Raw genomic sequence first — 56,189 nt, forward strand, 5'->3', positions numbered from 1 at the left:
GCGAACGACTTGCCGAATTCCCACGGACGGCCCTTGTCCCGTGCTTCGAGCTGCAGGTCGCGGCGCGTCGTGTCGAGCCCGACCGCGTAGCCGTAGACGTGGCCAAGCGCTTCGGAAACCGGGATGTCGCGGCCACCTTTGTCGATCGCGACGACGAGCTCGATCTCGTGGTGGTAGTCCTTCGTCTTGGGCGGGTAGGGCACGCTCGTCGGGCGGGCGGCGTCGACGACAGCATTGGTGGGCTTCATGAAGAAGAACGGCGGTTCACGGTCCGGGTCCTTGCCCATCTCGCGGGCGTGGGCGGCGTAGTTGCGGCCGACGCAGAACACCCGACGGACCGGGAACTTCTCGTCGCGTCCGGCGACGGTGAGGGTGCGCAGCGGCGGGGCTTCGACGGCGAGCTTCATGAGTGCTTCGTGAGGAGGGAGATCAGAGACGCTGCTCGCGCCACAGGCCGGTGGCCTGCTGCACGGGGCGGTCGGAAAAGCTGAACAGCAGGGCATCGCGATCGGCACGCAGCTGCAGCGCCTGCCATGACGGCACGACGAAGATGTCGTTCTCCTGGAAGCGCCAGGTCACGTCGCCGACCTTGACCTCGCCACCGCCTTCGAGACAGACGACCACCGTGCCGTCGGTCGAGCGCAGTGGCTTCGTCTCGAAGCCACAGGGCAACCACTGGGCGAGGGCACCGATCGTCGGCATCGGCGAGGCGCCGGTGGCGGGGTTCACGTAGCGCAGCTTGAAGCCGTGGTGCACATCGGGCGTTCCCTGCGCAATCGCCTGCAGCGACGCGCGGGTGCGCTCGAAGGGATAGACGAACACCCGCGACGGGTCGGCCGGCTTCGGCGCGTAGTCGACGGGAATCATGTTTGCGCCGTAGCGCGCCAGCGCATCGCCTTCGGGCCGCAGCGGCTGTTGCGTCGACTGGTCGCTCTTCTCGGAAAAGCCGGCGTCGAAAAAGCGCACGATCGGGATGTCCAGCCCATCGAGCCACACCACCGGCTGGTCGCCGAGGTTGCCGTGGTCGTGCCACGTCCACGCTGGCGTGACGATGAAGTCGCCGCGGCGCATCGTCGTGCGCTCGCCGTCGACCGCCGTGTAGGCACCTTCGCCGTCCAGCACCAGCCGCAGCGCGGACTGGGTGTGCCGGTGCGCCGGCGCCACTTCGCCGGGCAGGATCAGCTGCAGGCCGGCGTACAGCGTCTGCGTGATGCACGACTGGCCGCGCAGGCCCGGGTTCTCGAGGATCAACACCCGGCGCTCGGCCTCTTGCGCGCTGATCAGCCGGCCGGCTTCGAGAACGCGCTCACGCAGTTGCGCATAGCGCCACATCGTGGCCTGCGCTCGTGGGCTCGGCAGCGGTGGCACGAGCGCGTGCAGCACCTCCCACAGCGGTGTCATGTGGTGCTCGCCGATGCGGTCGTAGTACGCGGCGCGAGCGCGCTGTGCATCCGGGGAAGGCTTGGCGGCAGGCATCGAACGCTCCATCAGGTCGGTTGGGTGTAGAAGGCGTCGGCGTGGATGCGCGCGGCGTCGATACCCTTCCGGCGCGCGAGCACGGTGGCCGCCTCGACCATTGGCGGCGAGCCGCAGAGGTAGGCACGCCAGCCGTCGAGCCTGCCCATATCCTGCTCGATCGCTTCGGTCACCAGTCCAGCGCGGTGTTCACGCGGGTCACCGCCGGCGGTGACGACGACGTGCAGCTTGAAAGCTCGGTGGCGGCGCTCGATCTCCTCGAGCCAGTCGAGCCCGTAGACGTCGCGCGGCGAACGCGCGCCGACGTAGAGGTGGGTCGGGTTCGACAAGCCGTTGGCGATGGCACCTCGCAGGATCGACAGGATCGGCGCGAGCCCCGTGCCCCCGGCGACGCACAGGACAGGTCCCTCGTGCCGGCGACGCAGGTAGGCCGTGCCGAGCGGCCCGCTGACGCGGACGGCGTCGCCCGGGTTCAGCGCATTGGCGATGTAGCCCGACACCCGGCCGCCGGGCACGACGCGAACGTGGAACTCCAGGGTCTCGTCATTGGCCAGGCCGGCCATCGAATAGGGGCGAACGTGCTCGGGGGTGAACTGCAGCTGGGCGTATTGGCCGGGTGAGAACTCGATCGGCTTGGCCGGCTTCAGGACGACCCGCTTGATGTCGTGCGTCAGTGTCTCGACCGCCTGCACGGTCGCCTTGACGATGCGTGCCGGGTGGACGACGACCTCGTCGGGCTCGGGGATCTCGATCGTGCACGGCTCGGTCAGGAAGGTCTGGCAGGCGAGCACGTACGCGTCGCGGCCGTCGAGGGGGTTCTGTTGCGCACCGCCCGAGTCGAGCACGTCGCCGTCGACCACCCGGCAACGGCAGGTGCCGCAACGGCCTGCCATGCAGCTGTACGACATCGGCACCTGCGCCTGGCGCAAGGCGTCGAGCAGGTTGGCCCCGGGCTCGACCTGGATGATCTTCTGCAGCGGCTGGATGAGCACGTCCATCGGCGGCATGTTCTGCGCCGCCTCATGATCAGCCAATGGGATTCAGAATATAGGCTGTATCACTGCTGGTGATATGAAAACCAGCCAGGAGGGAACATGGAACTGCACGAGCTCGACCTCAATCTGCTCGTCGTCTTCAACCAGTTGCTCATCGATCGCCGGGTGTCGAAGGTGGCTGACAGCCTGGGCGTCTCGCAGCCGGCGGTGAGCAACTCGCTGGCCAAGCTGCGAAAGCTGCTGGGCGACGAGCTGTTCCTGCGCACGCCCAGGGGCATGGAGCCCACGCCGTATGCCGACCAGCTCGCGGAGTCGGTGAGCTATGCGCTGGCGATGATCCACAGCGGCGTCAACCAGCGCACCAGCTTCGAGCCGGCGGCGGCGAAGCGCTCGTTCACGATCGGCATGACCGACATCGGCGAGATCTACTTCCTGCCCACGCTGATGGATCGCCTGCGTCGCGATTCACCGGGCGTGACGCTCAGCACCGTCAGGAACACGGCCATCAACCTGCGCGACGAGCTGGAGGCCGGCAAGGTGGACATCGCGATGGGCCTGCTGCCCAACCTGAAGGCAGGGTTCTTCCAGCGCCGGCTTTTCATGCAGAGCTATGTCTGCCTGATGCGCCGCGGCCACCGGCTCGACAAGCGGAAGATGTCGCTGGTGGAGTTCTCTGCCGCCGAGCACCTGGTGGTCGTTTCGGCCGGCACCGGGCACGGCAAGGTCGACGAACTGCTGCAGCGCAGCGGGGTCGAGCGCATGGTTCGCCTGACCGTGCCCCACTACGTGAGCGTCGGCCACATCCTCCAAGGCTCGGACCTGATCGCGACCGTGCCTGAGCGTCTTGCCGATCGGTTGCTCGACCCCTTCGGTCTGGTCAAGGTGGCACATCCTGCGAAGCTGCCTGACATTGCGATCAACGTCTTCTGGCACGCGAAGTACCACCGCTCGCCCGCCAACCGCTGGCTGCGTGGTCTGCTGTTCGATCTGTTCAGCGACGGGAGGGCGGGGGCGGCGGAGTAACCACACCCGCGCCGACACTTCGGGCGACGCGCTCGCCTGCGGCGATCAGCCGCTGCTGGAGGGCCGCGGGCTCGAGCACCTCGAAGTCGACATCGAGCGCGAGCAGCCAGTAGACGAGCTGGTCGAGCGCATGGGCGCCGCATTGGAGCAAGCAGCGGTCGGCGTCGATCGTTTCGAGCAGGCCGTATGCGGCCGGAATGCGCCGTGCCATCGCGTCGCGCGGCGCGTGCAGGACGATGCGCGCGCGCTCGGGGTAGGGCGAGACGGCCAACGAACGCGACACGAAGGCCTTCAGATCGCCGCCATCGGGCCCCGGGCGCGGCGCGAAGTGGCCACCGATCTCGACGGGGGCCGCGATGCGGTCGATGCGGAATGTGCGCCAGTCGTCGCGGGCTCGGTCCCACGCGACCAGGTACCAGCGGCTGCCGGTGTGGACGACGCCTTGCGGTTCGACCGTGCGCTCGCTCGCCGAACCCCGGATGTCGGTATAGGCGAAGCGCGCCCGCAGCTGGTCGCGGCAGGCACCGGCCAGGGCGGCGAGCTGTGCAGCGTCGATGACCGGCCCGATGCTGTCGAGCGGCACGATCGCCGTGCGCAGCGCGTCGGCGCGTTTGCGCAATCGCGCCGGCATCACCTGCTCGAGCTTGACGACGGCACGCAGGGCCGTCTCTTCGATACCGCCGACCATGCCTGAGGCCGCGGTGCGCAGCGCGATCGCGACGGCGAGCGCTTCATCGTCGTCTAGCAGCAGTGGCGGCAGCGCCTGGCCCGGCTTGAACGCATAGCCGCCGGCGACGCCGCTGCTGGCCTCGATCGGGTAGCCCAGCTCACGCAGGCGATCGATGTCGCGCCGCAAGGTGCGTGGGTGGATCTCGAGCCGCTCGGCGAGTTCGGCACCGGCCCAGTGGCCGCGCGTCTGCAGCAGCGAGAGCAGGCGCAGAAGGCGCGAGGACGAGGTCAGCATCCGGCAATGCTAGCTCTCATCGAGGGCCGAATCTGTCCGCAATGGTGCCTACAGTGGATCCGTCGTCAACAGCAAACCCTCAACCCTTCCGAAGGAGAGATCCATGTCCGCACCGAAGTCCATCGTCCTGTACTGGCACCCGATGTCGAGCGCGACGCCGATCGCCGCCGCGCTGGCCGAACTCGATGTGCCGCATGAGCGCGTCAAGGTCGACATCAAGGCCGGTGAGCAGCGCCGCCCCGACTACCTGGCGCTCAACCCGAACGGCAAGGTGCCGACCTTGACGGTCGACGGCGCGCCGATGTTCGAGGCGCTCGCGATCCAGCTGTGGCTTGGCGAGCAGTACGGCGTTGCGAGGGGCCTCTGGCCCGCCGCCGGCACACCCGAGCGGCTACAGGCGATGTCCTGGTGTACCTGGGCCTATGTGACCTACGGCGCGGTGCTCGTGCGCCTGCAACTCGCGACGATGGGCGAAGAGCGGCTGCGCAGCGCGGCGCATGCCGATGCGGCTCGCGACGGGCTCGACCAGCTGCTCGGCCTGCTCGACGCGCGGCTCGCCACGCAGCCGTGGATGCTCGGCGCCGAGTATTCGATGGCCGACCTGCTCGTCGGCTCGGTCATGGGCTACAGCATCTACATTGGCGCGCCGGTGGCCAAGCACCCGCATGTGCAGGCGTGGCTGGCCAAGGTGCAGGCGAGGCCGGCCATGCAAGTCGAGGGGTGACGCCGCGCCGCGGGCGGCGCACGCCCAAGTCGGCGTGAGCGGAGGAGGGTGGTCGACAATCGGGCATGCCCGACATGCCTGCCGCCCCGCCAGCCCCACCTGCTGAATCCGCCAGCCAGCCCCGCAACCCGTTGCATGGCGTCCGGCTGGACGCCATGCTCGAGGCGCTGGTTGCCGCCTACGGCTGGCCGGGCCTCGCCGACCGAGTCCCGGTGCGCTGCTTCGCCATCGACCCCAGCATCGGCTCGAGCCTCAAGTTCCTGCGCCGAACGCCGTGGGCACGGGACAAGGTCGAAGGGCTGTACCTGTTCATGCTGCGCGAACAGAAGCGTGCTGGGCGATGACAGGATCCCCAAAGACGCCGCATTCGACCACGCTACTCACGGGCCTCCTGCCAGACGCCACGCTGGATGTCGAGGACGAAGGCACCGACGTTTTCTGACTGTTGCACCTCATCCTCCACCAGCGTTAGTACTTGTCCACCCACCCCACGTATCTCATGTCCGGAGACACGCATGGCGCGATGGTCACGAAGCCAGCCCGGGGCCTTTCCAGTCGTCGGGACGGGTTGGATGCTCCAGTCACGGATATCGAGCCGGTACACGGGTGTCGTTCCGTATGCTCTCTGAGCCGAATAGCCAAGAGATCCGATGATGTAGATGAAGTCGTCGACCAGCGTCGCCGTGTGGAAGTCGGTGGGCGGGAAGACGTCTTGCGGGTAGCCATAGATGTGGATCGTGCCGTCTGCGTCGTGAACGAACACGTCGTTGTAGATACAGAAATCGGGATCGTAGGAATCCTCGTGCTCGCCCGCGATCTGCACGATGCGTCCGTCTGGCAAGCGAGTGATCGACTGGCCGAAACGACAGGCGCACCAAACGGGCTGTGCGTCCAGTGATGAAGGGCCGCCGAACCGCTGGTTGGCTTGATAGCCCGTCAGACCCGAACGGATCATGCCGACCCAGAAAGGCTCGACCATCCGCTCCGGATTGCTCACACCGAACCGGCGCGTGCGTGCGCGCACGAAGTCATCCGGCAACACGTCGTCGAGAAGCGACTCATCCTCGTCCGGCGGCAGGCCAAGCAGGACTCGGCGCCCTCCGTTTGACAGGTAGCGGGGGTTTGCACCTGCATCAAGCAAGCGTGTCACCATGTGCGCCGACCTTGCATCGCTCAAAGCGGTGCCGCCGTTGTGCTCGCGATCGATTTCGGCGCCGGCCTGCAACAGAAATTCGACGCCTTCTTCGTGCCCGACTTCGACTGCTTCGATCAATGCTGTGCAACCGAAGTCGTCCGTTCGCTCGACATCGAACCCAAGCTCCAGCAACCACCGAAGTACAGCCGTGCGATGGCTTTGGATCGCGTAAAACAAAGGCGGTTGGCCACAGCGGCCCACCGCATTGACGTCTGCCCCGTGGTCTCGAAGCAGGGCCGCTTTGCTGAGATCGCCGACTTGCAGCGCGACATGCCAAGCGCTGCGCGACCACCAGTCCCGATCCTCAAGCAGCGCGCCTGCGGCCAACAACGATTGCACATCGGTGAGCGTACCGAGTGCCACCGCCTTGATGAGCGGCGTCCATTCCAAATGCGATTTGTCGGCACCGGCATCCAACAGCAGGCGCACGGCGTCAAAACGCCCCAGCCGTGACAAGACACGAAGTCCCGATTCGCCATAGCTGGTGACGTTGCTGAGTTCCGCGCCATGCTCGATCAGCACTTGAAGAAGCTCGAGCAAGCGCTCGTCGCCAAAGACGTTGCGCCCATGTACAGCGGTGATCAGCGCGTCGTATCCATGCTCGAGCCGGTATCGGAGATCAGCACCTCGAGAGAGGAGCCGCCTAACCTCGTCGGGGTTGCCTTCCGCCAACGCTGTTGAAAGAGCGGCCGTGTCCGGGCGATCCTTACTCGGCGCGGCGTGATCGGTCATGTCGCCTTCATAGCTCCCGCAGTGCCGCCGTCACCGGCAGGCTGGCGGCACGCACCGCCGGGAACAGCCCGCCGATGAAGCCGATGGCGAGCGCCCATTTGACGCCCTCCCACAGCAGGCCGGGTGAGACGCGCAGGTTGAAGCTGAGCTTGCCCACCGAGCCGGCCGCCATCGTCGAGGCCTCGAAGCCGTTGAACAGCAACCAGGCCACCAGGCCGCCGATGGTGCCGCCGATCAAGGCCAGCAACATTGTCTCCAGCATCACCGCCACCACCACGGGCAGGCCGCGGAAGCCGATGGCCCGCAGCGTGGCGATCTCGCGGGCGCGCGACGCGATGGCCGCGAACATGGTGTTGAGCGCGCCGAACACCGCGCCCACGGCCATGATGGCGCCGACCGTGATGCCGATGATGCGCAGCATCTGGGTCATCTTCTCGGACTGCTTGGCGAAGAAGTCCAGCGTGGTGTTGGCATCGACCTTGAGCTGCGGATTGGCGGCCAGGGCTTCCTTGAAGCCCTTGAAAGCCTCCGGGCTCGTCAGCTTGACGGTGGCCGAGTTGCGGCCGCTGCCGCGCTGATAGGCATCGTTGACCACGTTGGCGTCGGCCCAGAGCTCCGACTCCATCGCATCGCCCGAGGCGAAGACGCCAACCACCGTCCAGGGCTGGTTGCCGAGCTTGAGCGTGGCGCCCACGCCGAGGCCTTCGAACTGGCGCACGGCGCCCTTGCCGACGACCAGCTCGCGCAGGCCAGGCTGGAAGCGCCGGCCCTCGACGATCTTCAGGTGCGGCCGCACTGCAAAAGCCTCGTCGCCGACACCACGCACCTGGGCGCTGCCTTCCTCGTCGGTCGTGGTGCCCTTGACCGGCAGATTCGCGGCCACCACGGTTTCGGCGGAGACGAGCGGCTCACCCTTGTCGTTGCGTGCGATGCCGGCGGCCTGGGCGATCTGCACCACGTCTTCGCGGCTGAGGGCCGAGGCCACCTCGGCCGCCGAGGCGCCGCGCAGGACGATGGCCGTGTCCAAACCGCCCGAGCTGCGCAGCGTCTGCGCATAGCCCTCGGCCATGGCCAGCAGCGCGACGAGCACGCCCACCACGCCGGCAATGCCGACGACGATGACGGCCGACGAGCCGATACGCTGGTTCAGCGTGCTGATGCCTACCGCGGCCACCGAGCGGGCCTGCGCCCCGCCGCGGAAGACATAGAGCCACACCGCCAACAGCAGCAGCAGTGCCAGCGCGCCTTGCCAGGGCAGCATCACCCAGGCTGCGAGCACGATGGCGGTGAGCAGGACGAGTCCCAAGTTCTTCAAGAATTTCATGTCAAGCTCTCCCCGCCAAGGCGTCGGTGATGTTCAGCCGCATCGCGTTGAGTGCCGGCAATGCGCCGACGACGACGCCGAAGAACAGCATCAACCCCACGCCGATGGCCCAGCTGGCCACGCCCGCAGCCGGCAGGTTGAGCGCGCCGCCGCTGGCCGCGCCAACGGCAGGCCCGACCACGCTGGCCAGCCCCAAGCCGATGCAGCCGCCCAGCAGCAACAGCAGCATCGATTCGGCCAGCACCATGGCCAGCACGCTCTGGCCCGAGAAGCCGAGCGTCTTGAGCACGGCGATCTCGTTGGTACGCTCGCGCACCGCCTGCATCATCGTGTTGCCCGACAGCAGCAGCAGCGTGAAGAACACCGCGCCCATGATCGAGGTGACGATGAGGTTGATGTCGGCCAGCTGTTTCATCCAGGCGGCCGTGGCGGCTTGCTCGGTCAGCGTGCGCGTCTCGTGGTCGGAATTGGCCGAGATCGCGTCGATGGCCTTGGCCACGCGGTCGGCCTGGTTGACGTCCTTGACGCGGGTCACATACCAGCCGGCCTGGCCGCGGTTGTAGGGCGTGGTCTCGTCGAAGTAGTCCCAGCGCAGCAGCATCAGCTGGTCGTACCAGCCGGCCGACTTGGTGTCGGAGACGTGGATGAGGCCGACGATCTTGAACGTCCAGTTCAGGCTGCCGGACTTGTCGGGGAAGATGGTCGACTGCATCGGCAGCTGGTCGCCGACCTTCCAGCCGTAGCGCTTGGCCAGGCCCTCGCCGACGAGCGCGCCGATCTTGGTTTCGGCAAAGGCCTTGCGTGCATCGGCCGAGACCTCCATCTCGGGGTAGATGTCGAGGTAGTTGGGCGCCACCGCGAAGCTGAAGACCTGGTTGTGCGGGTCTTGGTAGGCGCCGCCGAACCAGTTGGCGTAGGTGGTGTCCTTGACGCCATCGACCTGCGCGATGCGCGAGTTCAGCGACATCGGCAGCAGCTGGATGAAGCTGAGCTTGGAGCCCGTCTGCAGCCGTGTGGCACCGTTGGCGCTCTGGCCCGCCTGGTCGAAGCCCACGCGCACGGCGTCCAGCAGGCCGAACAGCAAGAAGGCCGTGACGATCGAGACGAGTGTCAGGAAGGTGCGGAGCTTGCGCCGGAACAGCGCCGCCCAGATGAGGTGCAGATACTTCATGCCAAATGCTCCAGTCGAGTCTTGCCAAGCGGAGCCCGTGGACCTGGCTTTGCCAGGCCACTGGGCGCGCCCCCTTGAGGGGGGGGCGCCAAGCGCTTCGGGGGCGGGCTCATGTCAGGCGGCGATCGTTTCGGCCTGTTCGACCAGCATGCCCTTGTCCAGGTGCAGCGTGTGGCTCGCGCGGCTGGCGGCCTTGGGGTCGTGGGTGACCATCACGATGGTCTTGCCGTGGTCCCGGTTGAGCACCTGCAGCAAGGTCAGCACGTCTTCGGCCGACTGGCGGTCGAGGTCGCCGGTCGGCTCGTCGCAGACCAGCAGCGTGGGGTCGGAGACGATCGCCCGCGCGATCGAGACGCGCTGCTGCTGGCCACCCGAGAGCTCGGTCGGCTTGTGGGTGGCGCGGTCACCCAGGCCCACGAGCTGCAGCGCAATGGCCGCGCGCTTCTTGCGCTCGGCGGCCGACAGCTTGGTCAGCAGCAGCGGCAGCTCCACGTTCTTCTGCGCCGACAACATGGGCATCAGGTTGTAGAACTGGAACACGAAGCCGACCTTGGCGGCGCGCCATTTCGAAAGCTGGGCGCCGCTGAATTGGTCGATGCGTTCGCCGGCCACGCTGATCGAGCCGCCGGTGGGCGCGTCCAGCCCGCCGATCAGGTTGAGCAGGGTGGTCTTGCCCGAGCCCGAAGGGCCCATCAGCGCGAGGAAATCGCCTTGATTGACGTCGAGGTCGATGTGGTGCAGCACCTCGACCTTCTGTTTGCCGCGGGTGTAGACCTTGGAGAGGTCACGGATCTCGATCAAACGGGTCATCTCATACCTCCATGCTTCGCATTACTGTGTTGGCCTCGGGCGTCGCGCCGTCGGCCGACACTCATTCCTTGCTCACGACGTTGGAACCATTCTTCAGCTCGGCTGGCGGCGCGACGACGACCGTCTCGCCCGCCTTCAACCCCTCGGTGACGAGGCGGAACTTGCCGACATCGGCGCCGAGCTTGACCGCGCGCTGCTGCGCCCGGCCCTCATTCACCACGAATACCGCGTTGGCCCCGTCGCGCTGCGTCAGTGCTTCGGGTGGCAGCAGCACGCCGGGCACGGGTGCTGCCTGCACCTTCGGCTTGGTCGCCAGGAAGGTCACGCGCACGCCCATGTCGGGCACGACCCGCTCATCCTTCTTTTCGAGGGCCACGCGCACCTTGACCGTGGCCTTGCCGCGGTCGGCGCTCGGGATCACGGCCAGCACGTGGGCGGGAATCTTCCAGTCAGGGTAGGCGTCCAGCACGGCCTCGCAAGGCATGTCGGCCTTGACCTGGGCGATGTAGGCCTCGTTGACGTCGACCCCCACCTCCAGCGAATCCATGTCGACGATGGTGCCCACGCCGGTTCGGGTGAATCCGCCGCCGGCCGACAGCGGCGAGATGATTTCGCCCACCTGCGCGGCACGCGCGGTGACGACACCATCGAACGGCGCGCGCACGGTGGCGTAGTCGAAGTTCACGCGCGCCTGCACGACCTGGGCCTGTGCGGCCTCGGCCTGGCGCTGGGTCGCGTCGAGCTGGGCGGCATGGGCCCTGACGGCGGTCGCTGCCTGTTCCTGGCTCTGGCGTGTCGTCATGCCTTGGGCCGCCAGCTCGGACTGGCGGCGCGCGTCGGCCTCGGCCTGGGCCAGCTGCGCGCGCTGCTGGACCACCGCGGCCTGGGCGCTGCGCGCCTGGGCCTGGGCCGTGGCCAGGCCGGCCTTGAGGCCGCTGTCGTCCAGGCGAGCCAGCACCTGGCCCTTCTTGACGCGAAAGCCCTCGTCGATCAATACCTCGGTCAACGTGCCGGTGATCTGGGCCGAGACCGTGGCCGAACGCCGCGCCGTCACATAGCCCGTGGCCTGCAGCACGGCATCCGCGCTGGGGCCCTGGCCGTTGGCACGCACGGTGACGGCCTGCACGGCGACGGGCCTGTTGCCGGCCAGGACCCACCAGGCCGCCGCGCCCAGCAGGGCCAGTGCAAGCAGGCTGGCGATCAGGCCCCAGACCCATTTCGGCGGCCCACCGCCGTCATGGTCTTCACGGTGGGCTACGTCAATTCGTAGTTCTTTCAGCAGTCCGGTATCGATGTCAGGCTCCCTGCGAACGGGCCGTCAAGAAGCAGGCCGAGTCGACCTGCGCCATCAAGAGGGTGATGCCGGCAAGGCCGGTCCTGCCAGAGCGGGCGGATCGTAGCAGGCGTCGGCACCTGGCGGCATCGACCGGGCTTCAATGCTGACCGATCAAATCAACGGACTGCTGTCGGACGCCTCCGGCGGTTCGGCGTTGCACGCCTCGAAAGCGTTGGTCTGCGGCCCGAGGCGTGGCCGGCGAAGCTCATGCGGCTGGGCGATACAAAGCTTTGCGCGTCACCGAGCGCGGCTCTCGCACAGCGCTTTCAATGTCTCCAGTGCCTTCGGCCAGGCTTCCCCCATGCCTTCGAAGTCCGCCGCCATGTCCTGGTCGACCGTGAGCTTCGTTCCCTGAGGTGTGGCCGTGAAGGTGTAGTTCTCGTAGGCCGGAGCCAAAGCACGGATGGCTTCGCTGCTCGTGTCTTCAACGCCGTCGTCTGCGATGTAGCCAAGGTGCCGGATCGAAACGAACTCGTTTGGTCTGTTCTCGGCGATTTCCGAGGTCACGCCATGTCCCTCCGGAGTCAGGAATCGAATCCGTTGGCCCTGCTGTCATGTGCCCTCGAAGTACGGGCCGTCGCCGAAGGCCGATGTCCACTTCGCGTAGCTCTCGGGCCCGACCAGCATCTGGTAGACCATTGATGCCGAGGCCGCAATGTCTACCGACCATTGCAGTCGCTTGAGTGCTGGCATGAGTTACTCCAGGCTGGTTGTCGAGGCGAGAAGCTCGTCGAGTTGGTTGAACGTCTCCTCCATCCCGCAGGTGCTCCCGGAGCCGATGGCTTCGTCGAGCGCCTCCTTCGAGGTACCTGCCGTGGAACGCCATCGGCTCCGAGCCACCAGTGGCAGTGCGCGAGTGGGCGGTCAAGCTTGAGGCCAAGCCGAAGTACGTGGTGTCCACGACGCGAAAGAACTTCCCGTGGACCAACAGCCACCACATCGCCGGCGACCTGCGCACGGCCGTGCAGGCGCTGAAGGACGCGACCCCGGCCGGCGTGCTCCTCGGCAGCGGCAAGCTCGCGACCGAGCTTGATCGGCTGGATCTGATCGACGAGTACCAATTCCTCATTCACCCCAGGATTGCCGGCCACGGCCCGACCCTGTACCAGAGCGGGCTACCCAGCACGCGACGGCTCGAATTGGTTTCGGCGAAGCCGCTCCACAACGGCACGGTCGCCATGCACTACCGGCGCGAGCGCGGCTGACAACCGGTAGCAGCGGACGGCGCTGCGCGCCGCCGCCGAACCGCAGCGTTGAGCGACTCTTCCGCGCACCCAATGCGATCGACAAGGCGCAATGCAAGCGCCCGGCCGCATTGCTCACGGAGGCCGAAGCAGGCGCCGGGCGCCGGGGAGGCCGTGCTGAGCCGGGCGTGCCGCGCGATGGTGGCGAAGCTATCGCAGCGCTTTCCCTTGCCATCCCCGATGGGCGATTGGCGTAAGCTGAACTCCGGAGGCCTTTCATGCGCAGCACCGAAATGACTCACAGACTCGCACGTCCCGAAGAACTGGATGCCCTGCGGGCGCTGATGGGCGCCTCGATTTCCGAGCTGCAGAAGGACTTCCTCGACGAGCGTCAGATTGCGTCGAGTCGAGCCATCATGGGGCTCGACACGCAGCTGATCGAAGACGGCACCTATTTCGTCGTCGAAGCGGGCGGCCAGCTGGCGGGGTGCGGCGGCTGGAGCCGGCGTGCGACGCTTTACGGGAGCGATCAGACACCCGGTCGCAGTGCTGCGCTGCTGGATCCGAAGCGCGATGCGGCGCGGGTGCGGGCGATGTACACCCACCCTGATCATGCCCGCAGGGGGATCGGCCGCATGATCCTGGGCCTGTGCGAGGCGGCCGCCCGCAGCGAGGGCTTCGGCACTGTCGAGCTGATGGCCACGATGGCCGGTGAGCCACTCTATCGGGCCTGCGGCTACGTGCCGATCGAGCGCATCGAAGATGACCGGGGTGGGGCGCCCGTGCCGTTGCTGCGCATGCGCAAGTCGTTGTAGTGCAGCCAGTGGGCGGGCCCGGTCAAATGTCGTCACCCTCCGGGCAGCCGGCCCTACGCACCGCCGATCGGGCCGCTACCTAGCGCCCGATTCGAGCTGGGCGAGTCGCTCGAGAATCGTGAACCCCGCCTTGACGCGGGCGGGAATCGGATAGTTCTTGTTGGCCAGCATCACGACGCCGATCTTCTTGGCCGGAACGAACGCGACGTAGGCGCCAAAGCCGCGGGTCGACCCCGTCTTGTTGAACAGGCGAGGCGCCGCTGCGGGCTGCACGGTGACGCGCTCCGCGCGATTCGCATCGAAGATGATCTTGGGGGCGTTGCCGGCCAACAGCTGTTCTTGCGAAACCGGGTAGGCGTACTGCTCCCATCCCAGCCCTTGCACCATCGGGCCAACCTTGAAGTGGCCGACGTGAGTGAGAGCTACAGCGCGTCGCAGCGGCGCCGCCAACCCGCTCGGGTCGATGTTCGCCTGCACGTAGCGGATCATGTCGGACGAGGTGGACTTGACGCCGTAGGCCTCGCCGTCCAGCAGGCCCGGGCGTACGCGCACGGGCTTGTTGGTCTGGTCATAGCCCCAGGCGTAGTCGGGCATGGCACTGTCGGGCATCCGAATGTGGCTGCGGCCCAGACCCAGGCCGGGAAAGATCAGCTTTTCGACCGCCTCGGAGAAATCAGCCTTCATCGCGAGGCCGGTGATGTACCCCAAGAGCCCGATGCTCGGGTTGGAGTATTGACGTTGCACGCCGGGCTCGTCGTCAGGCTTCCATTGGCTGTAGTAGCCAATCATCCCGTCGTGGGTTTCGGGGACTTCGTCTGGAAACTGCAGCGGCAGCCCGCCGGCCGTGTAGGTGCCCAGATGCAGCAAGCTGGCCTTGTCGATCGCGCGCCCTTTCAATTGCGGCAGATACCGGCCCGGATGGTCGTCCAGCGAGAGCTTGCCTGTCGCCTGCGCATACGCCGTCAGCGTGGCGGTGAATGTCTTGCTGACCGAACCGAGCTCAAACAAGGTGGTCTCGCGGACGGGTGTCCCGCTCTCTCTGGAGGCCAGCCCGTAGTTGAAGAAGAAGGGCTGCCCGTTGATCGTCACGGCTACCGACATGCCGGGCACATCCTGCTCGGCCATCAGGGGGCGAATCGTCGAATCCACGATGCCGCGGATCTTGTCCGTGTCCTCGCCGGCCCACCCGGCGAGAGGTGTCAGGCAAGCGGCGATCAATGCCAACGCCTGGCGGCGGGCAGGTTTTGAAGTGGCGGTCAAGCGAGTCCTCGGTCTTCTGGTGGTGTTCATTTGCCTTGGCGGCAACTGAACGGCCTGCGACTGTAAATGAGCAGGAGCTGTCTCACCCACGATCCCCGAGGCGTGACCGTTCTGCTTGTCCTGAAACACCTCGCAAGAGAAGCTGACATCAGTCGCCAGTCGACACACCATTCGAGCCCTGATCCCAACAACAAGGAGACACCCGAATGGCCACGTCCTCTGATTCCTCGTTCGTGATCCGTCGCGTTGCCATGGCCGCCGCCATGGCCGCATGCACCGCCTTGGGGGCCGCCGCGCAGGCTGCGATCATCATCACGCCGCTGGGCACGCCGCGCATTCTGGTGCCTGATGCGCCCACCTTGAACCGGCTCAAGACCTCGATGTCGAGTGGTAGCCCGGCGGCCACCCGGTTCAAGAACTATGTCGATGCCCAGATGGACGGCGCCGACTACTACGATTTCGCCGCCTGGCACGCCGCGCTGATGTACCAGGTCACCGGCACGGCTGCGTACTGCAACTATGCGGTCGACATGACGGACGACTTCGTCAAGTCGGAAGAGGCGCTGATCAACCAGAACCAGCGCGCCACGGTGGCCGGCGACAGCTACCTCTACGTCGGCCCGACGATCGGCAATCTCTCGATGGTCTACGACTGGTGCCGCGCGCAGATGAGCGCCGCGCAGCGCAGCCGCTGGGTGACCTACGCGAACCAGGCGGTGTGGAACGTCTGGAACCACGAGCAGGCGCAATGGGGCAACACCTTGTACCCCTGGTCGGGCTGGTCGGTCGACAACCCGTCGAACAACTACTACTACTCGTTCCTTCGCGCGACGATGCTGCTGGGCCTGGCTTCGCACGACGAGAACAGCCTGGCGCCGCAGTGGATCGACAAGTTCCGCTACGAAAAAATCCAGAACCAGCTGGTGCCGACCTTCAACCGCGACCTGACCGGCGGCGGCTCGCGCGAGGGCACGGGCTACGGCACGGCGATGCGCGAGCTGTTCGACCTGTACTACCTGTGGGAGAAGTCGACCACCGACCGCATCGCCGACCTGACACCGCACACGCTGGCCTCGTTCGGCAAGTTCATGCACGACATCGTGCCGACGCTGAACCGCCTGGCGCCCACCGGTGACCATGCGCGCGATTCGACCGCGGCGTTCTTCGACTACCACCGCGAGTACCTGGAGGTGCTGTCGCACCTGTACCCGAACGATCCGATGACAGGCCTGTCGAAGACGCTGCTGGCGCAGTCTTCGGTTCCGAAGATGGAGAACGGCTTCCAGTTCTGGGTCGACTATGTGTTCGACCAGTCCAGCTTCGCCGGCCGGCCGCTGGAGCAGCTGTACCCGGCGCACTGGAGCAGCGGCACCGGCCAGTTCTCGATGCGCTCGGCCTGGGCCAAGACCGGCACCTACGCCAACCTGATCTGCGGCCCGTACACCGAAAGCCACGCCCACCACGACCAGGGCAGCTTCGTGATGTACAAGGGAAATTGGCTGGCCTTCGACGAGAACATCAACAGCCACTCCGGCATCGCGCAATATGAGTCGACGCACAACCTGGTGCGCATCGAGAAGGACGGCAACGTTGTGCCGCAGACCTGGGACACGTCGTGCAAGATGCTCGCGCTGGCCGACAAGCCGCTGTACGCCTACGGCCTGGCGCGGGTGACGCCGATGTATGCGGGCAAGCCTTCGGTCGTGAAGGTCGAACGCGAGTTCCTGTTCCTGAAACCCTCGACCTTCGTCGTCTTCGACCGGGTGCAGACCAGCGGCAGCGGCATGCGCCGCGTCTGGACGCTGAACCTGCCGCAAAAGCCCACCGTCAACGGCAACAGGCTGACGATGACCAACGGCGGCCACCAGCTCGACGTGGTGCGGCTCGCGCCGACGGGGCTGACCTCGAAGGTGCTGTACTGGCCGAACCTCGATGACGACATGAACGCCGGGCGCCGTGTCGACGTGGCCCACAGCAGCGGCGACCGCAGCGAGTTCCTGCACGTGCTGGGTGCCGACGACGCGTTCAGCACTGCCGTGCGCTCGGATGCGGACGGCAAGACCGGCGCCAAGATCACACTGGCCAATGGCGACACGGCGACCGTGCGCTTCAGCACCGACGGCACCGGCGGCACGCTGCTGATCCGCGATCCGGCCGGTGCGGTCAAGCTGAAGACCCCGCTGCCCAAGACCGTGCAGACCTTGCCGCGCCTGGCGGATTGAAGCCCAGGGCGAGGGGCACGCCGCACTGCGAAAATCGCGCGGTCGTGTTCCTCGCCCCGCCATGCTGAAGCAAGTCCCTGAGTCCATCGTCGGCGCGCAGTTGCGCCTGCGGCGATCCACCCCTGCCGATGCCCAGGCAGTGTTCGACGCCGCGGCCGACGCCGAGGTGATGCGCTACATGGACTGGCCGGCCCATCGGTCGGTGGCCGAGGCGCAGGCCTACCTGGACGGTTGCGCGGGCCGCTGGGCCAGCGGTGCCGAGTACCACTGGATCATCGAGGGCCGCGCCGGCGGCCCGCTGCTCGGTTGCGTCGCGTGCCGCGTCAAGGGACATGCCGCGGACTTCGGCTACTTCCTCGCGCGTTCGGCCTGGGGCCGCGGTGTGGCTACCGAAGCTGGGGCCTTGCTGATCGGCTGGCTCGAACGCCAGCCACAGATCCTGCGCATCTGGGCCACCACCGACATCGACAACCACCGCTCGGCCAAGGTGCTGGAGCGGCTGGGCTTGCAACGCGAAGGCGTGCTGCGCATGGCGACCTGGCGGCCCAACATCGGCGGCCTGCCGCGCGACACGGCAATCTACGCGCGCTGCAAGGCGTGAGTCGTCACGCCGCGAGCGTGCCCGGCCCGAGCCTTTGCACCAGGAAATCGATCAGCGCGCGCACCCGCAGCGGCATGTGGCGGTTGGCCGGGTACATCAGCGAGAACGGCCGTGATGCGCCGGCATGCTGCGTCAGCACCTCTTTCAGCGTGCCGTTGCGCAGGTCTTGCTCGATGATGAAGCGGTAGGTCTGCAGCAAGCCGGCTCCCGCGCGGGCCAAGGTGACCGGGCCGAGGATGTCGTCGGCGCAGCGCAGCTTGCCGTGCGTCAAGAGTTCGGTGTCGCGCCCGTCGCCGTCTCGCACCAGCCATGGCACCGGTTGGCCGCTGCTCGGCAGCACGAACTGGATGCACTCGTGCTGCGACAGCTCGCCCAGCTCGCGTGGCCGGCCGCGGCGCTTCAGGTAGGCCGGGGAAGCCACGATCACCAGCGCCGCATCTTCGAGCTTGCGGGCCACCAGGCCAGAGTCTGGCGGCGCGCGGCCGCGCACGGCCAGGTCAAAGCCTTCTTCGGTGAAGTCGACGTTGCGGTTGCTGATCTGCAGGTCGAGTTCGACCAACGGGTGGGCGCGGCTGAATTCGGGCAGCAGCGGCAGGATGCGGCAATGGCCGTATGACGTCGGCAGGCTCAGCCGCACGAGGCCGGCCGGGCTCTGCTGCGCGCCTGCCAGCTCGCGCTCGGCCTCGGTCAGCTGGCCCAGGGCCTGGCGGCACTGCTCGTAGTAGCGCCGGCCGGCGTCGGTCAGGCGCACCTGCCGTGTCGTGCGCTGGAACAGCCGCACGCCCAACCGGGCCTCCAGGCGCGCGACAGAGCGGCTCACCGCCGGCGCCGTCAGGCCGGCTGCCTTGGCCGCGGCGGTGAAGCCCTCCCACTGGGCCGTGAGGCAGAACAGCTCGATGCTGCCGAGCTTCAGGTCGTCGAACTGCCGCGCCATTCAGTCATCTCATGTAATCAGTGAATTAAAGATATGTCAGTTTATTGCAGTCGAGATCATCAATACGATGAATCCACTCTCAATTCGACCCGCGGGTCCCCACCATGAAGCTCTATTACGCCCCTGGCGCCTGTTCGCTGGCCCCTCACATCGTGCTGCGCGAAACGGGCCTGCCGTTCACGCTGGAAAAAGTCGACACGGCCAGGCACCTGACGGCCGCTGGCACCGACTACTACGCGATCAACCCGAAGGGCCAGGTGCCGCTGCTGGTGCTCGAAGACGGTGGCCTGCTCTCGGAAGGCCCGGTGATCTCCCAGTTCATCGCCGACACCGCCGGCGCGACTCAGCTGATGCCGGCTGCCGGCACGTTGGCCCGCTACCGCGAGATGGAGTGGCAGAACTTCGTCGGCACCGAGCTGCACAAGTCGTTCACGCCGCTGTTTCACGACGGGCTCGACGCCGCCGCAAAGACCGAGCTGACCGCGTTGCTGCGCAAGAAGCTGCAGTGGGTCGACACGCAGCTGCAATCGAGGAACTACCTGACCGGCGACGTGTTCACCGCCGCCGATGCCTACCTGTTCGTGGTGCTCGGCTGGGCGAAGTTCGTCAAGCTCGACATCAGTGCGCTGGCCAACGTGCAGGCGTTCATCACCCGGGTGGCGGCTCGTCCCGCGGTGCGCGAGGCGATGAGTGCCGAAGGCTTGCTGGCCTGACCCTCGATGCGCGGCCCGCGCGTTGCGCCCGGGCCGGCACCTGCCAAAACACTTCCTCTCGGAAAGCTCTCATGCCAATCGTCACCATCCAGATCACCCGTGAAGGGGCGACTGCCGAACAGAAGGCGGCGCTGATCCAGGGCTGCACCGAATTGCTGGTGCATGTGCTCGACAAGAACCCGGCGACCACGTTTGTGCTGATCGAAGAGGTCGACACTGCCCACTGGGGCATTGCCGGCGAGACGGTCACCCAGCTTCGGCGGCGTGAAGCGGCATCGGCCGGGGTACGCCATGGGTGACGCAGCGCAGACGGCCATTCAAGTCATGCTGCAGACCTACTTCGACGGCCTGTACCACAGCGATGTGGCCCGCCTGCGCGGCGTCTTCCACCCGCAGGCCGTCTACGCCTGCGCCACGGCCGAGCCGGCGGTCATCCTGCGCATGGACGAGTACTTTCCGATCGTCGAGAAGCGTGTCTCGCCAGCCAGCCGCGGCGACCCCCGCAGCGACCGGATCCTGTCCATCGAAATGGCCGGCCCGGTGACTGCGCATGCGCGCGTCGAGTGCGCGCTGCTGCCCAAGCAATTCACCGACCTGCTCACGCTGATCCATGTCGACGGGCGCTGGCAGGTCATCGCCAAGGTCTTTCACTACGAGCTGCAGGCCTGATGGGTCGCGGTCGAAGCTAACTGACCAGCTGACTGGTTGTTACACCACATGCATTCCGCGACTTGTATGACTATATGACCGCGGATACAACAGCGGCCATTGCATACAGCCTCTGGAATCTGCATGACGCTGCCCTCGAAATTGCCAGCCTTTATGTTGATCGCCATGCTGGCGATGGCTTCGGCGCAGGCGGCGAGTCCTGCTGTCCCTGCCGCCGAGGCAGCGCCCCTCGCGCCGACCTATTCCTGGAAGAACGTGCCCATCCGCGGTGGTGGATTCATCTCCGGCATCGTGTTCAGCCGAGCCCAGAAGGACCTGATCTACGCGCGCACCGACATCGGCGGCATGTACCGGTGGAGCGAGTCGACGAAGAGCTGGAAGCCGCTGCTGGACTGGGTGGGGTGGAAGAACTGGGGCTTCAACGGCGTGGTCAGCGTGGCCGCCGATCCGAGCGATGCCCAACGCGTCTACGCCGCCGTGGGCATGTACACCAACAGCTGGGATCCGAACAACGGCGCCATCCTGCGCTCGGCCGATCAGGGCCGCTCCTGGCAGGTCACCAAGCTGCCCTTCAAGCTGGGCGGCAACATGCCGGGCCGCGGCATGGGGGAGCGCCTCGCCGTGGACCCGAACCACGCCAAGGTGCTGTACTTCGGCGCCCCGAGCGGCAAGGGCTTGTGGCGCAGCGTCGACCGCGGCGTCACGTGGGCGGTGGTCGAGTCGTTCCCCAACCCCGGCAACTATGTCGCCGACCCCAACGACAGCTCGGGCTACGGCTCCGACAACCAGGGCGTGCTGTGGGTGGCCTTCGATCCGCGCAGCGGCAGCCCCGGCAAGTCTTCTCGCGTGATCTATGTCGGCGTGGCGGACAAGCAGAACGGTATCTACCGCTCCAACGATGCCGGCGCCACCTGGGAACGGGTGGCCAACCAACCCGTCGGCTATCTGCCGCAAAAGGGCGTGCTGGAGCCGGTGCACGGCTTTCTCTACATCGCGACCAGCGATACCGGCGGGCCCTATGACGGGTCCAAGGGCGACGTCTGGAAGCTGGCCACGGCCGATGGCACGTGGACTCAGATCAGCCCGATCCCATCTTCCAGCCCTGATGCCTACTTCGGCTACAGCGGCCTCACCGTCGACCGCCAGAACCCGAAGACGCTGATGGTGGCGAGCCAGATCTCGTGGTGGCCGGATGCGCAGTTTTTCCGCAGCACCGACGGCGGCGGTAGTTGGTCGCGCGCGTGGGAGTTCACCAGCTATCCGAACCGCAGCTTCCGCTACACGATGGACATCAGCGATGTGCCTTGGCTGACCTTCGGTGCGAACCCGCAACCGCCCGAGGTGGCCCCCAAGCTGGGCTGGATGACCCAGGCGGTCGAGATCGACCCGTTCAACGCCAATCGCTTCATGTACGGCACCGGCGCCACGCTCTACGGCAGCAACAACCTGCTCAACTGGGATCAGGCCGACGGGCGCATCACCATCAAGCCGATGGTGAAGGGATTGGAAGAAACCGCGGTGCTCGATCTGGTCAGCCCCCCGGCCGGTGCGCCGCTGTTCTCGGCGATGTACGACGTGGCCGGCTTCCGGCACGATGACCTGACGAAGGTGCCGGCGATGATGCACATCACGCCGAACCTGGGCGGCAACAGCAGCATCGACTTCGCCGAGCTGAAGCCCGAGGTGATGGCCCGCGTGGGGCAGATCGACAAGGCCGCCAACCCGAACGTCAACCGCATCGGCGTGTCGGCCGATGGTGGCCACAACTGGTACCAAGGCCAGGAGCCGGCCGGCGGCGCCGGCTCGGGCGTGATCGCCGTGGCGGCGGACGCCAGCACGTTCGTGTGGAGCCCGTCGGGTGGTGCCCCGGTGGTCTATTCGATCAGCCGGGGCAGTTCCTGGGCGCAGTCTTCGGGCGTGCCCGCGGGTGCCCAGGTCCGGTCCGACCGTGTGAACCCAGCCAGGTTCTACGCTTTCTCCGGCGGCCGCTTCTACGCCAGCACGAACGGTGGTGCCTCGTTTTCGGCCACGGCGGCGAACAACCTGCCGCCCACCGGCAACGTGAAGTTCAAGGCCGTGCCGGGGCGCGAAGGTGACATCTGGCTGGCCGGTGGCAGCGACTCCGGCCTCTACGGCCTGTGGCACTCCACCGACGGCGGCGCCAGCTTCGGCAAGGTGAAGGGTGTGCCGCAGGCCGACAACATCGGGTTCGGCAAAGCGGCACCCGAGGCGGACTACGTGACGCTCTACGCCGTGGCCAAGATCGGGGGCGTGCGCGGCCTGTTCCGCTCGGTGGATGCGGGCGCGACCTGGCAACGCATCAACGACGACGAGCACCAGTACGGCAACTTCGGCGAAGCGCTGACCGGTGATCCGCGCGTGTTCGGGCGGGTCTACGTTGGCACGAATGGGCGAGGCATCATCGTCGGCGAAGCCCAGTGAAACCAGCGTCAATGGCGGGCCGCCGATCCCGTGTCGCGATGCGGGGGCTCCGCGGCCCGCGTCAGCGGCTCGTCAACTCGACCAGCTCCTGCACGATCGCGGCATCGGGCGGCGAGAGCTGAGCCGAGCGCAGCGTCACCTCACGCTTGACTTCGCGCAGCCGCCATTGCAGCTCGCGCAGCACGATGGAGACTTCGAGCCGCACGTTGGCATCCAGCTCGGTCAGCCGCGCGGTCAGCTCGTCGGGCTGGTGACTGTCCAGCCCCGTGCTCGAGAACGCCAGGCTGATGCGTTGGGATCGCTCCACCGCATGTTCCAGCAGGCTCTTCAGCGACGCGCTGGCGGTCGGTATCTTGCTCACGATCAACTCGCGGTTCTGGCGGAAGCGCTGCACTGCACCGTAGACCGTGATGACGCGCTCGGCCAGCTCTTGCACCGAGGCCCCGGCGTCGTCTTGTGCCGGCCGGTTTTTGGTCTCGGCGTGTGCGGCGGTCGCCACCTTGTCGAGCAATGCGCGGTTGAATTCGCCAGGAATGAGCTTGACCGCGACCGCGGCACGCTCGGCGTTGTGACTGCCGGCTTCCAGCAGGCCTATCAGCATCTCGGCCATTGCCAGCACCTGGCCGGGCAGGGGCAGGGCGTCGCCGCGCAGGCCGGCGGGGTAGCCGAAGCCGTCGAGTCGCTCGTGGTGGTGCAGTACCGCGTTGGCCACCTTGATACCGGCGCCGGGCATGTCCTTCAGCACGCGGGCGCCAACGATCGGGTGGGCCGCCACGTGCTTCCATTGCTGCGGCGTCAGCCTGGCACCGGGGGCCAGGATGGCCGGGTCGATGTAGACCTCGCCCACGTCGTGCAGCAGGCCGGCCAGGAGCATCAGGTCCATCGGCGGACCGCCGGAGATCTGGTTGGCCATCGCCGCGCTGACCAGCGCGATGCCGACGGCATGCTCCAGCTTGGCTGGGCCCTGGGCGGCGTAGACGCTGAGCAGCGAGTCGACCTGCGATGTGAGGATCAGGTCGCGCAGCGAGGTGCTCAGCAGCTTGCCGGTGGCCGCGCCGCACAGGCGCGACAGCAGCGGGTGGCGCTCGAGCAGCGCTTCGGCCACGCGGTCGATCTTGCGTGAGCCGACGCCTTCGACGACCCGCATCATGCTTTCGAGGGGCTTGGTGAGCTTGTATTCGAGCAACCGGGCTCGGGCGCGGGCGTCGATCCTGGCGCCTTTGGCCAGCAGCTTCATGCCGTTGCGGGCCATGATGTCTTCGCTGGCCTCGACCCCGCTGTCTTCGGACAGTGCCACCACACGGTCGAGGTAGTGGTGATTGACCTCTACGGCTTCATTCATGGATGGTGTCGCAGACGGCCTTGTGGAGACGCCTGCTGCTCCCTGGTTTATTTTGTGAGTCGGCTATCGACGGAAAAGCAGAGCCGTTGACACCATGGTCGGTGGATCGAGGGCCAACCCGGCAATTTTTCGCAGTTCCCCGCATGGCCTGGCCATCGCCGGGCGGCACCGCCGATGGATGGCGCACCACGGTCGCAGCACCTTCAGCCGCCGGCTTGCAGCAACACGGCATGCAGTGACTCCACCGCGGCGCGGCCGCTGTCGCGGTGCTGGCCGGCGCGGTCGAGCAGCACCGCCTGCAGGCCGGCCTGCAGCGCGGCGTCGTAGTCGAGTTGCGGGGAGTCGCCGATCATCAAGGTCTCGGCGCCGTGGGCATCGAAGCGTTTCAGCACCGAATGGAAGGCGTGCGGCGACGGCTTGCTGAAGCCGATTTCCTCTCCGATGGTCACGGTGTCGACCATCTGCTCCAGGCCGGTGGCCTGGAGCTTGCGCCGTTGGCCGTCGGATGGGCCGTTGGTCAGGATCGCCAGGCGCAGGCCTTGGGCACGAAGCCGCTCGAGCGTGGGCCACGCGTCTTCGTACAGCTTGGGGCTGTCGTTGACGCAGTCCATGAAGATCTTGTTCAACTCTTCGATCAGCGCGTCTCTTGGCGCGATGCCGAGTTCGGTGAAGGGGTCGGCAAAGCGTCGCAGCCGGTACTGCGCGCGCGTCAGAAGGCCTTGCTCGAACTGCACGAACAAGGGGCGGTCGCAGGCCGCGCACGCGTGCAGGTACGCGGCCGAATCGATGCCCTCGAGATCGAGGTGCTGGCCGAGTTGCGTGTAGGCCACCTGTCGGGTGGTGGCGAAGTCGATCAAGGTGTCGTCCAGATCGAAGATCACCAGGTTCACTGCACTGTGGTCGCTCATGTTGGTGTCCTGTCCCGCAAATGGCGTCAGTCGTCCCAGACGGGGCGGATGCCGATGGTGGTGGTGCCCAGGCGCGCCCACTTGCCGCGCACCGCCGCGATTCTCAGGTGATGGGGCCCTTTGCTCCACGCCCCGCCTTTGATCACACGCTCCCCGGGCAGCCCGCCGGCCTGCTCGTCGAGCCGGTCCTCGCACCATTCGCTGAGGTTGCCGGCGAGGTCGTAGAGGCCGAGATCCGTGGCCGGGAAGCTGCCGACGGCGCTGGTGCCGCCCATGTGCTCATCGAAGTTGGCCAGCGCCGGGGTCGGGTCCAGATCGCCCCATGGGTAGAGGCGGGTCGGCTCGTTGTTCGAAGCAACGGCTTCCCACTCCGCGCACAGTGGCAGTCGGCCGCCGAGCTGCTGTGCCAGCAGCTTCGCGCCGGCCCAGTTGATGCCGCTGACCGGGTGCAGCCGCTGCGCCGGCACGCAGGTCCAGCGGCGTGTTCGAGGTTCGCAGACGAGGGGGCAGCGCGGGTTGTGCACATTGACATAGCGATAGGCCAATTCACCTTCCGGCGGCAGGCCGATCTCGTTGAGCAACGCCACCGCGGTCTCACAGGTGAGCAAGGTCGTCGCCACGCGCAGCGGTGGTCCGTAGGCCTGGCGTGACGTTCGGGGTCTGAAGCGCACGGCGTTGTCGATGTAGGCATGAACCAGTGGGTTTCTCATGTTGATTTGCTCCCTGCTCACAACCGCTCGATGCCGCCCCGTCACCAGGGCAGCGCGAGGAGTCGATAAGTGCCTGCCGCCGGGTCGACTCATCCCTCGGCGCAGCAGCAGCGGCCAGGCCGCCGCTGCGAAAGGCAATCAAGCCACCACGCGCTCGCCGGCGACGTGCAACACCTCCTCGATGACCTGGCGCTGGCGCGGGTTCAAACGTGTTTGCCACGCATTGGTCACCTCGCTGCCTCGCCGAAAAGACGAATAAATGCCGCCACGGTTGTCGGCGGCGCGCTCGTTCACGAAGCTCAACAGCGCCGGGTGCGGCGCCACGTCCAGCAGGTCGGTGACCTTCAGCAGCTCCGTGGCCGGGTCGCGGATCAACCCTTCCAGCGACAACACGCAATGGTCGAACGCGCCGATCGTGTCGCGCGCCATCTCATAGCGGACGGCCACGCTCATCGCTGCCAGCTCCGCTGCCCGCGCGTCGTGTTCGCCGGGTTGCAGCTGGCTGGCATAGGCGGGGAACATGCGCTGGAACGCCGGGGGCACGGTTTCCTGGTAGCGCCAGAAATCGATCAGGCCGCTGCGCAGCACCGAGTTGACGATGGCGCGTGGGTTGCGGCGCAGAAAGATGATCTTCAGCGACGGCAAGAAGGCCTTCAACCAACCCAGCTTGCCGAAAAGTACCGTCTCCTTGAATCCGGCGATGCGCGTGGCAGTCGACTGCAGAAGATAGGCGCGCAACTCGATCAGAAAGTCACGCAACTCGGGCTCACCGGCCAGGCTCGCATGCAGCGACCCGGGGTCGTACTCCCGGGCCCCCCAGTGAACCAGGTCGCATTGGCGAAACAGGCTGGTGTGCATCGACAGCGGCTCGTTCAGGCACTCGACGGCCGGGTGCGCCTGGAGCAGGTCGTTGAGGAAATTCGAGCCCGAGCGATGGTGAGCCAACACCAGGAACGGTGCGCGGCGGGCGCTCATCGGGCGGGCACCAAAAGCATGACAACTCTTTCAGTTCACCGGGATTGGAGACCCAGAACGCAACTTGGCGCACGCGAAGTCCATGATCCCATGAGGGCAATCGGGGCGGGGTTGTCAGCGAGTGATCGGACATCTACTCTCCACTCGCGAGTGCACTCAGCCATGCCGACGCATGGAAGGTACGGTCGCACCTCGCCAGGGAGAGTAGAAAGCATGAATGCTTCGGTGGGGCCTCGGCGGGAAGGCCGCCTGCGCAAACGCTGGCTCGCCGCGTGGGCGATGCTCGCGGGTGGGCTCGTGCTGCTCGTCGCGGCATTCGCCACCGGCCGGCTCGGGTTCGATGGGCGCTCGGCCTCGGGCGATAGGCTGACAATTGCCATGTCGTCAACGCCTCATGCGGCGCTGCTTCACCTGGCCGTCGCCAAGGGGTATTTCGCCCAGGAGGGGCTGGATGTCGTGGCCACGCCGGTCAGCCACGGCAAGGCGGCGCTGGATCTGCTGACGCAAGGCAAGGTGGATCTGGCGGCGGCCGCCGAGGTTCCTTTCGTCATTTCCGTCTTGCAGGGCGAGGAGCTCGCCATCGTCACCAGCATCGCCAGCGTGGCCACCGAGATGGCGCTGGTCGCCCGGCGCGACCGGGGCATCACAGGGCCGCGCGACCTGGCGGGAAAGAAGGTCGGCGTCACGCTCGGCACCAGCGGCGAGTACTTTCTGTGGGCCTTCCTGATTCGGCACAAGGTGGCCCCCGACCTCGTCACGATGGTCAACATTCCGCCCGGCCAGTTGGTGGCCGCGCTGGAGCAGGGCCGCATCGATGCGGTCTCGACATGGCAGCCGGTGCGCCGCAGCGCCGAGGCGGCCCTGGCCGCGCAGGGCGTGACGCTGTCCGATCCCGATGCCTACACCGTGACGCATGTGCTGCTGGGGCGCGCCGCGACGCTCAAGCAGCGCCCCGACGCGATGCGCCGGGTGGTTCGCGCGTTGCTCAAGGCCGAAGCCTTCGTCAAGGCCGAGCCCGCCGGTGCGCTGGCGCTGATCGCCGATCGGCTGAAGCTGCTGCCCGATGACCTGCGGCCGACGTGGAAAGAGCTCGACCTTCGGGTGAACCTGCTGCAGCACCATCTGGTCACCCTGGAAGACGAGGCCCGCTGGGTCATCGCGCGCGGCTACGCCAAGGACGGGCCGATTCCGAATTTCATGACCAACCTTTCCCTGGACGCGCTGTCTGCGGTGCGGCCCGAGCGGGTGACCGTGGTGCACTAGGAAATACGTGCCATAGAGATTCGACCAGATGGTGATGATCGTGCGTCCCGACGGCTGGGCAGATACCGAGCGTATCCGCCCTGGTGGCCGGGCGCGCGAGGGCGCCATCTGGTCGAACCCCTTCGGGGCGAGCCGAAATGGGGCGCTCGCAGCGTCGCCAAGCCAGGCAGATACCACTCGGTATCTGCCTGGCTCGTCGTCTCGCGATCATCCCCATTGCGGCACGTCCAATGGCACGTAGTTCTGACTCTGGACACTAGATGAAGATCAGCACCAAGGGCAAGCTGGCAACAGCGATCGTGCTGGGCGCGATCGGCCTGATTGCGGTCATGACCTGGTGGGCGATCGGGGAAGTCGAGCGCGCCGACCGGCAGCGCCGGCAGACCACCGAGATTGCCCGGGCGCTCAACGGCCTGCGCCTGGTGACCTTCGAATTCATCCTGCACCGGCAAGCACGGGCCCGCGAGCAGCAGCGTGATGTCTCGAACCGGCTGGACGGCCTGCTCGCCGAATTCTCGGCCGGCGTCAGCGCCTACGACCGGGCCGCCGCCGAGTTGACGAAAGACCTGCAGACACGCAACGCAACGGCCGACCGCCTGTTTGCCGAGTTGCTTGCTTCGCCGGTCGGCGATCCATCGGCCGGCATGGTCGACCCGGCCACGCAGCGCTTCGAAGCGCAACTGTCGAGCCGCCTGCTGATCCTGCAGCAGGAAACCATGGCCGATGCCTTCGAACTGAGCGAGCTGGCCGCTCAGCGAATCGATGCGGCCCAACGGCGGGTCGCGGTCGTCACGCTGGCGGGGCTGGCCCTGATCGCCTCTTGCACCTGCGGCGCTGCCTGGTGGGTCAACCGGAAGATGCTGCTGCCCGTCGCCAGGCTCGAGCAGGCCACCCGCGAGGTGGCTGCCGGCAACTGGAACTACCGGCTGGAGACGCACGGCGAGGACGAGATCGCGCAGATGGCGCGCCACTTCAATGCCATGACCCATGCATTGCGCGACTCGTTTCACCAGATCGAGCGCAGCAACCATGAGCTGGCCGCACTGAACAAGGAGATCGAGGCCTTCAGCTATTCGGTCTCACATGACCTGCGGGGGCCGCTGCGCAGCATGGACGGCTTTGCGCTGGCGCTGCTGGAAGACTACAGCGGCAAGCTCGACGAAGACGGCGAAGACGCGTTGCATCGCATACGCGCCGCCAGCCAACGCATGGGCCGACTGATCGACGAGCTGCTGGGCCTGTCGCGCGTGACCCGCACGGAACTGTCGATCCGCCAGGTCGACCTCAGTCACATGGCCCAGGAAATCACCGAGGCGCTCGTCAGGCACCACCCCGACCACGCGGTGAGCCTGCGCATCGACGAAGGGATGACGGTGCTGGCCGATCCCGCACTGATACGCATCGCGATGCAGAACCTGCTGGAGAACGCCTGGAAGTTCACCGGCAAGACGGCATCCGCGGCCATCCACGTGGGCATGCGCCATGTCGACGGTCACCGCGAGTTTTTCGTCAGCGACAACGGCGTCGGTTTCGACATGGCCTATGCCGGCCGCCTGTTCGGCGCCTTCCAGCGCCTGCACCATGAGAACGAGTTCGCCGGCACGGGCATCGGCCTGGCGATCGTGCAACGGGTCATCCGGCGCCATGGCGGCACGATCAGCGTGCGGGCCGAGCCCGGCAAGGGGGCCACCTTCTGCTTCTGCCTGCCGGACCACGCGCAGGAGAGCGAGCAAGAGGCCGGATCGCTGTCCACCCAGGTGAATTCCATGAACCCGCTGAACGGCGGCCCGGTTGCGCCGGCCGAAGGAGCAAGCTTTGAACGAGTCTGACAAGATCATCCTGCTGGTCGAGGACAGCCCCGACGACGTGACATTGACGTTGCGTGCGTTCAAGCGCAGCCACCTGATGAACCCGATCGAGGTCGCTCGCGACGGCATCGAGGCGCTGGACTTTCTTTTCGGGCGCGGCGCCCACGCCAGTCGCGCAAACGCACCATTGCCCACACTGGTCATTCTTGACCTCAAGCTGCCCAAGCTCGACGGGCTCGGCGTGCTCAAGGCGATTCGGGCCGACCCGTTCACCCAGTTCCTGCCAGTGGTCATCCTGACCTCGTCGAAGGAGGAACAAGACCTGATCTCAGGCTACGCGCTGGGCGCCAACAGCTACGTGCGCAAGCCGGTGGATTTCGTCGAATTCCTTGATGCGGTCAAGGTGCTCGGCATCTTCTGGCTGATGCTCAACCAGACGCCGACGCAACGGAATTCGTCGTGACCAAAGCCATTCGCGTTCTGGTGGTCGAGGACTCGGAAGACGACTCCCGGCTGGCCATGCGCGCGTTGCGGCGAGCCGGGTTCGAGCCCCGGCATCGGCGCGTGCAGGACGTGGCGGCCCTGCGCGCTGCCTTGAGCGAAGAGCAGTGGGACGCGGTGCTGTCCGATTTTTCGCTGCCGGGCTTCACGGGGGTCGACGCGCTGAAGGTGTTTCGCGAGACCGAGCTGGACATCCCTTTCATCTTCGTCTCGGGCACCATCGGCGAAGAGATCGCCGTGACCGCGATGAAGGCCGGCGCCAGCGACTACGTGATGAAGCACAACATCGCGCGCCTGGCCCCGGCGCTGGAGCGGGAGCTGGCCCAGGCGCGGATCCGGGCCGCGCACCGGCGGGCGCAGATCGAGCTCGTGCAGTCGCGTGATCGTTATGTCGACCTGTACGACTACGCACCCGTCGGCTACCTGACGCTGTCGGGCGAAGGCTTGATCGTCCAGCTGAACCAGACCGGGGCCGAGATGCTCGGCGAGCCTCGCGAGCGCCTGCAGGGCACGTCGTTCGATCGGTTCGTGGCCCTGGGGGACGCGGCCGTCTGGCGGGCTCGCCTGAGTCGGACCGTTCATCACGGCGAGCGGCAGCGGATCGAACTGGTCCTGCGGCGCGACGATGGTTCGCACCTGCACGCCCAGCTCGACTTTGCCTGCCTGGTGGCAGAGCAGGCCGCACCGATGGCCCGCGTGACGATCTCCGACATCAGCGAGCGCAAGACGGCCGAGGCCGATCGGCGCAAGTTCGAGACGCAGCTGCGCCACATGCAGAAGCTGGAGTCCGTCGGCACGCTGGCCGGCGGCATTGCCCACGACTTCAACAACATCCTCGGCGGCATCCTGGGCAACGTGACGCTGGTGCGCCGCATGCTGGGGGGTGACCACGATGCCCAATCCAGCCTGGAGGAAATCCAGAAGGCCAGCCTGCGTGCGCGCGATCTGGTCCGGCAGATCCTGACCTTCAGTCGGCGCCAGCCGCAAGAGCTGAGCGTGCAACTGCTGCGCCCGGTGTATGAAGAAACCTTTCAACTGCTGCGGGCCACACTGCCGGCGCGCGTGGAGCTGGAGGTCGTGCTGACCGAAGACCCTGTGTACGTGAAAGCCGACGCAACCCAGGTGCAGCAGGTGTTGATGAACCTGTGCACCAACGCCTGGCATGCGCTGAAGGATGGCGCGGGCCGCATCACGATGGGCCTCGAGGCGGCGCAGTACGACGGTGTCGGCGCCCACCGCGGCGTGGCCGGCCTGCCACTTGGCCGCTACGCGCACCTCTGGGTCAGCGACACCGGCATCGGCATGGACCCCGAAACCCGCGAGCGCATCTTCGAGCCCTTCTTCACCACCAAGCCGGTGGGCCAGGGAACCGGGCTTGGCCTGTCCGTCGTGCACGGCATCGTGACCGCGCACAACGGTGTCATCACGGTGGACAGCCAGGCGGGGCTGGGCAGCAGTTTCCACCTGTACCTGCCGGCCACCGACGCGCCCGGCGGGCCGCCGCTTGAGCAAGCGCCACCGCCAGCGGCCCCGGGCCGTGGCGAACGCGTGCTGTATGTCGACGACGACCCCACGATGGTGCTGATGGTCCAGCGGATGCTCGAGCGCGCGGGCTACAGCGTCAGCACCTTCGAAGACTCTGCGCTGGCGATCGAGGCCTTGCGCCAGCAGCCCAAGGCTTTCGACCTGGTGCTGACCGACTACAACATGCCGGGCTTTTCGGGGCTGGAGGTGGCCCGGGAAGTGGTGCGCCTGTGTCCCGGGTTGCCGGTGGCCATCAGCTCCGGCTACATCACCGACGAGTTGCGTGCCCAGGCCGACGAAGCGGGTGTGCGCTGGCTGCTCGAGAAGCAGAACACCTTTCAGGAACTGGAAGGGCTGGTGGCGCGGCTGCTGTCACGCACCGTCGAATGATCGTTGGCGCGGCACTTGCCGGCCGAAAGCGTGATTGCGTCGCGGATTCCGCGCCGGCGCGCCGGTCGTGCACGGGCGCAACCTCACAAGTGCCGGCGGATTGCCGATGTTTTTGCAGGATCGGCCCGAACGCGCAGGCCTAGCATTCCGGTGCGGTTCGGCGTGCAGACGCGTGCGTCGCCATGTTCGACGGTGCTGTCCTGGCCGGTCGTTCCCGGCAGCCGTGGCAAGTTGGCTGGTTGCCGGTTTCATTTCTGGAGTGACCCATGACAGAAGCACAGGCCCTCGTCGCGGCGCCCGCCGCCGGCGCGGCGCCGGCGTCGACTGCGACCCTGCTGCTGGTGGACGACGAGCCGTCCATCCTGAGTGCACTGCGCCGGCTCTTTCGCCCGCAGGGCTACCGCATCCTGATCGCCGAAGGCGGTGCCGCCGCGCTGGAGCTGGTTCGCAACGACCCTGTCGACCTGGTGATCTCCGACATGCGCATGCCCGGCATGGACGGTGCGCAGTTCCTGGAAAAAATGCGCCAGATGCAACCGGATGCCGCGCGCATCCTGTTGACCGGCTATGCCGACATCTCGTCGACCATCGCGGCCATCAACTGCGGCCAGATCCACCGCTACATCGCCAAGCCCTGGGACGACAACGACATCGTGCTGGTCGTGCGCGAGGCGCTGGCCCGACGCCAGCTGGAGCGCCAGAACCAGCAGCTGAGCACGCTGATCGCCGGCCAGAACGAAGAGTTGCGCCAGCTCAACGGCCAGCTGGAACAGCGCGTCAAGCACCGCACGGCGGAGATCGAGCAGATCAACGACATGCTGAATGTCGCCTACGACGAGCTGAAGTCCAACTTCATGCTCTCGATGCGCATCTTCTCGGGCCTGATGGACCTGCGGCACAGCGGCCTGGCGGGCCAGTCGTCACGCGTGTCCGAATGGGTCAAGCGCGTGTGCGTGCAGATGAAGCTCGACGAGCGGCAGTCCCACGACGCCTATGTGGCCGCGCTGCTGCACGGCATCGGCAAGATCGGCTTCCCCGACGGCATGCTCGGCAAGCCGCTGTCGACGCTCAGCTCCGACGAGACCGCCCGGTACCGCAAGCACACGCTCAACGCCGAAGCGGCCCTGATGCCGCTGGCGCAACTGCAGCCGGTGGCCCGGATCATCCGTTCGCAGCACGAGCGGATCGACGGCAACGGTTTCCCCGACGGCCTGGAGGGCGACGAAATCCCGCTCGGCGCGCGCATCCTGGCGCCGGTCGTCGACTACGAGAACCTCATCAACGGCACGCTGGCCGAACGCCGCTTCACCGCCGAGGACGCCGCCAGCAGCATCCGCCGTGGGGCCGGCACCCGCTACGACGCCAAGGTCGTGGCGGCCTTCGTCGAGGTGCTGAAGCAGCCGCTGCCCGATTGCGAATCCGACCGCGAGATCTCGGCGCTCGACCTGGTGCCCGGCATGGTGCTCTCGCGTGACCTCGTCAGCACCCAGGGCACCTTGTTGCTGGCCGCCGGCTACATGTTCGACGCCAGGGTGGTACGCCAGGTGCGCGAGTACGCGCAGCGCGAGGGGGTCAAGCTGACCCTGCGAGTGCGCAAGGACAACCCCGGCGGTGCGAATCTACCGAATCACTGACAGGCCCAGGGAAAGGACAACACAATGCAAACGCATCGGATCATGTTGGTCGACGACGAAAGCGGTGTGCTGAACGCGCTGTCGCGCCTGTTGCGGCTGACACCGCTGGTCATTGCCGATCGGCCCTGCCATCCGCAGGTGGAGGTCTTCACCTCGGCCCGCGAAGCCCTGGCGCGTGCCGCAGAGCGTGCCTACAGCCTCGTCGTCTCTGACTTCCGCATGCCCGAGATGGACGGCGTGGCGGTGTTGCGGCGCATGCGCGAGCTGCAGCCGGATTGCGCCCGGGTGATTCTGTCGGGCTACACCGACCTGAACGGGTTGATCGGTGCCATCAACGAGGCCCAGATCGACCGCTTCATTGCCAAGCCGTGGAACGACTTCGAACTCGTCAGCGCCTTGTCGCAGATCCTGCAGATCCGCGCGCTGCGCATGGAGAACGAAGCGCTGGCCAACCAGATGCGCTGCGAGCGTGGCCAGCTCTCCGTCGCCGAACTGGAGATGAAGCGCCTGGAGCAGATGGAGCCTGGCATCACCCAGGTTCAGTGGGGACCGGACGGCTCGGTGGTGATGGATGCCGACGCCCTGTTGCCCGAACTTCGCGACGGCTGGAAGTAGGGCCATGCAGCGCGACCTGCCCGGCCATATGCTGCCGGCGGCCACCCCGAGCCCGGCCCAGGCCATGTGCCGCGCCGTGATGGGCGCCTTGAACGTGCCAGCTTTCCTGCACCAGGGCGGGATGTTGCTGTTCGCCAACGAGGCCTTGATCCGGCTGGTCGGCTACAGCGAGGCAAGCCTGCTGGCGATGACGCATGCCGACCTGGCGAGCCCCGAGATGGTCAGCCAGATGGCCATCTACGGCATGGCCTGCCTCGAAGAGGATCCCCAGCCAGCGGCGACCGAGATGGTGCTGCGCACCGCCACTGGCGATGACCGCTTTGTCGAGCTCACGGCGCGGCGGATCGACCTCGATGGCCAGCCCGCCGTGCTGTCGACCTGCCAGGACCTGAGCGACATCCGCCACGTCCAGACCAGCCTGCTGAACATGAGCCAGGTGCTGAACCAGATCATGGACAGCACGCCGGTGGCCACCTTCGTGATCGACGGTGAACACCGGGTGACCCATTGGAACCGGGCCTGCGAGCAATTGACCGGGCGCGACTACTGGGACATGCAAGGGGTGGTCGAGAAGGGCCAAGTCTTCTATGCCACCGAGCGGCCCTTGCTGTGCGACCTGATCGTCGACGGCGTCGACATGGAGGTGATGAAACAGCTGTACCACGGCCGCATTCAACCTTCCAAGGCGGTCGAAGGCGCTTTCGAAGGCGAGAACTTCTTCCCCAACTTCGGCGAAGGCGGCCGTTGGCTGTTCTTCACCTCCGCGCCGTTGCGCAATGCCCAGGGCGAGGTCGTCGGGGCCATCGAGACCCTGCAAGACGTGTCGCAACGCCGCGCTGCCGAAGAAGAGCTGATGCGGCACCGCAACCAGCTGGAGTTGCTGGTCAGCGAACGCACGGCCGAGCTCAACAGCACGCACCGGGAGCTGGCCGCCTTCATGGAAAACGCCTCGGTGGGCATCATCGCGTCGGTCGGCGGGAAGATCACGCGGCACAACAAGAAGTTCGCCGAGATGTTCGCGACGGACGCCGGCAGCCTGATCGGCCTGGCGACGCAAGAGTTCTTCTGCAGCGCCGAGGATTACGCGGCCTTCAGCGATGTGGCGTTCCCCGTGCTGGCCGAAGGCAAGCCGCTGCAGCACGAGATGACGCTGCGGCGACTGGACGGCAAGCAGCTGTGGGTGCAGATGATCGCCTACGTCTCCCGGATCGACGACCCGACCGCCGGCACCTGGTGGCTGGTGCAGGACCGCAGCGAGGTGCGGCGTGCGCAAGAGGCGCTGGAATCGAACTACGAGCGGCTGAAGGAAACCAACCGCATGCTCGAGGAAGCGCAGAACCAGCTGCTGCAGTCGGAAAAGATGGCGTCGATCGGCCAGTTGGCGGCCGGTGTTGCGCACGAGATCAACAACCCGGTCGGCTTCGTCAATTCGAACCTGAATTCGCTCAAGAACTACATCGACGGCCTGCTGCGCCTGTTGACCGACTACGAGTCGCACGAAGCGGTGCTGGGCGACGACGCGCGCCGGCAGCTGCAGGCGATCAAACAGGACGTCGACCTCGAGTACATGCGCGAGGACGTCCCGGTGCTGCTGCGCGAAAGCGCCGATGGCCTGACCCGTGTCAAGCGCATCGTGCAGGACCTGAAAGACTTCTCGCGCGTCGACAACGCCGACTGGCAGGAGGCCGATCTGAACGCCGGCCTGGAGTCGACGCTGAACGTCGTCAACAACGAGATCAAGTACAAGGCCGAAGTTCGCCGCAACTACGGCCAGTTGCCGCCGGTGCGTTGCCTGGCCGCGCAGCTGAACCAGGTCTTCATGAACCTGATCGTGAACGCCGCCCATGCGATCGAGGGCACCGGTGTCATCACGCTGTCCAGCGGGCACTGCGGCGAGTGGGTCTGGGTCGAGGTCAGCGACACCGGCAGCGGCATGTCGCCCGAGGTGCAAAAGCGCATCTTCGAGCCGTTCTACACGACCAAGCCGGTGGGCAAGGGAACCGGGCTCGGGCTGTCACTGTCGTTCTCCATCGTGCAGAAGCACAAGGGCCAGCTCAAGGTGCAGTCGGAACTCGGCAAGGGCAGTGCCTTCAGGATCTGGATCCCCGTCAGTTGTGACGATGCGCTCGAGGCGCCGCCACCGCCGGCCGAAATGGTCAATTGATCGCTTGTGGGTCGTCAAACGGATGCGCAGAATAGGCATCACAGTCGAGATCGAAGCACGCCATACCGAGCGTGCATGGCTGTCGAGCAGCAAGCGTCGACAGGCCCTGTGCTTGGGGTTTGGCATCTAGTGTGAAACAGATCAGGGATGGTCATGCCGATTCAACCGCTGCATTCGGAGCCTTCGTGCTCGCTGCCAATGGGTGTGTGGGCCACGGCGCTCGCGCCCGAAGCTCTCGACGTGGTGGTGCAAAGGGCCACCCCGCCCGAGTCACCCGCATCACCCAAGCCAACCGATGCCGAACAGCGCGTGGCGGCTTTGGGAGCGGCACTCGGCCAGGCACTCGATCAGCAAGAGCTGAGCCTGCACTACCAGCCTCAGATCGACCTGCGCAGCGGCGCCATGTATGGCGTCGAGGCCTTGCTGCGCTGGCATTCGGCGGCGCTGGGCCAGGTGGCACCGGATGAGTTCATTGCCGTGGCCGAGCAGACCGGCCACATGGCCGCCATTGGCGAATGGGTGTTGCGCACCGCCTGCGCCCAGGCGGCCGCGTGGCGGCGAGCGGGCATGAGCGGGTTGCGCATCGCCGTCAACATCTCCGGCCGTCAGCTGGAGCAGGACGACCTGGCGCAGCGCATCCAGGCCATCCTGCTCGAGACCGGCGCCGACCCCGCCATGCTCGGCGTGGAAGTCACCGAAGCCATGCTGGTCGGCGATGCCACCCGTGCCGCGCGCACGCTGCATGCGCTGCGCGCCATCGGCATGGAGATCTCGCTCGACGACTTCGGCACCGGCTACTCCAACCTCAGCGTGCTGCGCTCGTTGCCGATCGACGTGCTCAAGATCGATCGCTCGTACGTCCACGATGTCACCGCGGCGCCAGCCAAGGTGTCGGTCACCCGGGCCGTGATCACGATGGCCCACAGCCTTCACATGAAGGTGTTGGCTGAAGGGGTGGAGACCGAGGGCCAGTTGGCGCTCCTGATGGCCAACCGCTGCGACGCGATCCAGGGCTACTTCTTCAGCCGGCCGGTGTCGGCCCAAGACATCGAGGCCCTGTGGCAGGAAAAGCGCAGCCTGCCGAGCAAGTACATCACCGCTCCGCCGCGTCAACGTACGCTGCTGCTGGTCGACGACGAGGAGAACATCGTGGCGGCGCTGCGACGCTCGCTGCGGCGCGGCGGCTACCGGATCCTGACGGCCAACAGCGCGGCCGAGGGCCTGCAGCGGCTTGCCGAATGCGAGGTCGACGTGATCGTTTCGGACCAGCGCATGCCCGGCATGACCGGGGTCGAATTCCTGCGCCGGGCCAAGACGCTGTATCCGGGGACCGTGCGCATCGTGCTGTCCGGCTATACCGAGCTGCAGTCGATCACCGATGCGATCAACGAAGGCGCGATCTACAAGTTCCTCACCAAGCCGTGGGAAGACGACCTGTTGCGGGCCAACATCGAAGAGGCCTTTCGCCAGAAGGAGATGGCCGACGAGAACTGCCGGCTCGACCTCGAAGTGCGCAAGGCCAACGAGGAACTGGCCGAGGTCAACCAACGGCTCGAATCGGCGCTGGCCGAACAGCGCAAGCAGCTGAAGTTGATCGAGGCGCGGGGCAGCAGCGCGCTCGAGTTGCTGCTCAGCGTGCCGGTGCCGCTCATCGGCATCGACGATGAAGGGCTGGTTGCTTTCGTCAACCGCGACGCCGAATTGCTGCTGCCCGAGTGCACCGCGTTGGTCGGCCGCGACGCCGATGAGGCCTTGCCGCCGGCCTTGCGACCGATGCTGCAGTGGCCCGATGAAGTGCCGGCCACGCTCATCCTGAATGGGCAGCCTTGCCGTTGCATCAGCCGCACCATGACGGCCGACGGCGACACCCGGGGCCGCCTGTTGCTGGTGATCCCGAATGCAACGGCCGCAGAGCCGCATTGAGAGGCCTCGAGAGCCATCAGGAAGGAACGAACAACCATGTCATCCGACACCACCATCTCGCCGGCGCCCGACAGGCCTGGCGTCGCCGCGTCCACGCCTGCCGAGCAGCGCTTGATGTGGCTCTTTCGTGATTCATTGCGTCGGCAGCAGATCCACCCCTTGCTGGCCGTCATGCGCCGATACCGCGAGCGGACACCCAAATGACCGCGCCTGATCCGGCGGCGCTGCTGGGCCGATTGCGTGATCTGCCGGCCCTGCCGCAGGCGCTGGCCAGCCTGCTCGAGGCGCTGCAGCGCGAAGACGTGGCGATCGACGACTTGGCCGCGACGTTGTCGCAGGATCAGGCGCTCGCCGCCAAGACCTTGCGGCTGGCGAACAGCTCTTTCTACGGCCTGAGAGGGCGCGTCAATTCGATCCGCGATGCGATCGGGGTGTTGGGGTTGCGCAGCCTCAGCACGGCGCTGACCGCCGCGGCCGTCAGCGGCTGCTTTGCCCAGCCGCGCTGCCGTGGCTTTGACTTGGCTGCCTACTGGCGCCACTCGATCGCCTGCGGTCTGTGTGCCCGCCATCTGGCCCGCAGCTTGCGGCTCGACGACGGCACGGCCTTCACCGCCGGCTTGCTGCACGACCTGGGCCGGCTGACGCTGGCCAGCCTGGCGCCCGAGTGGCTGGAACCAGTCTATGACCAGCGGCGGCAATTGGACTGCACCATGCTGCAGGCTGAGCGCGATGTGCTGGGGACCGACCATGCCGAGCTCGGCGCGCAGGTGGCCCGCCGCTGGCACTTCGGCAACGACGTGGTCGAGGCGATACGGCTGCACCACGCCCCGCCCGCCGGGGCCACCGTCAGCCTGACCGATCTGGTGCACGTGGCCGATGTCTTCGTGCATGGGCTCGATCTGGCCGGCGTTCCGGACGAGATGGTGCCGCCGCTGGCGGCAGACGCCTGGGGCCGCGTGTCGCTGAGCGAGGCCGAGTGCGAAACGGTGTTCGAGCGAACCGAAGTCGAGCTCGAAGAACTCTGCGACGCCCTGGGGGTCTGAAGCCTCGCGCCAGGAGGGGCGGGTGCGGTGTTGCAGATGCAAACGAATCTTTCGCCCCACCCGCAGGAGGCCGGGTGGATACTACGTTGGCCTCCCCCCCTTCAGCAGAGGTCCGCGCGATGGAATCCAGACTCTTCGAATCGGAACCCGTGCCCGCCTGGGATGCCCCGCTGATGCGTGCCGTGACACGCCTGGGCTCTTCAGCCGCCCAGAATGGCATGGCCATCGGCATCGAAGACCCTGAAGGCCGTATCTATCGCGTGGTTCAGACGAACGGCATCTGCGAGACCGTCCAGTTCTTCGAGTCGGCCCGCTCGCTCGGGTTCGGCATCATCGAAGGCCGGCAGATCGGCGAGCAGACCTTCCAGCGCGTCCTGCGGCACCACGACTGACGGGCGAGCGCGGGCCCCGGGTCGCGCCTGCCGTCATGGCCCTTGGGGCGCCGATCGGGCGATGGCCCGTCAGGTCCGCGTGATCGAGACGCCGCCGTCGACCAGCGACGCGGTGCCGGTGACGAAGCTTGCATCGTCGCAGGCGAAGAACAGCACTGCACGCGCGAGTTCCTCGGGCTTGGCAACGCGCTTGAGCGCGTGCAGGCTCTTCACGAACGCCTGCGACTCGGGCGTGTCGTTCTTCATGCGGTACATCGCGGTGTCGACGGCGCCCGGCAGGATGGCATTGACGCGCACCCCACTCGGGCCGAATTCGGCCGCCAGGGTTTGCGTCAGCCCGATCAGGCCCGACTTGCTCGCCGCGTAGGCGGCCAGGCCCGGGAACGACGCCGTGTGGCCGACGAAGGTCGAGGTGAAGATCACCGAGCCGCCGCCGTTCTTCAGCATCTGCGCGATCTGGTGCTTGGCGCCCAGGAAGGCACCGGTCAGGTTGACCGCCAGCGTGTCGTTCCAGCCGGCCTCGGCCAGCTCGGTGCTGGGCCCGCGTGCGCCCAGCGTGCCGGCGTTGTTGAAGGCGATGTCGAGCCGGCCGAAATGCTGCACGGCCAGCGCGACCAGCGACCGGGCGTAGTCTTCCGACCGCACATCGCCGGCCAGGGCCACCGCCTCGGCGCCCGATGCGCGGATCTGCGCGACCAGGTCGTCCAGCTCACCCTGGCGCCGCGCGCCGACGATGAGCTTGGCCCCTTCGGCGGCGAACAGCCGCGCGGTGGCGCGTCCGATGCCCGCGCTTGCGCCGGTGATGAGGGCTACTTTTCCAGCCAGGCGTCCCATGAAATCTCCAAGGTGTTGTTGAGGAAGGCGCCATGGTGGCGGCGAGACCTCGTTCGCACTAGAGTGCAGGTCATGGTTCTTCTTTCCGGAAAATTCGAACAATGGGCTTGAAGCTGGATGGCATCGCGAGCTTCGTCGCGGTGGCCGAATCGGGCTCGATCAGCGAGGCCGCGCGGCGGCTGCAACTGGCCAAGTCAGTGGTGAGCGAGCGTCTGGCCGAACTCGAGCGCGCACTCGGTGCCACGCTGCTGCATCGCACGACCCGTCGGCTGAACCTGACGGAGGACGGCACCGCCTTTCTCGAACGCGCCACGCGCATCGTGCGCGAGGTCGAAGACGCGAGCGCAGACATGGCCGAGCGCCGCGGCACCTTGTCGGGCCCGATGCGCATCTCCGCGCCGGTCACCTTTGGCCGCATGCACCTTGGGCCGGCGTTGTATCCCTTCCTGGCGGAGCACGCGGCGATCGAGATGACGTTGGAGTTCGACGATCGCCGAGTCGATGCGGCCGCCGATGGCTTCGACGCGGTGGTCAGGCACGGGCCGCTGCTGGACTCGCGCTTGGTGGCCTGGAAGCTGGCGCCGAGCAGGCGGGTGCTCGTTGCATCGCCGGCCTACCTCAAGCGCCACGGCACGCCGAGCAGCGCGCAGCAACTGCAAGACCACCGCGCCATCTTCTATACCAACCGCGGCGTGGCCGATTGGCGCTTCGAGGGGCCTGAGGGCGCCGTCGTCGTGCGGGCGAGGGCGGCGCTGCGGCTCAACAACGGCGACGTGATGCACGACGCCGTGGCGGCTGGCCTGGGGCTCGGGCTGATGCCGAGCTTCATCGCCGGCGAGAGCTTGCGCCAGGGGCTGTTGCAGGCGGTCGACATCGGCCTGGAGACGCCGCAGGAGTGGCTCTACGTGGCCCACCCCGAAGGGCGCCGCGCCTCGGCGAAGCTGCGGGCCATGGTCGAGTGGCTGCGGACGGCATTCGGCGATCCGCCGTACTGGGAGCGGTGGCGGGAACCGCTGACTGAGCCCGTCAGGCGAGCAGCCGCCAAGCGGCGCCAATCCGGCTGAGGGCGCTTCAATTCGACGCCGTCCGTGCCACGACCCAGCTTGGGCGGGCGAAGGCGTTGTGTCTCGTGGGGGAAAGCGTATAAGTCAACAGCGAACCCATGGCGACCGACGCATCGATCTGGTGGCTGCTGCTGTGTGCGGTGAGCCTGCTCAACGTCTTGGCCTGGACGGCCTCTGCCGCTTGGCTGTGGCAAAGCCGTTCGAGTTGCCATGCCGAGCTTTGGGCCCTGGTTCGCCTGCAGATGGTGTTGTCGGCTGTCTATGTGCTCGGCTGCGGGTATCGATCGGCCTTTCCGGTCTACGACGTGCAGCGCCTTTGCATGGTCGATTCGTGGTTGTCCAGTGTCATCGTCGGGCGTTCGGTCGCAACGATCGCCGAGCTTTGTTTTGCTGCCCAGTGGGCGCTGTTGCTGCGCCACCTGGCGCGCGCCACCGGCCACACGATCGCCGAGAACAGCGCCCGCGTCATGCTGCCGTTGATCGTGGTGGCGGAGCTGTGCTCCTGGCACGCCGTGCTGACCACCTCGAACCTCGGCCACGTGGCCGAGGAGTCGATCTGGGCGGCCTGCGGCGCGCTGCTGGTGGTCAACCTTGGCCTTGTCCGGCTCCGCTGCGAGCCGGCGCTGCGCCCCATGATCGCTGCGGCCTGCGTGCTGGGCGCGGCCTATGTCGCCTACATGGCCTGGGTCGATGTGCCGATGTACTGGAACCGCTGGTGGGCCGACATGGACCAGGGGCGGCCCTACCTCACGGTGATGCAGGGCGTGCGAGATGCTTCCCAGCGATGGGTCGTGTCTCACCGCTGGGAAGACTGGAAGACCGAGGTCGTGTGGATGACGCTGTACTTCAGCGTCGGCGTCTGGCTCAGCGTGGCGCTGATGCACATGCCCGCGCGAGCGGCAAGGTCTTCGTCACGCTGCTGACGCATGAGGGGCGTGGGACGCTGGACGGGCTTCAGCCGATTCGCACGATCGACATCGGTGGCTGCAGCGGCCCGCTCGGGCCCAGCTTGTTCAGCACCGCGACATAGATCTTCCACTCGTTGTCGGTCATCATCCCGTTGACCACGAAGGACCGCACCTCGCCGCCATCGGGCATCAGCGTGATCGCGGCGAACCCGATCGCCGGGTTGTTGGGCACGCAGTAGAACAGGCCTTTCTCGGCGACGCTCCAGCCGCGCGCGAGCTCGTAGCGGCCTTCATAGCCGATCTTGCCGAGGTCGAAACTGAATCGGATGGTGCCGACGTTGAACACGTCTTCGGGCCACAGAAACTGGCCTTCCAGACCGACCAGCGTCTTGATGTCCGACGGGCCGTGCCAGCCGGCGCCCTGCAACAACGCGGACTGGCTGAACTGGGTCTTGAGCGCTTCGTGCGTTTCGGCCGGCAGCTGCGCGTGGCGCAGCAGCGTCTCGGCCGCTTTCGATTCCAACGATGGGCTTGCAGCCATGGCATAACTCCAGAATGGGGTGGCGGGGTCGCGGGGCATATTAGGGTCATGTGCCTGCAGAGGCAAACTTCCTGGCCAAGACCGCGCAGCCATCGAGCCAATTGGGCGCGCCGTGGGGCGGCGATGCAGGCGGTGTGGACCCGCCGCTCGCCGTGTGGGATGCAGGAATGGGCCGTACAAGTATCTTTCGGCCCGGAACGCAGGTTGCCCCCACCGGCGAAAAGGTACTTTCATCCATTGCCGCCGCAGGGCTGACTCACGCTGTGCTGGCCACTCGCATCCTCCTTTTCAAGGGATCGGAATCAGCCAGCCGCGCAGCCGGCGCGGTCGGCGCCATGCTGACCATCGGCTTGATCGCCGTGGCGTTGGTGGCCATCGCCCATCTGCGAACACAGGCCGACCAAGGCGCGCGCAACATGGCCAACGACCATGCCTATGCACTGGCCGTGCATGCGGGGCAGGCGTTGACCGCCGCAGACAACATGGCCGAAAGCCTGGCACGCACCATCACCGAGGCCGATTTGCGTGACAGCGACCAGCTGGCCCGCGCGTTCGGCTCGAAGGCAGAACATCGGCTGCTGGCGCTTCGCCGGGCCAGTTTCGACGGGATCGAACTGCTGTCGATCGTCGGCCCGACAGGCGAGCTGATCAACAATTCGAACGTCTACCCGCCGCCGCAGGTCGATTTCTCGATGCGCGAGGCCTTCCAGGTGGCGCGCGACCGGCCGCAGCCGGGCGTTCATGTCAGCGGGCCGGTGACCAACCTGATCGACGGGCGCTGGACCTTCTCCCTGTCGCGCCGGCTGGAGAACGCGGATGGACAGTTCATCGGGGTCGTGATGGTGGGGCTGTCGCCGCAGTACTTTTCCGATTTCTACGTGGTGCTGCGACCGGACCGTGCCAGCCCACGCGCCGATGCCACCGCGATGACGCTGCTGAGAAATGACCGCACGGTGATGGCGCGATCGCCGCACGACGACAAGGCGCTCGGCCGGGTGATCAGCGTGCGGGGCCCGTATGCACAGATCGGGTGGACGCCGCAGCTGGATCCGGTCGCCCGACCGGCGTTCGAACCGTGGGACGCACAGCCGCAGGATCCCGAGTGCTTCATCCTGGCCACCGATGAGGTCGAAGGGTTTCCGCTGCGGGTGGCGGTGGCCTTGGGCGATCAGTTCTACCTCGCGCAATGGCGCCAGCAGGCGCAAGGCGTGGGCGCGTTCGCGGCGGTCACGGCGTTCTTCATCCTCGGCACGTTCTCGACGCTGGTCAGGGTGCTGCGCCGGCGTGAGAAACACCTGCTCGAAGTCGAGCGCCTGCGGGCCGAGGCCGAGGCGGCGAGCCAGGCGAAGACCAGTTTCCTGGCGACCGTCAGCCATGAAATGCGAACGCCGCTCAACGGCATCCTCGGCACCGCGGATCTGCTGGTGCGAAGCGGCCTGCAACCGAAGCAGCTCGAACTCGCCAGTACCTTGCTGACCTCGGGCCGGAACCTGCTGTCCATCATCAACGACATCCTGGACCTGTCGAAGATCGAGGCCGATGAACTGCAGATCCATGTCGCGCCGTTTTCCCCGCGAAGCGTGCTGCACGATGTGTTGAGCCTGTTCACCCCTTATGCCTCGGGCAAGGGTCTGGGCCTGGCCATGCACGTGGACAACCGGGTGCCGCCGGTCCTGGGGGGGGATGCCCAGCGGGTCAAGCAGATCGTCGGCAACCTGGTCAGCAATGCGATCAAGTTCACCGACCGGGGCAGCGTGAAGGTCAACGTGAGCTGGCCGATGGGCACCGACGGGCTCAACGTTCTGCGCTTCGAGGTCTGCGACACCGGCGTGGGCGTGCCGGTGGAAGCCCGCGATCGCATCTTCCAGCCCTTTGCCCAGGCCGACGGATCGATCTCACGCCGCTTCGGCGGCACCGGGCTGGGCCTGGCCATCTCGAAGCGGTTGGTGACGATGATGGGCGGTCGGATCGACTTCGACAGCACACCCGGCGAAGGCAGCTGCTTTTGGATCGAGCTGCCGCTGCCCGAAGTCGCCGGGCCGGTGTTCGACGGGCCGGGCCACGAATACTCCGACTGGACTTTTGCCCATGGCGGGGCGACGCCGATGCCGCCGACGACGCCTGAGAAGCCGGCCCATCCGTCGGCGCTGCGCGTGCTGGTCGTCGAAGACAACACGATCAACGCCATGGTGGTCGAGGCGCAGTTGTCGCGCCTGGGATGTGCCTGCGACGTGGCGGTGGATGGCGAAGAGGCGTTGCAGCGGCTGTCGTCGACCCGTTACGACATGGTCCTGATGGATTGCATGCTGCCGGGGATCTCGGGCTTCGAGACGACCCGCCGCTGGCGCGAGATCGAAGCAGGGCGGGGCGCCGAACGCGTGCCCATCGTCGCGCTGACCGCCAACGTGCTTGCCAGCAATTTCGACGAGGCGCGAGGGTCCGGCATGGACGACTTCCTCACCAAGCCCTGCACCCTCGACAAGCTCGAAGCGGTGTTGCGGCAGTGGCTGAAGCACGAGCTGCCTGCCACCTGAGCGACTCAGGGCGGGCAGTGGGGCGCAAGACCTTACGTATCCACGGACTTGAGCGCCACGGCGCGGCATGGCACGATCGAGCAGGTGACCAGCAAACCCGCCGCAGCACAGTCACTGCGTGATCTCGCACGGCTGCGCCGCGTTCGCGACCGGATCGACCGGGAATACGCGCAGCCGCTGGACGTCGAGGCGCTCGCCCGCGACGCGTACATGTCGGGCGGCCACCTGAGCCGTCAGTTCCGGCTCGCCTACGGCGAATCGGTCTATGCCTATCTGATGACGCGGCGCATCGAGCGCGCCATGGCGCTGTTGCGCCGTGGCGACCTCAGCGTCACCGATGTCTGCTTCGAGGTCGGTTGCTCTTCGTTGGGCACCTTCAGCACCCGCTTCACCGAGCTGGTCGGCGTGCCGCCCAGCGTCTACAAGCGCCAGGCGGGGCAAGCAACGGCGGGCATGCCGTCGTGCGTGGCGAAGCAGGTGACACGACCGATCAGGAATCGAGAAGCGCCAATCACCGAGCCCGACCTAGACTGACTTCCATGGACTTCGGCAGCACCGGCGGCGACCGGAACCGAGGACCTCCATCACCCTCAACGGAGACTGAAACCATGGACATCACCATCCACTCGACCTTCCTGCCGCACAACGACCCGGACGTGTCGCTGGCCTTCTACCGCGACATTCTCGGCTTCGAGGTGCGCAACGACGTCGGCTACAACGGCATGCGCTGGATCACGGTCGGCCCCGTCGGCCAACCCGGCACGTCCATCGTGCTGTACCCGCCGGGCGCCACCCCCGGCATCACCGAAGACGAAAAGCGCACGATTGCCGAGATGATGGCCAAGGGCACCTTCGCGATGCTGCTGCTGGCCACCAAGGATCTCGAGAGCACGTTCGATCGCCTGCAGTCCAGCGACGCCGAGATCGTCCAGGAGCCGACCGACCAGCCGTACGGCGTGCGCGACTGCGGCGTGCGTGACCCCGCGGGCAACATGATCCGTATCCAGCAGCAGCGTTGAACCAGCGCTCGAGGAGCTTGCCATGAACAAGTGGATTCGGCAGTTTCACCGCTGGGTGTCCGTGGCCTTCGCATTGACCGTCATCGCCACGACCATCGCCCTGGCGCAGGAGAAGCCCGTGCTCTGGATGTCGTACGTGCCGCTGCTGCCTCTGGCCCTGCTGGCGCTGACCGGCCTGTACCTGTTCATCCTGCCGTATGCCGTCAAATGGCGTGGTGGGCGAAGCATCGCTGGACAGACGTGACACCCGATCAAGCCCGATGACCCGCCGGCAGGCCGCGAAAGCAGCCTGTCCAACTGATGGAGACACGAAAAGCATGGCCACGAGGTCGAAGAAAACACAGTCGCCCGCGCTGAACGGCGCCGACAGCCACGATCAGATCCGCGTGCAGGGCGCGCGCGTGAACAACCTCAAGGACATCAGTGTCCAGATCCCGAAGCGCCGGCTGACGGTGTTCACCGGTGTCTCCGGCTCGGGCAAAAGCTCACTGGTGTTCGGCACGATCGCCGCCGAATCGCAGCGGCTGATCAACGAGACCTACAGCGCCTTCGTGCAGGGCTTCATGCCGACGCTGGCGCGGCCCGAGGTCGACGTGCTCGACGGCCTGACCACCGCGATCATCGTCGACCAGGAGCGCATGGGCGCCAACGCCCGCTCGACCGTCGGCACCGTGACCGATGCGAACGCGATGCTGCGCATCCTGTTCAGCCGGCTCGGCAAGCCGCACATCGGCTCGCCCAGCGCGTTCGCCTTCAACGTGCCTTCGGTGAAGGCGGTGGGTGCGATCACGGTCGAGCGCGGCGAGGGCAAGTCGAAGGCGGTCAAGCAAACTTTCAACCGCCTGGGCGGCATGTGCCCGCGCTGCGAAGGCATGGGTTCGGTCAGCGACTTCGACCTGACCGCGCTGTATGACGACAGCAAGTCGCTCAACGAAGGCGCGCTCACGATCCCCGGCTACAGCATGGAAGGCTGGTATGGCCGCATCTACCGCGGCTGCGGCTACTTCGACCCCGACAAGCCGATCCGCAAGTACACCAAGAACGAGCTGCACGACCTGCTCTACAAGGAAGCCACGAAGATCAAGGTCGACGGCATCAACCTGACCTACGCGGGCCTGATCCCGACGATCCAGAAGTCGTTCCTGTCGAAGGACGTCGACGCGCTGCAGCCGCACATCCGCGCCTTCGTCGACCGGGCGATCACCTTCACGACCTGCCCCGATTGCGAGGGCACGCGCCTGAGCAAAGAGGCGCGGTCGTCGAAGATCAAGGGCAAGAACATCGCCGACGTCTGTTCGATGCAGATCAGCGACCTGGCCGAGTGGGTCCGCGGCCTGAAGGAGCCATCGGTTGCGCCGCTGCTCGAGGCGCTCGGCGCGGCGCTGGACGCCTTCGTCGAGATCGGGCTGGGCTACCTGTCGCTCGATCGGCCGTCGGGCACCTTGTCCGGCGGTGAGGCGCAGCGCGTCAAGATGATCCGCCACCTCGGCTCGTCGCTGACCGATGTCACCTACGTTTTCGACGAGCCGACGATCGGGCTGCATCCGCACGACATCCAGCGCATGAACGGCCTGCTGCTGCGATTGCGCGACAAGGGCAACACGGTGCTCGTCGTCGAGCACAAGCCGGAGGCGATCGCGATCGCCGACCATGTCGTCGACCTGGGGCCGGGCGCCGGCACCGCTGGCGGCACCGTCTGCTTCGAAGGCTCTGTCGATGAGCTGCGCAAGAGCAAGACCCTCACCGGTCGTCATCTGGACGACCGCGCCACCCTCAAGAAGCAGCTGCGCGGGACCAGTGGCGCGCTGAAGATCCGCGGCGCGAAGACGCACAACCTGCAGAACGTCAACGTCGACATCCCGCTCGGCGTGCTGGTCGTCGTCACCGGCGTCGCCGGCTCCGGCAAGAGTTCGCTGATCCACGGTTCGATGCCGGCCAGCGAGGGCGTGGTGTCGATCGACCAGGGTGCCGTGCACGGCTCGCGGCGCAGCAACCCGGCCACCTACACCGGGCTGCTCGATCCGATCCGCACGGCCTTCGCGAAAGCCAATGGCGTCAAGCCGGCGCTGTTCAGCGCCAACTCCGAAGGCGCCTGCCCGGCCTGCAACGGCGCCGGCGTGATCTTCACCGACCTCGGCATGATGGCTGGCGTGTCCACCACCTGCGAAGAGTGCGAGGGCAAGCGCTACCAGGCCTCGGTGCTCGAATACAAGCTGGGCGGCCGCGACATCAGCGAGGTGCTGGCGATGTCGGTGACCGAAGCCGAGAAGTTCTTCGGCGCCGGCAAGGCGCACACGCCGGCCGCGCACAAGATCCTCGAGCGGCTGGCCGACGTGGGCTTGAGCTACCTGAGCCTCGGCCAGCCGCTGACCACGCTGTCGGGCGGCGAGCGGCAACGGTTGAAGCTGGCCACCCACATGGCCGACAAGGGCGGCATCTACGTGCTCGACGAGCCGACCACCGGCCTGCACCTGGCCGATGTCGAGCAACTGCTCGGCCTGCTGGACCGGCTGGTCGACGCCGGCAAGTCGGTCATCGTGATCGAGCACCACCAAGCGGTGATGGCACATGCCGACTGGATCATCGACCTCGGGCCAGGGGCCGGGCACGACGGTGGACGGATCGTCTTCGAAGGCACGCCTGCCGATCTCGTCGCGGCCCGTTCCACCGTCACCGGCGAGCACCTGGCAGCCTATGTCGGCCGATGAGCCGAACCCCGTAGGCGAATCGCCTTGACCCACTTGTCCCCGCCGGCAGGGGACAAGCCTGTGGACAAGCGGGACACAAGAGGCCCAAGCGCTTGATTCATGCGGCCTGTCATCAGACTGCCACAAAAGGCGGCAGCGGCCGTCGGATCAGTGGCTGGCCCGAGCCCATGTCACGAGATCGAAGCGACGCCGCTTCCGATCGATTCGGCAAGTGCTTGCCTATGGCCCTTGGCTATCGCTTGTGTCGGGGCGCCACCACCGCGGGATCGAGGGTGGTGGTGACCGCGGTGGCCGGTGGCTTGGTGGGCGGTACCGCGCGTTTGGGCTTCTTCGATTCCTTGTTGCCGTGTTGGCGCTTTGTCATCTCGTCTCCTTCAAAGAGGCACAGGCAGGGATCAGCGGGGACGTTCAAGGCAGTCCTCTCAAGAACGCAGCCCGAGCGACGAACGTGAGGCCGACGTGGCGACGTTAAGGGCTTGCTGCCACGACGTCTGTCTGCTGACGTACATGACCGTGCGGGTCTGCTTGGCGTTCAGGGCGCCGCAGCAGGGCGACTCAGGCCGACAAGGCCTGTAGCAAGGTCGCCGGGTTGGCCGGTTTGACGAAGTATTGGTTGAATCCGGCGGCGAGAACCGCTTGTCGGTCCTGCTCGCCATCGGATCCTGTCAGCGCGAACAACAGCGCCGTGGCACTCTGCGCTTGTGAGCGCAGCCGTCGAGCCACTTCGCAACCGTGGATGTCGGGAAGGTCCAGGTCAAGGATGACGACATCGGGCTGTGCCCGCTGCGCCTCTTCGAGAGCCGACTGGCCCGTGAAAGCCAGCAAGACCGCATGTCCTTCGGCTTCCAGCAATGCCTGCATCGACTCGGCCGCGTCACGGCTGTCGTCCACCAGCAGCACGCGACGCTTGCTGGTTCGGGTGGGCTCGATTCGTCGGGTGATCGCTGCAGCCGCTGTCGGGTCTCTGGCCCCGGGCAAGGTCACCACAAACTCGCTGCCTCGGCCCGGGCCGTCGCTGCGGACCGCGACCCGACCACCATGCAGCTCCACCAGGCTGCGGACCACCGACAGGCCGATGCCCAACCCACCGTGGTCGTGCGCAACCGACTGATCATGCTGAACGTACAGGTCGAATACCGAGTCGAGCAACGCCGGTGCGATGCCCGCGCCCTCGTCGCGGACCGAAATGGCGACGTTGCCGCTGCCGTCTTCGGGGTGCACGGCGATCTCGATGGTTCCCTCGGCACGGCTGAACTTGGCGGCGTTGTGCAGCAGGTTGCAGAACACCTGTGTCAGGCGCACCGTGTCACCTTGCACCCAAACCGGACCCGGCGGGCCCGTGTGCCGCAGGCAAAGCCGTTGGGCGTCGATCAACATTTGATGGGCAGCGACGGCCGATTCGATGACGTCACCGATCCGGATGGCTTCCGGGTGCAGGCGAAGCTTGCCGAATTTGATGCGCGACACGTCGAGCAGATCGTCGACCAGGCGAGCGATGTGGTCGACCTGGCGCTCGATGATCGAGACGGCCTTTCTCGCCGGGGCGGCGTTGTCGGCCGGCTGCTGCGCCAGCAGGGCCACGGCGCTTCTGATGGGCTGCAACGGGTTGCGAAGCTCATGCGACAGAACTGCCAGGAATTCGTTCTGGGCCCGCGACGATCGGAGCTGCTCCAGTTGCTCGACCTTGTGGCGGGTGATGTCATGCGAGACGCCTGCGAAGCGGGGCCATTGCCCGGCCTCCACGGACACCGGCAGCGCCCGTTCGGCAATCCATCGTTGCGCGCCGGAACCCAGCGTCGTGCGGTACTCCACGTCGTAGCCGTCGCCGCGCGCCAATCGGGCGAACGAGGCCCGCAGCAGGGGCCGGTCATCCGGGTGAGCGGCCCGCAGCCACTGCCGCGAGTCGGCGTAGAGCTCGCGCGCATCTCGCTGCCACTCGCGTTCATAGGCGGAATTCACGTAAAGGAATCGTTCGCTGCGAGGCTCGTAGATCCAGACCACGTCGCTCAGCGTCGCATCGATCTGGTGCAGCAGGCCGGTGGCATCGTCGATGGGCTGCCCACTCGACGCTAACGGGCATGTTCCATTGTCGGTCGGGGGCAAGCGACGGAGTCCCGGCACAGGGCGCCGGACGCGCAGCGCAGCCACGCCAGGGCCCGGCAGGCGGGGCCGCACGCCGACGACGGCCCCGCCTTCCGGCGTGACCGATGAATCAGCGGCGGCGAGCGGATTTCGCCACAAGGTCGAAATGGACATGGTGCACCTGCGCTTGCTTGAGGGGGATGGGCTGCACGGTGACAGGTTGGGCGTTCGTGAGCTTGAGGCCGGCGCTTCGGAATGCGACCACGACCTTCATGGACATGGTGCGTCTCGTGACGGTGGCTTTCCGTGCGTTGTCGCACAGACGTCGGCGGGCCGTGGGCGTAGGTTCCCGCTCAGATGACCATCAAGGCAACCACCAAGGAACAGGGCCGTCGGTCGGGACGCCTGCAGGCTGCAGGGCGCACGCTGGCCACCCGCCTGCTGGTGGACGCCTGGTTCGGTGCTGGCGCCCCCATGACGATTCAACAAGACATCGCCGCCCTGCGGATTCGCATTGGCGAGGTGCAGGCCGCTTGCGATGCCTGGCGGGTGGCCGGGCCGAAGGAGAAGTACCTCGAGGCCTATTTCCTGATCGAAGCCCTCACGCTGCAACTCGACGAGTGCCTGAAGCACCTGCCGGACGAATTGGCAACGTCATGACACGCGCTGTGCTCAGGCGCAGGGGCCGCGCACGCCCGGCGGGCGCGGGTTGGACCGCGAGCCTGCTGGTGCCGCTGGCGCACTGAGCGGGCAGGGCGCGCGCGTGCCAGCCTGCCTTCGACGGGCGGTCGCTCTTGGATCACCCCATCGCTTTGCCGGTGCGCCGTGCAGCCTCTACGACTCTGCCGTGACGGGCAGGCTGCTGGGCGCCGATTCGGGCATCGCACGGCCCAGCAGCGGGATGACGAAGCTGGCGCAGTGGCCGACCTGAGACCAGGCCAGCCCTTCGCCTCGTCGCAGCAGGCGCACCGGCTCGCCGGCCGGCAGGTCGACCGCGGCGGTCGCGGCTGCAAGCGCGGCAAGCTCGGTGGTCCGCACGAAAACGAAATGCAGCACCAGCTTGTCTCGCCTCAGCGTCAACTCCGCCAGGTTCCAGTGCGACGGCAGGCACGGCATGAAGCTCAGCTCGTGCGCCCCTTGACGCAGGCCGAAGATGGCCTCGATCGCGGCGCGGTGCATCCAGCCGGCGGCGCCGGTGTACCAACTCCAACCGCCACGGCCCACATGCGGTGGTTGGCTGTAGACGTCGCCGGCCATCGCATAGGGTTCGAGGCCATAGGCCTGGCCGTGCAGCGGGTGGGCGGCGCGGTGGGCAGGGCTCAGCCAGGTGAAGTCCCGGTAGGCCGAGTCATCGGCGCCCGGCAATACCTTGGCCAGCTCGGCGCGGGCCATCAACGCCCACACGCCGGCGTGCGAATACTGGCCGCCGTTCTCGCGCACGCCCGGCGGGTAGGCCTGGATGTAGCCGGCGCTCGGCACCGCATGCACGAGTGGTGGGTCGAGCAGGCGGATCAGGCCGGCTTCGGGCTCGACCAGCAGCACCTCGACGGCCGCCATCGCGCGGCGCTGCAGGTCCAGTGGGGCGACGCCGGAGAGCACCGCCCAGGCCTGTGCGATCAGGTCGATGCGGGCCTCGGGGTTGGCATGTGAGCCCAGGGCCTGGCCGCTGTCGAAGAAGGCGCGCTTGAACCACTGCCCGTCCCAGGCCGGGCCCAGCAGGGCCGCCTGCCAGCACTGGGCGACCTGCTCCCAGCGTCGCGCACGCGGCCCGTCGCCACGCGCATGCGCCAGCGGCGAGAAATCGGCCACCAGGCGGCAAAGGAACCAGCCCAGCCAGACGGATTCACCACGCCCTTCATGGCCGACGCGGTTCATGCCGTCGTTCCAGTCGCCGCTGCCCATCAGCGGCAGACCATGCACGCCGACGTGCAGGCTGTGGTCGATCGCGCGGGCCGCATGCTCGTACACGGTGGCGTCGTCGGCACTCACCGTGGGCGTTTCGTACAGGTCCTCGGCGCCCGCGGGAACGGCGGCTCCTTCGAGGAAGGGCACGCGCTCGTCGAGCACGGTCGTGTCGCCGGTCGCACGCAGGTAGTGCACGCAGGCGTGGGCCAACCACAGCAGGTCGTCGGAAAAGTGCGTCCGCACGCCGACGCCGGTGGGCGCGTGCCACCAGTGCTGCACGTCGCCCTCGGCGAACTGGCGCGAGGCGGCCAGCACGATCTGTTCGCGCAGCCGCTCGGGCGCCGCCCAGGCGAGCGCCATCGCGTCCTGCAGCTGGTCGCGGTAGCCGGTGGCGCCGCCGGCTTGGTAGAAGCCCGCCTTGGCCCACATGCGGCAGGCGACGGTCTGGTAGACCAGCCAGCGGTTGACCATCGCATCGAACAGCGGGTCCGGCGTGCGGACGGTGGTGGCGTTGAGCAACCGGTCCCAGCTGGCGTCGGCCTGGGCCTGGCGGTGCCCGGCATCTTGTGCGGCGGCCAATGTCGCCAGCTGGCGCGCGGCCGCCGGGCTGTCGGCATAACCGAGCAGGAACACCCGCTCGACCGACTCACCCGACGCCACGCCGAGCTGCAGCGACAGCGCGGCGCAAGGGTCGAGCCCGGCGCCGCTGCGGCGACCGAAATGATCGGGCAGCACCAGGCGCCCGCGGGCATCGAAGCATTCGCGCCGGTCGCAGCTCCAGTCTTCCTGCTCGTCGGCAGGTCCCGCCGCGCCGAGAAAGGCGGTGCCCATGCCGAAGCCGGCCGAGCGCTCGTGCTGGGTGCACAACAGGGCTGTCAGCTTGTGCGCCGGCAGGCGCTGGCGCAGCAGGCTGGTGCGGACGGTGGCGCGGTCGGCGCGGCTCGAGCCCATCATCCACTCGGCGATGCCCACGAGCCGCAGGCGGCTGGTGTGCGAACCATGGTTCTTCACGACGATGCGCACTTGTTTGACCGCGTGGGTCGCATCGACGCACCACGAGGCGGTCACCTCGAGTTCGCCGCGTCGGTGGCTGATGTGACTGTGGCCCTGGCCGTGGTTGATGCGGTAGACCGCGACGGCGTCGCCCCAGGCCGACGGTGCCACGCTCCACACCTCGCGCGTGTCCAGGTCCTGCAGCAGGAACCACTCGGACGGCGTGTCTGCCACCGGGTCGTTCGACCAGGCGGTGAGCTGATTCAGGCGGCTGTTGACAGCCCAGGTGTAGCCGCCACCCGCCTCGGAGACCTGGCAGCCGAACGTCGGGTTGGCCAGCACGTTGACCCACGGGCGCGAGGGTCGGCTGCCGGCGCCGACGTCGAAGCGGAAGTCGCCCGAGCCGGGCACGAAGTCGCCGGTGCGCAGTGGCGTCGCGGTGCCGGCGCTGGTGACCTGGGGAACGGCTTGCGTCGACGTGGAATGCCGCCATTCGAAAGCCCGCTCGTGGCGCTCGGCCCATTCGCTCACATGGTGGGTCAGGGGCCGGCCATCAGCCTGCATGCGCACGCGCGCCAGCGCCTGCAAGGTACTCAGTTCGTCGGCCGACAGCTCGTTGGCATGCAGCGCATACAGCCCGGTGAGCGCCGGGCCATGCCGCGCGGCTTCTTCAGCCGCGTGGTGATCGCGCAGCGCGGCGATTTCGTGCTGCACCGGCATCTGGTACGAGGCAGGCTCGGCATTCACCACCACCAGATCGCAGGCCACGCCGCCCCACGACCACAGGCGCAGCGCCTGCGCCAGCGAGCGCAGCAAGCCCAGGCCCTGTATCACGCCGGCCGACACGAGCAGGATCGGGCGGTCGCCCGAGATGCCGAAGCGCCACAGCAGGCGCCGGTCGCAGGCCGGCGCCCTTGCGTCGTCTGCCATCACGGCCCGGGCCGGTGGGCGCGTGAGCGTCAACACCAGCGCGGTCGTCAGCGACTGCACGACGGCAAAGTCCGCGGTCGCCACGTTCAACGCCCGCAGTCGGATACCGGTCAGCGTGGCCGACATCAGCGACGCTCGCTGCACGTGGCTGGGTTGGCGGTACTTGTCGATCACCGCCTGCAAGGTGGGGCCATGGTCCGACGCTGCGGTCGCGAAAGTCAGCGTGGCCTGGCCGCGAGGCGCAATGCGCAATTGCACCGCCAAGGCGCAAACGGGGTCCAGGCCGGTGTCGAGCGTGATGCTCGTGGGATCGCTACCGCCAGGCGCCGGCGGTGGCAGCGGGTCGAACGAGGCCAGCGGCCGGCTGGGCGCGCGGTTGCGGCCGAGCCAGCGTTGGCGATTGGTCTGCACGCGCAGACTCTCCGGCGGCGGGTCGCCGTCGGCCAGAAAATGCGCGGCATGCATCGCCGGCTCGCCGGCCAGCCGCGGACGGCGCTCGAACAGCAGGGCCCGGTGAGCAGGCTGCCAGGCGGCCCGCACGAACAGGTTCGAGAACGCCGGGTGCGCCTCGTCGGCGCGGGGCTCGGCCAGCGTGAGCTCGAAGGCCGACATCAGCTCGATCTCCAGGCAGCGATCGCCGAGGTTGTGCAGCTCGATCTGGCGGAACTCGATGTCGTCTTCGGGGCTGACCCAGACGGTGCAGTGCACCTGCACATCGGGCCACGACGCGTCGAAGCAGACCCGGTCGGCGTGGTAGACGCTGCGGTATTGCGCCGCCGCATCGGGCGCCGGGTGCTGGGTGATCGAGACAGGTCGTGGCTGCCGGTCCCAGCGCAGGTAGAAGAAGCTGCCGCACGCGTCGCGCAGCGCGTCGTCGCGCGTGCGGGTG

General features: G+C 67.0%; 53 protein-coding genes (2 of these 53 only partly in view). 30 read left to right on the top strand and 23 right to left on the bottom strand.

Annotated features, from left to right (window positions below):
* The 3 genes in view from VFY73_RS17570 to VFY73_RS17580 are tightly spaced (at most 22 nt apart) and all read right to left on the bottom strand, a layout consistent with a single transcriptional unit that may run on beyond the window.
* Positions 1-407, bottom strand: partial view of a fumarylacetoacetate hydrolase family protein gene (locus VFY73_RS17570; protein ID WP_329721101.1) — the 5' portion only. Its footprint begins 289 nt before the window's first position; only the first 407 of its 696 coding nucleotides appear in the window; it begins with the start codon at positions 405-407; its stop codon lies off the left edge, out of view.
* Between the two features lie 22 nt (positions 408-429).
* Positions 430-1,476 carry a gentisate 1,2-dioxygenase gene (gtdA, locus tag VFY73_RS17575; protein WP_329721103.1) on the bottom strand — a complete coding sequence of 349 codons (1,047 nt, stop codon included), beginning with the start codon at positions 1,474-1,476 and terminating at the stop codon, positions 430-432.
* Positions 1,477-1,487: 11 nt separating this feature from the next.
* A complete protein-coding gene (locus VFY73_RS17580; RefSeq protein WP_329721105.1) occupies positions 1,488-2,474 on the bottom strand; it encodes a 2Fe-2S iron-sulfur cluster-binding protein in 987 nt (328 codons plus the stop codon).
* 96 nt (positions 2,475-2,570) lie between these two features.
* Here VFY73_RS17580 and VFY73_RS17585 point away from each other — a divergent pair, with 96 nt between their 5' ends.
* Positions 2,571-3,494 (top strand): LysR family transcriptional regulator, encoded by a 924-nt coding sequence (locus tag VFY73_RS17585; protein WP_329721107.1) that lies wholly within the window; start codon positions 2,571-2,573, stop codon positions 3,492-3,494.
* Here VFY73_RS17585 and VFY73_RS17590 read toward each other — a convergent pair.
* Entirely contained in the window at positions 3,463-4,458 is a 996-nt protein-coding gene (locus tag VFY73_RS17590; RefSeq protein WP_329721109.1) for a YafY family protein, read from the bottom strand. The genes VFY73_RS17585 and VFY73_RS17590 overlap by 32 nt on opposite strands.
* 103 nt (positions 4,459-4,561) lie before the next feature.
* On the opposite strand from VFY73_RS17590, the gene VFY73_RS17595 reads away from it, so the two are divergent.
* On the top strand, positions 4,562-5,182 hold the full coding sequence (locus tag VFY73_RS17595; RefSeq protein ID WP_329721111.1) for a glutathione S-transferase family protein: 621 nt from the start codon (positions 4,562-4,564) through the stop codon (positions 5,180-5,182).
* Between the two features lie 65 nt (positions 5,183-5,247).
* Positions 5,248-5,526 (top strand): VF530 family protein, encoded by a 279-nt coding sequence (locus tag VFY73_RS17600; RefSeq protein ID WP_329721113.1) that lies wholly within the window; start codon positions 5,248-5,250, stop codon positions 5,524-5,526.
* 32 nt (positions 5,527-5,558) lie between these two features.
* Here VFY73_RS17600 and VFY73_RS17605 read toward each other — a convergent pair whose 3' ends face one another.
* The 7 genes from VFY73_RS17605 to VFY73_RS17635 all read right to left on the bottom strand — a co-directional run bounded on the left by VFY73_RS17605 (position 5,559) and on the right by VFY73_RS17635 (position 12,443).
* Positions 5,559-7,109 carry an ankyrin repeat domain-containing protein gene (locus VFY73_RS17605; protein WP_329721115.1) on the bottom strand — a complete coding sequence of 517 codons (1,551 nt, stop codon included), beginning with the start codon at positions 7,107-7,109 and terminating at the stop codon, positions 5,559-5,561.
* A 7-nt stretch (positions 7,110-7,116) separates the two neighbouring features.
* Positions 7,117-8,433, bottom strand: coding sequence for an ABC transporter permease (locus VFY73_RS17610; RefSeq protein WP_329721117.1), 1,317 nt, complete (start codon positions 8,431-8,433; stop codon positions 7,117-7,119).
* Position 8,434: 1 nt separating this feature from the next.
* Complete coding sequence (locus VFY73_RS17615) at positions 8,435-9,604, bottom strand: ABC transporter permease (RefSeq protein WP_329721119.1); 1,170 nt, start codon at positions 9,602-9,604, stop codon at positions 8,435-8,437.
* Positions 9,605-9,718: 114 nt separating this feature from the next.
* Positions 9,719-10,414 (bottom strand): ABC transporter ATP-binding protein, encoded by a 696-nt coding sequence (locus VFY73_RS17620; protein ID WP_329721121.1) that lies wholly within the window; start codon positions 10,412-10,414, stop codon positions 9,719-9,721.
* 61 nt (positions 10,415-10,475) lie between these two features.
* Positions 10,476-11,540 carry an efflux RND transporter periplasmic adaptor subunit gene (locus VFY73_RS17625; RefSeq protein ID WP_329721123.1) on the bottom strand — a complete coding sequence of 355 codons (1,065 nt, stop codon included), beginning with the start codon at positions 11,538-11,540 and terminating at the stop codon, positions 10,476-10,478.
* Between the two features lie 447 nt (positions 11,541-11,987).
* On the bottom strand, positions 11,988-12,257 hold the full coding sequence (locus VFY73_RS17630; RefSeq protein ID WP_329721125.1) for a hypothetical protein: 270 nt from the start codon (positions 12,255-12,257) through the stop codon (positions 11,988-11,990).
* Between the two features lie 45 nt (positions 12,258-12,302).
* Positions 12,303-12,443: a hypothetical protein gene (locus tag VFY73_RS17635; RefSeq protein WP_329721127.1), complete on the bottom strand. Its 141-nt coding sequence runs from the start codon at positions 12,441-12,443 to the stop codon at positions 12,303-12,305.
* Between the two features lie 149 nt (positions 12,444-12,592).
* Between VFY73_RS17635 and VFY73_RS17640 the strand changes: the two genes are divergently transcribed.
* Positions 12,593-12,955: a dihydrofolate reductase family protein gene (locus tag VFY73_RS17640; RefSeq protein ID WP_329721129.1), complete on the top strand. Its 363-nt coding sequence runs from the start codon at positions 12,593-12,595 to the stop codon at positions 12,953-12,955.
* Between the two features lie 257 nt (positions 12,956-13,212).
* On the top strand, positions 13,213-13,749 hold the full coding sequence (locus VFY73_RS17645; RefSeq protein WP_329721131.1) for a GNAT family N-acetyltransferase: 537 nt from the start codon (positions 13,213-13,215) through the stop codon (positions 13,747-13,749).
* Between the two features lie 75 nt (positions 13,750-13,824).
* On the opposite strand, the gene ampC is transcribed toward VFY73_RS17645, so the two are convergent.
* Entirely contained in the window at positions 13,825-15,039 is a 1,215-nt protein-coding gene (ampC, locus tag VFY73_RS17650) for a class C beta-lactamase (protein ID WP_414654486.1), read from the bottom strand.
* A 176-nt stretch (positions 15,040-15,215) separates the two neighbouring features.
* Here ampC and VFY73_RS17655 point away from each other — a divergent pair, with 176 nt between their 5' ends.
* Both VFY73_RS17655 and VFY73_RS17660 read left to right on the top strand, forming a co-directional pair.
* On the top strand, positions 15,216-17,231 hold the full coding sequence (locus VFY73_RS17655; protein WP_329721135.1) for a hypothetical protein: 2,016 nt from the start codon (positions 15,216-15,218) through the stop codon (positions 17,229-17,231).
* Positions 17,232-17,292: 61 nt separating this feature from the next.
* Positions 17,293-17,832 carry a GNAT family N-acetyltransferase gene (locus VFY73_RS17660; protein WP_329721137.1) on the top strand — a complete coding sequence of 180 codons (540 nt, stop codon included), beginning with the start codon at positions 17,293-17,295 and terminating at the stop codon, positions 17,830-17,832.
* Between the two features lie 4 nt (positions 17,833-17,836).
* Here VFY73_RS17660 and VFY73_RS17665 read toward each other — a convergent pair whose 3' ends face one another.
* Positions 17,837-18,766, bottom strand: a complete 930-nt coding sequence (locus VFY73_RS17665) for a LysR family transcriptional regulator (protein WP_329721139.1) — start codon at positions 18,764-18,766, stop codon at positions 17,837-17,839.
* 104 nt (positions 18,767-18,870) lie between these two features.
* On the opposite strand from VFY73_RS17665, the gene gstA reads away from it, so the two are divergent.
* The 4 genes from gstA (at position 18,871) to VFY73_RS17685 (ending at position 22,590) form a co-directional block, all read left to right on the top strand.
* A complete protein-coding gene (gene gstA / locus VFY73_RS17670; RefSeq protein WP_329721141.1) occupies positions 18,871-19,479 on the top strand; it encodes a glutathione transferase GstA in 609 nt (202 codons plus the stop codon).
* Between the two features lie 71 nt (positions 19,480-19,550).
* Positions 19,551-19,778 (top strand): 4-oxalocrotonate tautomerase family protein, encoded by a 228-nt coding sequence (locus VFY73_RS17675; RefSeq protein ID WP_329721143.1) that lies wholly within the window; start codon positions 19,551-19,553, stop codon positions 19,776-19,778.
* Entirely contained in the window at positions 19,771-20,148 is a 378-nt protein-coding gene (locus VFY73_RS17680) for a nuclear transport factor 2 family protein (RefSeq protein ID WP_329721145.1), read from the top strand. Before VFY73_RS17675 ends, VFY73_RS17680 begins: the two co-directional genes overlap by 8 nt.
* A gap of 123 nt (positions 20,149-20,271) precedes the next feature.
* Complete coding sequence (locus tag VFY73_RS17685; protein WP_329721147.1) at positions 20,272-22,590, top strand: xyloglucanase; 2,319 nt, start codon at positions 20,272-20,274, stop codon at positions 22,588-22,590.
* A 61-nt stretch (positions 22,591-22,651) separates the two neighbouring features.
* On the opposite strand, the gene VFY73_RS17690 is transcribed toward VFY73_RS17685, so the two are convergent.
* The 4 genes from VFY73_RS17690 to VFY73_RS17705 form a co-directional block, all read right to left on the bottom strand.
* Positions 22,652-23,932 carry an HD-GYP domain-containing protein gene (locus tag VFY73_RS17690; RefSeq protein ID WP_329721149.1) on the bottom strand — a complete coding sequence of 427 codons (1,281 nt, stop codon included), beginning with the start codon at positions 23,930-23,932 and terminating at the stop codon, positions 22,652-22,654.
* 203 nt (positions 23,933-24,135) lie between these two features.
* A complete protein-coding gene (locus VFY73_RS17695; protein ID WP_329721151.1) occupies positions 24,136-24,840 on the bottom strand; it encodes an HAD family hydrolase in 705 nt (234 codons plus the stop codon).
* Between the two features lie 26 nt (positions 24,841-24,866).
* Positions 24,867-25,550, bottom strand: a complete 684-nt coding sequence (locus tag VFY73_RS17700; protein ID WP_329721153.1) for a formylglycine-generating enzyme family protein — start codon at positions 25,548-25,550, stop codon at positions 24,867-24,869.
* Between the two features lie 138 nt (positions 25,551-25,688).
* A complete protein-coding gene (locus VFY73_RS17705; RefSeq protein WP_329721155.1) occupies positions 25,689-26,525 on the bottom strand; it encodes a sulfotransferase in 837 nt (278 codons plus the stop codon).
* Positions 26,526-26,903: 378 nt separating this feature from the next.
* On the opposite strand from VFY73_RS17705, the gene VFY73_RS17710 reads away from it, so the two are divergent.
* From VFY73_RS17710 to VFY73_RS17760, 11 genes are all read left to right on the top strand, one after another.
* Positions 26,904-27,788 (top strand): NrtA/SsuA/CpmA family ABC transporter substrate-binding protein, encoded by an 885-nt coding sequence (locus tag VFY73_RS17710; RefSeq protein WP_329721157.1) that lies wholly within the window; start codon positions 26,904-26,906, stop codon positions 27,786-27,788.
* A gap of 260 nt (positions 27,789-28,048) precedes the next feature.
* Positions 28,049-29,617: a sensor histidine kinase gene (locus tag VFY73_RS17715; protein ID WP_329721159.1), complete on the top strand. Its 1,569-nt coding sequence runs from the start codon at positions 28,049-28,051 to the stop codon at positions 29,615-29,617.
* A complete protein-coding gene (locus VFY73_RS17720; RefSeq protein ID WP_329721161.1) occupies positions 29,604-30,059 on the top strand; it encodes a response regulator in 456 nt (151 codons plus the stop codon). The genes VFY73_RS17715 and VFY73_RS17720 overlap by 14 nt, the downstream gene beginning before the upstream one ends.
* On the top strand, positions 30,056-32,011 hold the full coding sequence (locus VFY73_RS17725) for a hybrid sensor histidine kinase/response regulator (protein WP_329721163.1): 1,956 nt from the start codon (positions 30,056-30,058) through the stop codon (positions 32,009-32,011). The genes VFY73_RS17720 and VFY73_RS17725 overlap by 4 nt, the downstream gene beginning before the upstream one ends.
* 266 nt (positions 32,012-32,277) lie before the next feature.
* Complete coding sequence (locus tag VFY73_RS17730) at positions 32,278-33,645, top strand: HD domain-containing phosphohydrolase (protein WP_329721165.1); 1,368 nt, start codon at positions 32,278-32,280, stop codon at positions 33,643-33,645.
* Positions 33,646-33,669: 24 nt separating this feature from the next.
* Entirely contained in the window at positions 33,670-34,260 is a 591-nt protein-coding gene (locus tag VFY73_RS17735) for a response regulator (protein ID WP_329721167.1), read from the top strand.
* A 4-nt stretch (positions 34,261-34,264) separates the two neighbouring features.
* Positions 34,265-36,424, top strand: a complete 2,160-nt coding sequence (locus VFY73_RS17740) for a PAS domain S-box protein (protein ID WP_329721169.1) — start codon at positions 34,265-34,267, stop codon at positions 36,422-36,424.
* A gap of 153 nt (positions 36,425-36,577) precedes the next feature.
* On the top strand, positions 36,578-38,347 hold the full coding sequence (locus VFY73_RS17745; protein WP_329721171.1) for an EAL domain-containing protein: 1,770 nt from the start codon (positions 36,578-36,580) through the stop codon (positions 38,345-38,347).
* A 36-nt stretch (positions 38,348-38,383) separates the two neighbouring features.
* Positions 38,384-38,551, top strand: a complete 168-nt coding sequence (locus tag VFY73_RS17750) for a hypothetical protein (RefSeq protein ID WP_329721173.1) — start codon at positions 38,384-38,386, stop codon at positions 38,549-38,551.
* Positions 38,548-39,390 carry an HDOD domain-containing protein gene (locus VFY73_RS17755; protein WP_329721175.1) on the top strand — a complete coding sequence of 281 codons (843 nt, stop codon included), beginning with the start codon at positions 38,548-38,550 and terminating at the stop codon, positions 39,388-39,390. The genes VFY73_RS17750 and VFY73_RS17755 overlap by 4 nt, the downstream gene beginning before the upstream one ends.
* A 119-nt stretch (positions 39,391-39,509) precedes the next feature.
* Positions 39,510-39,782, top strand: a complete 273-nt coding sequence (locus VFY73_RS17760; RefSeq protein WP_329721177.1) for a hypothetical protein — start codon at positions 39,510-39,512, stop codon at positions 39,780-39,782.
* A gap of 69 nt (positions 39,783-39,851) precedes the next feature.
* Here the strand turns inward: VFY73_RS17760 and VFY73_RS17765 are convergent, their stop codons facing one another.
* On the bottom strand, positions 39,852-40,616 hold the full coding sequence (locus VFY73_RS17765) for an SDR family oxidoreductase (protein ID WP_329721179.1): 765 nt from the start codon (positions 40,614-40,616) through the stop codon (positions 39,852-39,854).
* Positions 40,617-40,717: 101 nt separating this feature from the next.
* Here VFY73_RS17765 and VFY73_RS17770 point away from each other — a divergent pair, with 101 nt between their 5' ends.
* Entirely contained in the window at positions 40,718-41,680 is a 963-nt protein-coding gene (locus VFY73_RS17770) for a LysR family transcriptional regulator (protein WP_329721181.1), read from the top strand.
* 98 nt (positions 41,681-41,778) lie between these two features.
* A complete protein-coding gene (locus VFY73_RS17775; RefSeq protein ID WP_329721183.1) occupies positions 41,779-42,603 on the top strand; it encodes a hypothetical protein in 825 nt (274 codons plus the stop codon).
* Between the two features lie 31 nt (positions 42,604-42,634).
* On the opposite strand, the gene VFY73_RS17780 is transcribed toward VFY73_RS17775, so the two are convergent.
* A complete protein-coding gene (locus VFY73_RS17780) occupies positions 42,635-43,129 on the bottom strand; it encodes a hypothetical protein (RefSeq protein ID WP_329721185.1) in 495 nt (164 codons plus the stop codon).
* 335 nt (positions 43,130-43,464) lie between these two features.
* Here VFY73_RS17780 and VFY73_RS17785 point away from each other — a divergent pair, with 335 nt between their 5' ends.
* The 5 genes from VFY73_RS17785 to VFY73_RS17805 all read left to right on the top strand — a co-directional run bounded on the left by VFY73_RS17785 (position 43,465) and on the right by VFY73_RS17805 (position 49,390).
* On the top strand, positions 43,465-45,663 hold the full coding sequence (locus VFY73_RS17785; RefSeq protein WP_329721187.1) for a hybrid sensor histidine kinase/response regulator: 2,199 nt from the start codon (positions 43,465-43,467) through the stop codon (positions 45,661-45,663).
* A gap of 84 nt (positions 45,664-45,747) precedes the next feature.
* Positions 45,748-46,197: an AraC family transcriptional regulator gene (locus VFY73_RS17790; RefSeq protein ID WP_329721249.1), complete on the top strand. Its 450-nt coding sequence runs from the start codon at positions 45,748-45,750 to the stop codon at positions 46,195-46,197.
* Between the two features lie 74 nt (positions 46,198-46,271).
* Complete coding sequence (locus tag VFY73_RS17795) at positions 46,272-46,682, top strand: VOC family protein (protein WP_329721189.1); 411 nt, start codon at positions 46,272-46,274, stop codon at positions 46,680-46,682.
* Positions 46,683-46,704: 22 nt separating this feature from the next.
* Positions 46,705-46,926 (top strand): hypothetical protein, encoded by a 222-nt coding sequence (locus VFY73_RS17800; RefSeq protein ID WP_329721191.1) that lies wholly within the window; start codon positions 46,705-46,707, stop codon positions 46,924-46,926.
* A 73-nt stretch (positions 46,927-46,999) separates the two neighbouring features.
* A complete protein-coding gene (locus VFY73_RS17805; RefSeq protein ID WP_329721193.1) occupies positions 47,000-49,390 on the top strand; it encodes an excinuclease ABC subunit UvrA in 2,391 nt (796 codons plus the stop codon).
* 232 nt (positions 49,391-49,622) lie between these two features.
* Here VFY73_RS17805 and VFY73_RS17810 read toward each other — a convergent pair whose 3' ends face one another.
* The 3 genes from VFY73_RS17810 to VFY73_RS17820 form a co-directional block, all read right to left on the bottom strand.
* Entirely contained in the window at positions 49,623-49,754 is a 132-nt protein-coding gene (locus VFY73_RS17810; RefSeq protein WP_329721195.1) for a hypothetical protein, read from the bottom strand.
* A 191-nt stretch (positions 49,755-49,945) separates the two neighbouring features.
* Entirely contained in the window at positions 49,946-51,493 is a 1,548-nt protein-coding gene (locus tag VFY73_RS17815; RefSeq protein WP_329721197.1) for an ATP-binding protein, read from the bottom strand.
* Between the two features lie 109 nt (positions 51,494-51,602).
* On the bottom strand, positions 51,603-51,752 hold the full coding sequence (locus VFY73_RS17820; RefSeq protein WP_329721199.1) for a hypothetical protein: 150 nt from the start codon (positions 51,750-51,752) through the stop codon (positions 51,603-51,605).
* Positions 51,753-51,829: 77 nt separating this feature from the next.
* Between VFY73_RS17820 and VFY73_RS17825 the strand changes: the two genes are divergently transcribed.
* On the top strand, positions 51,830-52,132 hold the full coding sequence (locus VFY73_RS17825) for a hypothetical protein (protein ID WP_329721201.1): 303 nt from the start codon (positions 51,830-51,832) through the stop codon (positions 52,130-52,132).
* Between the two features lie 174 nt (positions 52,133-52,306).
* On the opposite strand, the gene VFY73_RS17830 is transcribed toward VFY73_RS17825, so the two are convergent.
* Positions 52,307-56,189 carry the end of a GH36-type glycosyl hydrolase domain-containing protein gene (locus tag VFY73_RS17830; RefSeq protein WP_329721203.1) on the bottom strand. The gene runs 4,451 nt beyond the window's last position, so the window shows 3,883 of its 8,334 coding nt (coding positions 4,452-8,334); the start codon falls outside the window, past its right edge; its stop codon occupies positions 52,307-52,309.

It is taken from the genome of Ideonella sp., assembly GCF_036277275.1.
In the GTDB taxonomy this organism is placed as follows: domain Bacteria; phylum Pseudomonadota; class Gammaproteobacteria; order Burkholderiales; family Burkholderiaceae_C; genus Ideonella.

What these genes read in the sequence shown, in the direction of transcription:
- VFY73_RS17765 (WP_329721179.1), bottom strand. Translation starts at nt 40,616, where the DNA reads ATGGGACGCCTGGCTGGAAAAGTAGCCCTCATCACCGGCGCAAGCGCG.
- VFY73_RS17770 (WP_329721181.1), top strand. Translation starts at nt 40,718, where the DNA reads ATGGGCTTGAAGCTGGATGGCATCGCGAGCTTCGTCGCGGTGGCCGAA.
- VFY73_RS17695 (WP_329721151.1), bottom strand. Translation starts at nt 24,840, where the DNA reads ATGAGCGACCACAGTGCAGTGAACCTGGTGATCTTCGATCTGGACGAC.
- VFY73_RS17825 (WP_329721201.1), top strand. Translation starts at nt 51,830, where the DNA reads ATGACCATCAAGGCAACCACCAAGGAACAGGGCCGTCGGTCGGGACGC.
- VFY73_RS17685 (WP_329721147.1), top strand. Translation starts at nt 20,272, where the DNA reads ATGACGCTGCCCTCGAAATTGCCAGCCTTTATGTTGATCGCCATGCTG.
- VFY73_RS17780 (WP_329721185.1), bottom strand. Translation starts at nt 43,129, where the DNA reads ATGGCTGCAAGCCCATCGTTGGAATCGAAAGCGGCCGAGACGCTGCTG.
- VFY73_RS17740 (WP_329721169.1), top strand. Translation starts at nt 34,265, where the DNA reads ATGCAGCGCGACCTGCCCGGCCATATGCTGCCGGCGGCCACCCCGAGC.
- VFY73_RS17735 (WP_329721167.1), top strand. Translation starts at nt 33,670, where the DNA reads ATGCAAACGCATCGGATCATGTTGGTCGACGACGAAAGCGGTGTGCTG.
- VFY73_RS17605 (WP_329721115.1), bottom strand. Translation starts at nt 7,109, where the DNA reads ATGACCGATCACGCCGCGCCGAGTAAGGATCGCCCGGACACGGCCGCT.
- VFY73_RS17820 (WP_329721199.1), bottom strand. Translation starts at nt 51,752, where the DNA reads ATGTCCATGAAGGTCGTGGTCGCATTCCGAAGCGCCGGCCTCAAGCTC.
- VFY73_RS17775 (WP_329721183.1), top strand. Translation starts at nt 41,779, where the DNA reads ATGGCGACCGACGCATCGATCTGGTGGCTGCTGCTGTGTGCGGTGAGC.
- VFY73_RS17745 (WP_329721171.1), top strand. Translation starts at nt 36,578, where the DNA reads ATGCCGATTCAACCGCTGCATTCGGAGCCTTCGTGCTCGCTGCCAATG.
- VFY73_RS17655 (WP_329721135.1), top strand. Translation starts at nt 15,216, where the DNA reads ATGGCCACGTCCTCTGATTCCTCGTTCGTGATCCGTCGCGTTGCCATG.
- VFY73_RS17665 (WP_329721139.1), bottom strand. Translation starts at nt 18,766, where the DNA reads ATGGCGCGGCAGTTCGACGACCTGAAGCTCGGCAGCATCGAGCTGTTC.
- VFY73_RS17590 (WP_329721109.1), bottom strand. Translation starts at nt 4,458, where the DNA reads ATGCTGACCTCGTCCTCGCGCCTTCTGCGCCTGCTCTCGCTGCTGCAG.
- gtdA (WP_329721103.1), bottom strand. Translation starts at nt 1,476, where the DNA reads ATGCCTGCCGCCAAGCCTTCCCCGGATGCACAGCGCGCTCGCGCCGCG.
- ampC (WP_414654486.1), bottom strand. Translation starts at nt 15,039, where the DNA reads ATGAACACCACCAGAAGACCGAGGACTCGCTTGACCGCCACTTCAAAA.
- VFY73_RS17595 (WP_329721111.1), top strand. Translation starts at nt 4,562, where the DNA reads ATGTCCGCACCGAAGTCCATCGTCCTGTACTGGCACCCGATGTCGAGC.
- VFY73_RS17580 (WP_329721105.1), bottom strand. Translation starts at nt 2,474, where the DNA reads ATGGACGTGCTCATCCAGCCGCTGCAGAAGATCATCCAGGTCGAGCCC.
- VFY73_RS17730 (WP_329721165.1), top strand. Translation starts at nt 32,278, where the DNA reads ATGACAGAAGCACAGGCCCTCGTCGCGGCGCCCGCCGCCGGCGCGGCG.
- VFY73_RS17620 (WP_329721121.1), bottom strand. Translation starts at nt 10,414, where the DNA reads ATGACCCGTTTGATCGAGATCCGTGACCTCTCCAAGGTCTACACCCGC.
- VFY73_RS17810 (WP_329721195.1), bottom strand. Translation starts at nt 49,754, where the DNA reads ATGACAAAGCGCCAACACGGCAACAAGGAATCGAAGAAGCCCAAACGC.
- VFY73_RS17800 (WP_329721191.1), top strand. Translation starts at nt 46,705, where the DNA reads ATGAACAAGTGGATTCGGCAGTTTCACCGCTGGGTGTCCGTGGCCTTC.
- VFY73_RS17680 (WP_329721145.1), top strand. Translation starts at nt 19,771, where the DNA reads ATGGGTGACGCAGCGCAGACGGCCATTCAAGTCATGCTGCAGACCTAC.
- VFY73_RS17715 (WP_329721159.1), top strand. Translation starts at nt 28,049, where the DNA reads ATGAAGATCAGCACCAAGGGCAAGCTGGCAACAGCGATCGTGCTGGGC.
- gstA (WP_329721141.1), top strand. Translation starts at nt 18,871, where the DNA reads ATGAAGCTCTATTACGCCCCTGGCGCCTGTTCGCTGGCCCCTCACATC.
- VFY73_RS17700 (WP_329721153.1), bottom strand. Translation starts at nt 25,550, where the DNA reads ATGAGAAACCCACTGGTTCATGCCTACATCGACAACGCCGTGCGCTTC.
- VFY73_RS17785 (WP_329721187.1), top strand. Translation starts at nt 43,465, where the DNA reads ATGCTGACCATCGGCTTGATCGCCGTGGCGTTGGTGGCCATCGCCCAT.
- VFY73_RS17710 (WP_329721157.1), top strand. Translation starts at nt 26,904, where the DNA reads ATGTCGTCAACGCCTCATGCGGCGCTGCTTCACCTGGCCGTCGCCAAG.
- VFY73_RS17750 (WP_329721173.1), top strand. Translation starts at nt 38,384, where the DNA reads ATGTCATCCGACACCACCATCTCGCCGGCGCCCGACAGGCCTGGCGTC.
- VFY73_RS17760 (WP_329721177.1), top strand. Translation starts at nt 39,510, where the DNA reads ATGGAATCCAGACTCTTCGAATCGGAACCCGTGCCCGCCTGGGATGCC.
- VFY73_RS17675 (WP_329721143.1), top strand. Translation starts at nt 19,551, where the DNA reads ATGCCAATCGTCACCATCCAGATCACCCGTGAAGGGGCGACTGCCGAA.
- VFY73_RS17690 (WP_329721149.1), bottom strand. Translation starts at nt 23,932, where the DNA reads ATGAATGAAGCCGTAGAGGTCAATCACCACTACCTCGACCGTGTGGTG.
- VFY73_RS17645 (WP_329721131.1), top strand. Translation starts at nt 13,213, where the DNA reads ATGCGCAGCACCGAAATGACTCACAGACTCGCACGTCCCGAAGAACTG.
- VFY73_RS17795 (WP_329721189.1), top strand. Translation starts at nt 46,272, where the DNA reads ATGGACATCACCATCCACTCGACCTTCCTGCCGCACAACGACCCGGAC.
- VFY73_RS17615 (WP_329721119.1), bottom strand. Translation starts at nt 9,604, where the DNA reads ATGAAGTATCTGCACCTCATCTGGGCGGCGCTGTTCCGGCGCAAGCTC.
- VFY73_RS17635 (WP_329721127.1), bottom strand. Translation starts at nt 12,443, where the DNA reads ATGCCAGCACTCAAGCGACTGCAATGGTCGGTAGACATTGCGGCCTCG.
- VFY73_RS17610 (WP_329721117.1), bottom strand. Translation starts at nt 8,433, where the DNA reads ATGAAATTCTTGAAGAACTTGGGACTCGTCCTGCTCACCGCCATCGTG.
- VFY73_RS17585 (WP_329721107.1), top strand. Translation starts at nt 2,571, where the DNA reads ATGGAACTGCACGAGCTCGACCTCAATCTGCTCGTCGTCTTCAACCAG.
- VFY73_RS17805 (WP_329721193.1), top strand. Translation starts at nt 47,000, where the DNA reads ATGGCCACGAGGTCGAAGAAAACACAGTCGCCCGCGCTGAACGGCGCC.
- VFY73_RS17755 (WP_329721175.1), top strand. Translation starts at nt 38,548, where the DNA reads ATGACCGCGCCTGATCCGGCGGCGCTGCTGGGCCGATTGCGTGATCTG.
- VFY73_RS17660 (WP_329721137.1), top strand. Translation starts at nt 17,293, where the DNA reads ATGCTGAAGCAAGTCCCTGAGTCCATCGTCGGCGCGCAGTTGCGCCTG.
- VFY73_RS17705 (WP_329721155.1), bottom strand. Translation starts at nt 26,525, where the DNA reads ATGAGCGCCCGCCGCGCACCGTTCCTGGTGTTGGCTCACCATCGCTCG.
- VFY73_RS17600 (WP_329721113.1), top strand. Translation starts at nt 5,248, where the DNA reads ATGCCCGACATGCCTGCCGCCCCGCCAGCCCCACCTGCTGAATCCGCC.